The sequence below is a fragment of the Leeuwenhoekiella polynyae genome (assembly GCF_004104075.1).
Taxonomy (GTDB): Bacteria; Bacteroidota; Bacteroidia; order Flavobacteriales; family Flavobacteriaceae; genus Leeuwenhoekiella; species Leeuwenhoekiella polynyae.
This window is the reverse complement of sequence record NZ_QOVK01000024.1, coordinates 1-54,730: the sequence shown is the minus strand read 5'-3', so window position 1 is coordinate 54,730 and position 54,730 is coordinate 1. Positions and strand designations below refer to the sequence as shown.

Genomic DNA, 54,730 nt, shown 5'->3' with positions numbered 1-54,730 from the left:
TCGTTTTCCTTTGTCGCGGGTAATTACAATAGGATATTATGCGCTGATTAAAGAAGAGGACTATGACCTTAAAGCCGGGGCAACAGCAGCTGAAGTAGCCTGGTTTAAAGTTTCAAAGGTAAAGGACTTGATCTATGATCACGCCCAGATCTTAGAAATTGGTCTTAAACGCTTACGCAGAAGAATCAAGCAGGAACCCATAGGGTTTAACCTGCTTCCGCAAAAATTCACGCTGTTACAACTGATGCATCTCTATGAAGAAATCCTTGGGAAAGAAATGGATAAACCCAACTTTAGACGCAAGATCTTAAAGATGAATCTATTGACCCCGCTGAACGAAAAAGAAAAAGATGTTTCGCACAGAGCCGCTAAACTCTATCAGTTCAACCCGGAAACCTATCAGCAACTCCTGGAAAAAGGATTTAATTTTGAGTTTTAAGATTCAAAACTTAATACATAAAAAGCCCTTACAGAACATTTTGTAAGGGCTTTTTTATATGTGAGAATTACTCGATACTTGAGATTTAAATACTCCGAGACGTGTCTCATTATAAATATGTATTGTTCAATTTAATGCTACGCGGGCTTGTTCTGAAGTAGTTTATTTATTTCCAGCCACCACCCAGGCTTCGGTACAATTCTATATTTGCAATGAGAATCTGTTTTTTAGTATTGATTTCATTGAGTTCGCTTTCTAAAGCATCACTCTGCGCAGTAATAACTTCAAGATAATTTGCAAACCCCCCTCTAAAAAGTAGCGCTGCATCTTTCAATCCTTTTTGAGTTACTTCAATACGCTCCTGAGCGATCTTATATTCTTCCTTCAATTTATTAATTCGGGTTAAGGAGTTAGATACATCTTCAACCGCGCCAATCAAATTATCTTTAAACTCTAATTGTGCAATTTCACGTTCGGTTAAAGCTACCCGATAATTGGTTTTCAGCTTTCTATTATTAAAAATAGGCTGAAAAATAGAACCGTTAAGCAATGCAAAAGCCGAGCTCACGGGATCCAGAAAATTGCTCAGGTCCATTGAATTCAAACCGAGTCCGGCACCAATAGAGAGCGAAGGATATTTTAATGCTTCAGCAACACCGGTTCTGGCATTTTTTGAGATGAGTTCATATTCTGCCATTGCAACATCAGGTCTGTTTTTTATAAGCTCTAACGGAATACCCGTTTTGTATCTTTTCTGAAATTCAATTTCATCAAAATCAACATTTAACGCAATAGGTCTGGGCGATCTCCCCAATAAGCGATTGAGTTTATTTTCTTGTACGGTGTATTGACGCTCAAGTTGTGGAATCAAAGACTTTGCCTTTAGTTGTTGCGATTTAGTCTGTTGAAGTGCCAAAGAGGTCGTCTCACCGGCGTCATACTGTAGCTTTACGATATTGAAGGTACTATCATTCAACGCATAGTTTTTCTGTGCAACTTCAACTTGAGACTTCAACATCACCAGATTATAATATGTTGAAGCAACTTCTGCAATAAGCTCAGTTTGTATCAGTTTTTTAAATTCCTGACTTTTCATAAAGTCTGCTCGGGCAGCTTCTTTTTGCCATCTCAGTTTTCCCCAAATATCTACTTCCCAATTCGCCTGAAGTGCAGAAGTATATTCTAGTCGTTCTGTATACAAGCTCGTTGGCACATTCTCGCCGTGGTTTCTTCTCGCCCGGTTAGAACCATAATTATTAAAGTTTTCAGAATAATATTCTCTTCCAAAACCTGCCGGAGTTGCATTTACAGAAGGTAGAAAGTTAGCTTTAGATTGCGCTAAATATTCTAAACCTATATCCATATTACGCATTGCTTTCTGTAAATCTATATTGTTTACTAAAGCAGTATCTATAAGCGCTACAAGCGTGCTGTCTTCTATAAAATCACTCCACGGAATACTAGACATCAACAAACTGTCTCTAATTACTGAAGCTTCAGCGAGAGAATCATTTAAAATAGAATCTTTTACATAAAACGCTTCAGAAACCTCTTCAAAATGAGGGCGCTCATATTTTTCACCCACTTTACAGCTTGCTAAAACCAGTATGCTTATTAGGAAGAAAGCAGCTTTATTCATCAGGTTTCTAATATTCGGTTTTCTCTTTTTTGTATATATAGTGCTATTCGTTTTCATAGTAGGTAGGTTAGTTTTCTTCTTCAATTTCTTTATCGCCAAATCGCTCTAGATTGTATTTATCGTGAAGCATCTGAAAGATATAAGCCATCACCGGGATCACAAAGATCCCCAATACAATACCACCTATCATTCCGCCGGCGGTACCTATACTCACAGAATGATTACCTTGTGCAGACGATCCTTCAGCAAACATTAGCGGGACAAGTCCCACGGTAAATGCCAGAGAGGTCATGATTATAGGTCTTATACGCAATTCACTTGCCTTAAGCACTGCATCAAAAGCAGATAAGCCAGAACGTCTTTTCTGCGCCACAAACTCTACAATCAGAATTGCATTTTTTGCGAGCAAACCAATCAACATAATGATACCTATCTGCACATAAATGTTGTTATCTAAGCCGGCTAAATTAATCGCAGCAAATACACCAAATATTCCTACAGGCAGCGAAAGCATTACCGCAAGCGGAAGTAAGAAACTTTCATATTGAGAAGCCAGGATGAAATAAACCAACAGAATGATGATGATAAAAACAATCACGGTATCTCCACCAGAATTCTTCTCCTCAAGACTCATACTCGTCCACTCATAACTCAATGTTGCCGGAAGTTTCTCGCTGGTGAGTTCTTCAATCTTCTTCATAACATCACCGGTACTATACCCTTTTGCAGGAGTTACATTAATCTTAGCAGCGTTATACAAGTTGTATCTATTAACAACCTCCGGTCCATAAGCTTGTTCTAATTTTACAAGCGTATTTACAGGTACCATCTCGCCTCTGTCATTTTTCACAAAAATGCTATTAAAAGATTCCGGAGATTCTCTAAACTGAATATCAGATTGCATATATACACCATACTGTCTGCTAAATCTATTAAAATCTCCTGGTTGTACCCGGCCAAAATATGATTGAACCGTAAACATCATATCTTTTACACTAACACCTAAAGCCTTTGCTTTTTCGTAGTCAATATCTAAACGATACTGTGGGAAATTAGGGTTAAAAGCAGTAAACGCATTACCCACTTCTTTCTCATTACTCAAGGTATTGATAAACTCATTTACAATCTGACCAAATTCTCCCAAATCCCCATCAGAGCGATCTTGAAGCATAAATTGAACCCCGTCAAAATTACCAAAACCTTGTATCGTAGGTCGTGGGTACATATTAAAATCGGTCTCATCTATCTGATTCAGTTTTGACAGAAGGTTATCTATCACTTCTGAAATTTCTGTGATCTCACCGCGCTCTGCAGCGGGCTTCAATTGAACATAACCTAATCCGGAAGACGGACTGTTAGCGTTATCAACTACGTTAAAACCAGACACGGTATTAACTCCTTTTACAGCCTCATCCAGTTGTAAAATGGAATCTGCTTTACGCAATGCCGCATTGGTACGGTGTAATGAAGAACCTTCTGGCATTTTCATAGAGAAAATCAAAAAGTTATCATCTTCTGTAGGAATAAATGCACTAGGAGTAATCTTAGAAAGAAAAACCGTTGCAGCAATTATCGCAGCAAGTGCACCTACACCCACCCATTTATGGATCAAAAACCAACGTACAATTTTTAGGTATTTTCCGGTGAATTTGTCAAAACCAGAATCAAATTTACGCAGTCCTTTACGACGCATTACTTTAGCCTTACGAATCTGTCTTATTTCAGAAACGGTCTTTGCCATTCCGCGTTTTTTCTTATCGCGCTTTTTCTTTCCGAAGAAAATCTTAGTTAAAACCGGAGTAAGGGTTAATGCGTTTATTGCTGAAATTAAAACCGCAAAAATAATAGTATAAGCAAACTCTTGGTAGAATACCCCTACAGGTCCGCTTAAGAATGCCACCGGAAGGAACACTGCAGCGATCACAACTGTGATCGAAATAATTGCACCCGTAATTTCATCCATTGCTGCAGAAACTGCTCGCTTTGCTGAAAGGCCGTGATGGGTCATTTTCTCATGTATGGCTTCCATTACCACAATGGCGTCATCTACCACAATACCTATAGCCAGTACCAGTGATAGCATACTCAAGACGTTCATCGAGGCACCAATAATATTGAGGAAAAAGAAGGTACCCAATAAGGAAACCGGAATCGAAATCGCAGTAATAATCGTTGCTCTAAAATCCTGAAGAAAGATAAAAACCACGATAAAAACCAGAATAAAAGCCTCTACTAAAGTGTGCATTACCTGACTCATAGACTCATCAATCTGGTCACGTACACTGTAAGTGATTTCATAATCTATCCCTTCGGGAAATAATTTTTTCTGTTCTTCTAGTATTTCGCGAATGCGCTCATCAATGGTTTTTGCGTTGGCCCCATTCATTTGCACAATATCTATAGTAACCGAAGCTTTACCGTCAAGTCGGTTTTCACTGGTATAGTTAGAAGCCCCAAATTCTACCCGGGCAATATCTTTTAAATGCAGTTGGGCACCATCTTCATTGGTTTTAATAACCAGATTCTCATATTCTTCAATCTCATTAAATCGCCCGTCGTATTTCATCACGATCTCAAAAAGCTCGTCTGAGTTTTCACCAAATTTACCCGGTGCAGCTTCAAAGTTTTGATCTTTTATCTGATTGAAAACTTCACGCGGAGTAAGATTGTACGAAGCCATTTTTTGTGGATTCAACCAGATACGCATCGCATAATCCCGCTGACGTAGAATTGAAGCTTCGGCTAAACCTTCAACCCGTTTTAATTCCCGACGTATGTTGATACGTGTATAGGCATTTAAGAAGGTCTCATCGTAGGTAGAATCTTTACTGAAGATATTGATCGTCATGATACTACCTTTCATCCGTTTGGTCACCGAAATACCAGCCTCAGTAACTTCCGGAGGTATTTTTTCAGTAATTACAGAAATTCTATTTTGAATATCTACCGCGGCCTGATCAGGATCGGTACCCGGCTTAAAGTAGATCGTAACACGCCCTCTACCAGAATTAGTAGCGGTAGAGTTTGCGTAGGTCATATTTTCGGTACCATTAAGCGCTTCTTCGATGGGAAGCAAAACCGATTTTGCAACGGTTTCTGCGTTACCACCGGGATAATAAACAGCTACACTCACACTGGGAGGCGCAATCTCGGGGAAACGTTCTACGGGTAACGAAGTGATACTTGCAGCCCCAGCAAGCACTAAAACTATTGTGATAACCAGCGTAAAGACCGGCTTTTTTATGATTTTTTTGAACATAGGTTAGTTGTTTCGGTATTGATTAAATACGAAATAGTCTATTTGAAAAATGTTAGGTGTAATTTACAGACTGCTGGTTAACTGACCGCGTTGTATGGGTTTAACCTTGATTCCGCTAGCCAGTTTATCGATCCCGGAAAGCACAATACGATCGTCTGGAGATAAACTTTTTGCATCTACAATGTAGTTGTCTCCTGAGCGTCCTTTAGTTATAATTTCGCGACGTTGTGCCAGATTGTTTTCATCTAAAATAAATACGAACTTCTTATCCTGAATAAACGTAGTTGCACTTTGGGGAACCAGAATCGCATTAGGATAAATCTCTTCCATCAAGATTTTACCGGTATTACCAGAACGTAATAACGTATCAGGATTGTTGAATTTTGCACGAAGCATAATAGAACCTGTAGTACGGTCTATCTGACCAGAATTAGCATCTATCTGACCGCTGTTCTCGTAAATAGAACCATCAGCTAAAACTAATTTTACCTCGTCGTTAACCCGATTTGATAAAGTGTCGTTTTTTGCACGTTCAAAGTATAAATAGTCCGACTCACTCATAGAAAAGTAAACATAAATATCATTTACGTTAGACAGGTTAGTAAGCGGTTCAGAATCTGTTTGCTTCACAACGTTTCCTATAGACTTGGGAATACGCCCCATAAAGCCATTTACAGGAGCTTTAATGGTTGTAAAGTCGAGATTGATACGCATGTTTGCAGCTTGTGCCTGCGCTTGCTGTAATGAAGATAAGGCAACCTGATAATCTGCTTTTACAGATTTCATGCGCACTTCAGAGATCACTTCATTATCAATAAGTGGTTGTAAACGCTCTACATCACTTTGAGCCTTTTCTAATTTTGCTTTTTCAAGATTTACATTAGCTACCGCATTTTTATAATCTTCCATATACGGTTGACTATTCACTTTAAATAAAGGTTGTCCTTTTTTTACAAACTCACCTTCATCAACATATATTTCTTCTAGAATACCATCAACCTGTGGGCGAATCTCAACAGATTCAACGCCTTCAATAGAGCCTACATATTCAAAATTCTTAGCAGCACTGGTTTCTTTTAAAGAAACAACGGGTAGAGGTAATCCTTCATCTTTAACTTCTTCTTCTCTACAAGAGGTTAAAATTACAAGGCCGAATAGCAAAGCAAAAAAACTGAAGCTACGCGGAGTGGTATACATATTTTTCATTTCATTTTTTATTTAGGTTTCCATTTATACTTAACCAATAACTAAACCTAAATAAGGAAGGTTTCTTGTGATGCTTGCGTTACAGGGGTTTAGCGTTTTCATCGAAAAATAAGTTTGTACAATGCCACAAAAAAAGTGTAGAATTTCTCCACAGTTTTGTGGAGAAATTCTGCGAAAAATGAAGTGTTTTAAAAACGATAAAGCATCTAGAAAACGTTGTCGTTGTTGAGTTTAGCCTCTTTTTTACAATGATTTTAAAGTGTATATGAATTAAAAAAACCGCCTGAGTGCGGTTTTTTTAATTCTGAAAGCAAAGAGATTTTTTAATGAGTTACCTGTGAAAATACAAATAGCATTTCGGTTGCGATTTGAAGACTGCGTTCTTTATATTTTTCACCTTGTAATGGGCTATGGTCAAAAGCTTTTGGATCTTCAAAAGTTATAGGAATACGTTTTGTTGCCCCGGTAACAAACGGGCAAGCCTCATTAGCCGAATCACAGGTTAATACCGCTGCAAAATCTGATGATGGATTAAAAGCATCATCTATTCTTTTTGAAAACCCGATAATAGGAGGTTCATTTTCACCATACTTTATACTATGTACCGGATTCTCACCTGTAGAAAGAAGGTTGACCTGAAAACCAGCTTCTTTAAGTGTCTGTGCAATCACTGGGAATAGGGCAGTGGCTTCAGTTCCCCCAGAGTAGCACGTCACGTCTTTAATAGCTAAAAAACGAGCAATAGTTTGCGCCCAGACTTGAGAGAGGTGACTGCGTCTCGAGTTGTGCGTGCAAATAAAGTTGATGCGAATTTCGTCCTGAGCATTTACTTTAGTTTGAATAAAATCTACTAAAGGTTGCAGAACTGCCTTGCGGTCATCAGAAACGCTCTGAATATCTAGTTGATTAATGGTTGCTGTAAGCTGTTTAAAAACTTGGGTTGTAGTGCTCATTTTTTATAGTTGAAGATTAACAACAGCCCCCACCGGGAGTGCAAGTAGTAGTAGTTAGGTCAGCCATTTTTACTTTAGGCTTTTCAGCAGGAACACCGCATTGATCTTTTGCTAAACAATCGGTTTGTTTGTTTACCAGTAAGAAGTTAGAACCGTCAAAATCAAGCGTGAATGTCTCGATGCTGCGACCTTGATATTCTACTTCAACCGTTAGCTCTTCATCAATATTTAATTTGTCTTCAGAAAGTTTAATGATTTGGATCAGTTTCTCAGGATGCAATCTGTGATCGTAATCATCAGCATTCCATAATTGAAAGTTTACCACTTCTTCTTTCCGAATAACACCCCCACAATCTATAAAGTGTTTGGATACTTTACCCACTTCAGTAACGTGAAAATGACCCGGTACGCGTTCGCCATCAGGTAATTGAAAGGAAATTGTTTTTAAATTATTGAGGTGATTTTTTACTTCTGCAAGTTTCATAGTCACGAGGTTTTATTGTTATATTACGATTAATCACTGCAAATTTTTTAGCAGCACTCTTGATTTTTAGTTAAGTCTTGATCGAGAAATTCATGTATCACTGCTTTCATAGTGATCCATTTGTCATCATCAATACAATAGCAAACACGGGTACCTTCTATAGTTCCTTTTATAAGACCAACTTGTTTCAATTCTTTCAAATGCTGAGAAATGGTGGGTTGAGCGAGACCTATCTCATCCACAAGATCCCCACAAACACACGACTTGATCTTATACAAATGCTCTAGAATGGCAACCCGTGCAGGATGACCCAAAACTTTAGCAAACGTCGCTATTGTGTTTTGTTGAGCGGTAAATATTTCTGACTTGGTTAATCCCATTAGTATTTGTTTATTGCAATATTACGATTAATAGATATTTAATCCAGTCTGATTTGAAGAAATTTAAGTTCTATGGTCTAATCTTCTGAGTATAGCCTTTATTCAAATCCTATTTCGAAACAAAACAAATGCAGATTGTTGTATTCTATTGCTATCAGAATTAAAAAAGATAGAAAATCTTCTTTCATTTTACAGATCAGTGCATTGATAAAATACAAGGAAATGAGAATAAGAGTTTGATTAGAAAATTTCATCCTTATTCAATTTATATAAGCCAGCTCATTTGATCAAAGTTGAGCGAAGCTTATATGCGGCAGCTGCATGTGAAGTCAGAGAAAGAATAACAATCTGTTTTGACTATTCAAACCAATATTGTAAAAAAGGGTCGTTTTGATTTTTTGACAGGAATATCCACGAAAATAACGATAGTAATATAATTTTAGAATAATTTTGAGTATAAGGTAGTTATAAATTAATTTAGACATGTATCACTTCTATGATATAAGGCTCGAATTCAGGGTTTAATAAAGAAGATTATTATGAACACACTTACAGAATATGAAACCTATATCATCAGTGCTCTTGCTCAAGGTGCTAACATTCAAGAGGTAAAAAAAGTTTTACGACACTTCGGCCAAAAGCCTGATTCCGTAAGCAGTATTGAAAAAAAGCTTAAGGAACTCAAGAAAAAATTTGAGTGCAAAACTACCTTTCAGCTTGTATATGAATTGGGAAGATATGTAGTTGAAATTGATGTTGAGGAGATCCTTAAGTAACTAAACTTCTTGAATTTCGTGTATCCAAGCCAAATCAGGTTTACCCTACGATGAGAATTATGTGTTCTAGCCAAAGTATAGGCTTAAAAATACTAAATGAAATAGTTTGTGTCTGTGACTACAGATTCTAGTAAAGGATAGATAGGTCTACTAATTTAAAGCAGATGCAGCGTTATATTTTATCTCAGTGGATTGTTAGGCACTGGTTTTTATTCATTGACTATTCCTTTTATTTGTTCTTCCAAGTGTGCAATTCCCTCAAACTTTTTAAAGTTTAAATCCTTTCCAATTAATTTTAATTCAGATGTTAATTCTAAAATTAAGTCTACAATGATATGCATGGAGAACTAATAAGACTCTGTTCTGTGGAATACCGTACCATCAAATTTGAGACCTATCCCTTTAGAACCTGGACTGCTGTTCTAGTACAAATTCAGTTACGTCTTTTTTAGTACTGTATTCCTCCATCACTTCTGGTAGTCTACGAGCAGTAAAAAGCCTAGTACTACCACACTCCAACCACACTTTACCACATTTTCAGTGGGTGAATATGGTATAAAAGTAGTTTCACCTCAGTATAGCCCAGAAGTATATTTGAATGAGACTACCTTAAAGCAGGTAGTTGGAATGGATGACTAACCTGCTATCTGATCTGTATGGCTTTTTTTAAAATGCGGCAATGTGCTGTTTAGAATAAATTGATATATAGATTGAATCAAAAAATGCCAGGAAGTCAACCGAATCCTAAAACATTTTGGATATTTACAAATAGTAAAAACTAAAGATTTGGAAGACTACATAATTGGAATCGGGAAGCGCATTCGAGAAATCAGAAAAGATAAAGGATTTACCATTAGTACGGTTGCAACCCAAGCAGATGTAAGTAACGGACTCATTTCGCGTATAGAAAACGGAAGGACAATACCATCGTTGCCGGTATTGTTAAATATCATCAATGCTTTAGAGATCGAAGTGGCTGCTTTTTTTAATAGTCTTCCGCAAAGCGGAAAAACTTCATTTATTGTTTCTCGCAAAGCAGAACATTCCATACTAGAAAAAGAAGATGATGCTAAAGGTTTTCAGTATAAATCTATTTTTGGCAAATCTCTTGCTTCAATAGCTTTTGAAGCGGTTTTACTTGAAATTCAACCCGGCTCTGAACGCAGTAAAGTAGAAACCGATGCGTATGAATTTAAGTATATGCTCTCTGGAAGTTGTGTTTACAACATTGGTGATGAGGAAGTGACTTTGCACGAAGGGGACTCCATATTTTTCGACGGGAGAATTCCACATGTACCTATCAACCGCCGTGAGGTCCCTACTGCTATGCTTGTTCTTTATTTTTATTTAAAAGATATTGAAAGCTAAGCGTGCTTTCAACATTTTAAAAGCAGATTAGTTCAATAATATGCCTTCAAGCTCAGTTATTACCTTAAGAATGTAATCTGGCTTTGCAGCTTCTAATTGTTCTTTAGTTTGTGCTCCGCTTAAAACACCTATGGTTAAGCCACACTTGGCATTTTTACCTTCTATGATATCTATTTGAGAATCTCCTGCTTTGAGCACCTGAGAAGGATCGGTAATCCCAAACTGCTGCATGGCTTTGTGTATCATATCAGGGGCCGGTCTTCCATTTTCAACAGCATCAGCTGTGATGAGCATATCTATTTCCTCACCTACATGCCACTCTAATTTTGCCAGTAATTTTGTTGCCGTTTTAGAATCATAACCGGTATTGAGAACCACTTTAATAGTATCCTCTTTTAGTCTCTTAAAGAAAGCGAGCATGCCTTCAAAGGTGCCAATTGATTGGGTGTCATAAGCGACTTCTAATTCGGGTTTGAAGGCTGCAAAAGCAGTTGCTGCTTCTTCTTGTACAGCAGTAGAATGGGTGCAGTTTTGTAAAACATCGGTAATCGCCTGATGCTTTTCTTTCCCGGCACCAAACTCTAAAACAGCATCAAGGCTTACCTGATAACCTAAGTCGTTAATGACTTTCTGTACGGTTTTGTACACAATATTATTTTCATTTACGGTGGTGCCCGCCATATCAAAAACGACCAATTTTATAGTATTCATACGGTATTAATTAAGTATTGTATTAAGGTGTTCTTTTGAGAATCCTGCGCTTCCGGTCATTCCTTTTCCTCCAATTCCGGTGGCGATGTGAATGCGCTCTCCTAAGGTTTTTAAAAAAATATCTTGTGTCTTACATTGCGAGTAAATCCCATACCAGCGATCCTGAATATCATAAGTAGGCAGGTCAATGATTTTTTGGGCTTCAGCGATCATAAAATTGTCTATATCCATATTCAGGCCATACCCTAAATCTTCCATACGATCAGCATCAGCATATTCATGGGAATCCCCTAAAATAACAGAACCATCTGCAGCTTGTTTAAACAGAATATGCACGCCCCATTTTTTCTCTAAACTAGCTGCATCTTCTTTATCTTTTATTTCTTTAAATGAGGGACATTCATAAAAGGCTTCGTAACGACGGATAGACAAGCCGGTTAAAATAGAACCGGGAAGTTTATAATTTTGCTGAGGTTTAGTTTGTAGCATTTGCAATTTAGAGAGCTGCAAGTCACTAGCTGCAAAAAGCTGTGGGTAAAGTGTTTTAAAATCACTTCCGTTACAAATTAATGCGTGAGCAGCTTTAAAAGTATTTCCAGTAGCAGTGGTGATCGCAACTTCGTCAGTGCTTTGATCAATGTGTATGGCTTTCGTATTTGTAAATAAATCCAGTTTTTTTTGAGTCACCAGAAATTGCTGTAAGCGGTGAATCATCGTGCGCGGCTCTACCGTAACTTCATCAGGAAAAAACAAGCCTGCTTTGACATAATCTGCTCGTAAACCGGGATACTTTTTTAAACATTCTGCTTTGGTGAGTAGCTTAGAAGTATAGTTATTCGTTTTATTGATCACCGCCAGTTCTTCAATAAGTTGCAATTCTTCGGTATTAGAAGCTAGATATACAGATCCATTTTGACGAATCGTAATATCAAAAAGCTCCTGAATTTCCTTATAGATACGCAGACTTTCCCGACCATAATTTTGCCATTTAGTATTCATACCCGAAGGTACGACCTGACCAAAATTACGTGTAGTTGCGCCTTGTGGCATTGCGCTTTGTTCAAGAATTGCTACGCGTAAACCTCTGTTTAATGCGTGATAAGCGTGAAAGGTACCCAGAACACCTCCGCCTACGATAAGTAGATCGTATTTAGTTTTCATAAGTTAGAACGTTGAGATTGGCGTTGCGGTGTTTGTTTTTTAAATAGAAATAAGAAACGATGACGCTACATGTTCCCAGTGCGGAAAGGAGATAGGCGCCGTTGATAAAAAATTGTAACCAGGATATTTCATCCATCCCGAAGTTTTTATAAAGCAAAACGCCCATACTTCCCATATATCCGAAAGCATCTGCGAGATAAATTAAAAAACCGGCATTGCCTTTGATGCGGAATGCAGCGATAAATCGGTCAAAAAACAACGCGTTAAACGGGACATAGCAGATGTACAAACCAAAACCGGAGATCACCATCCAGTAAAACGGATCGAGTATTTCAGACTGTAATAAAAATGTTGCGATACCTACCGAAAACGTACCGATTAGTAATATACCGTGATAGGTGAGCAAGGCTTTGAGGTTATCTTTTATCGCATAGACAGAGGCCAGAATAATCAAAACGAGAAGCGCTACAGCCAGTTCAGAGGTACTGTATACCGCAATATCCCCGGCATAACCCAGACTATCCCAGAGCTCCCGGGCGTAATTATCCCTGAGGTCTCTAAAAGCAGTCAAACTAACGTAGAATAGGATCAGAATAAAAAGAGGCAATGCAAATTGCTTGAGCACTTCTTTACGTGCTGTTTTATCCATAGGGACGCGGGCAACGCGTAAGGACTCGTCTTCAGGTGTAGGAGGGGAGATCGTTTCTAAAAGCCTGGCAAAAAACACTAAAGGGATGAGAAATAAAGCTCCGGTTACTGCAGGCATCCAAAACTGGGAAACTTCCCAGGATACCATAACATATAAACCAATAGATTTTACCACTCCGCTTGAAACAATAAAACTGGTGCATAAAATGACTCCTAGTATTTCGGTGAATTTTCGCCCTTCCAAGTAGGAAAACACAATGCCCCAGATCATTCCCAAAGGCAGACCATTGAGAAACATGAATAAAATATTATAGGGCTGCGGAACAAAACCAAAAAGGAGGAGCGCAATTTCAGAAATACCGATGAGAGCTAACAAATAGGTGAGGCGTTGCTTTGACTTTAATTCAGAAATTACTTTGATCCCAATAAATTTGGAGAGCATATAACCCAAAACCTGAGCGATAATGAGCAGGATTTTATAATCGATTCCCAGAACACTTAGATGTTCAAAAGTTGCAACTGCAAAAGGTTTTCTAAATGCATACATACAGAAATACGCACCAAATGCAGCCAGAGAAGCACGACTAATAAATGCAAGATCTTGTTTTTTGATGGGCATAGTAGGTTTTAATAATCCGGTCAAAAGTTTAAGAATAACCCCGACCGGAGTTTAAAATATAAACAAACAAGCGGTAACAAATTTATTATAAAGTTTACTTATATTAAAACAAAAAGCTTTAATGTTTTATTTTATTTCTTATTTGTAAACTAATTTAAATTTTGCTTGATGTGTTTTACAACTTCGGTAGTATAGATCTGTTCTTCGTTTTGAATAGCTCCTTTTTGATCAGCACCGGCTCCGAGAATTATGAGCCAGGTCTGATCTGCACCTTTGATATCGCTTCCGTGACTTTTCCAGGTTTCTAGAGGTTCCGTTCCACGCCCGTGATCTGTAGTGATGATCAGGGTAGTTTGATCTTTATAGAATGCATCGGTCTGAACATATTCCCAAACCTCTTTCAGCATTGCATCTGTCGTGTGTGCCGAATTCAAATAGGCATCATATTCACCATCGTGTGCAAAATCGTCTGTTTCGCCGTAGGCTATATAAACCAGACTTGGATGATTTTTTTGCATATACTCCAAGGCATAATTGTGAGTAAACGCATCCAGGCGTACACTTCCCCACGGACTCGGTATCTCTTTTTGTAATTTATTAAGGAAGATTTCCCGGTCTGATAAAGGCGTATCTTTAGCCGGATCGAAAGCTGCATTTACAGGAATACTACTGCGTTTATCATTAATAATATATGGAAAAACGTCCCAACTGGTAAAGGCAGCAACCTTGCCTTTGTATTTTGAAGTATTATTTAATTCTTCCAGGATGGTTACATTAGGGTTATAGATCTTATCATTACTCCTGATGTTTTTATCATCTGCTTTACCCGTAAGGATCTCGTTATATCCGGGATAAGAAAACCACATCGTGTTGGTCAGGTTAACCTTGCTTCCAGCTTCTCTATTTCCGTGAATTTCCCCGTGATGGACTACCTTATTCCAAATAAAAGGTAACAAGGCTTCTCGGCGTTCAGCTTTAGTTTCCCGCCAGAATTTGGACTTTAAAGCTGTGGTATCATGAACATATTCAGGGTTGCTAATGAGTTTAGGATCGGCACCGGTAAACAGTTCTTGCCAGCGAAAGCCGTCTAATGTGATCAAAATGACTTTTTGATCTTCTTTGTTTTGAGCTTGTATTTTAAAAACACTCAAGCCAGCCAGAAGGAGCAGTACTATTACTTTTCTACTATGCATATCGAAATCTTTATTTAGTTTTAAAAGTCAGGGTTTCAGACCACTCGCTCCATCCCAGATATTGATCCCGATACCGAACCCGCCAGTAGTAGGTGGTTGCGGGTTGTAAGCGGGATAACTCTTCATCTGTAAGGTCATCACCCTTTTGTCTGTTTTCTTTGTAATACCAATTTTCATGTTGTTTCCAACTGTCTTTAACCAATTTTTCAAAATCGGGTGTTGTAGACACTTGCCAGTGCGAAGCGGTATGTTTACTCGAAACTCTTCCTCCGCTAAAGGCAGACGCTTTTAGCGTGATAGCAGTGATGTCTACATTTTCTTTTTTAGGTGAAATCCCAACAGGTGCATCGGGCTTTTGATTCAGTTTATAAACGGTGATACTATCAGTTACCGCATTGTTTTTTGGATGTTGAACATTACCGCGGCTGATGCGTTTGAGACTGATCTTAGGATCTGCAGGATTGGGATCTACATTTACCATCACAAAACCATATTCATCTTGGGTAACGGTAAATTCATCATAATCGCGACCTTCAAATTCTCCCCAGTTGTCAATAGAACCTCCTGCCGAAGCAACATTTACCCACAAGTGATTGTGGTCGCGTGATTGTCCGCGGGAATATCCGTGTGTATGACCAAAAAAATGAACGCTGGGTTTACCGGTTTTATCTGAAAAAGCTTCAAGCATCTTAACCACTTTTCCGGTGGTTTCCTCTTCCCCCGGAATCCATAATTCTGACTTATACGGATGATGGAGCTGAGCAAAAACAAAATCAATGTCTTCTTCAGTTTCGGTGTCTTTCAATACCCGTTCAAGCCATTCATATTGTTGTCGCATATCGCGATATCCTTCATTAGAATCTAATCCAATAATACGAACGTTACCATAATCTTTGTACCACCAGTGCTCCGCATAAGCAGGGTCTCCGTTTTCGGGCAGGCTGAAGTATTTGAAGAAAAATTGAGAGTTTTGTTCGTGATTTCCGGGGACGGGATATACAGGAACTTGTGAGAAAAGTTTTGCTGAAGGTTTGAAGAAATCGGTTTGCCATTGCTCATAATTACTTCCTTGAGCCACAAGATCTCCGGGAATCATTACCAAAGCTAAATTGTCTGGAACTTTTCCGTCAAATTGCTGCTCCAGATAGTTGAGAATACCTTCATTGACGACTTCACTGAATTTATCTGGCTGACTGCGGTCTATTTGCATATCGCTCATAGCTATCAGGTTAAAAGAGGCTGCTTCTCCAGAAAATGGAGGGGTTTTAAACTGAAGAATGTCAGATCGAAGTTTTCCGGTTTTAACTCGGTAAAAATAGGTGGTGAAGCGCTCTAAACCGGTAAGCTGAACTTCATGTAAGCGCGATTCTCCAAAATTCACTTTACAGGAGGTACCTGTAATTTTGTTCCCCAATTTTGCTGTCAAGCCCCATTCTACAGTGCTTTCTCCCTCAAACTCGGTTTCCCATTTTATACGTATTGATGTGGGCTCTGCATCTTGTAAATAAGGGTGTACCAGAAAGCTATTTTGTTGGGCCTGCGTATGGATGCAAAAACTGATAATAAACAAGCTAAGAACTATGATGTGTTTCATTGTTTTTATGGTTTTGAGATTTTTTGTAGTGCGTTTTCTAAAATAGCCAGAGCTTCTGCAAGCTGCGTGGTTTTTATGGTGAGTGCCGGGCAGAGTTGTAAAACATTGCCTTTAGAGACTTTAAAACTCAGTCCGTTTTTGAGACATTCATACATAATCGCTTCTGCTTCAGCGGTAGCTTTTTCTTTAGTTATGCGATCTTTTACGAGTTCTATACCCCAGAGTAAACCAAGACCTCTAATATCGCCAATGATGTTGTATTTATGCAGGAAATCATTCAGGGTAGCCTGCATCATACCTTCTAAGTAAACGACGTGCTCCAGCAGATGTTCTTCTTCAATAATTTGCAATGTTGTTAGCGCTGCAGCTGCACCCACAGGACTTTTTTCAAAGGTATAATGCCCCAGTGAAATGTGGTTAAACCGGTCGTATTCCTTTTTAGTAACGATCGCTGCCTGAGGAATAATACCACCTCCAAGTCCTTTACCTAAACAAAGAATGTCTGGTATAATGTCAAAATGTTCGTAAGCAAATAGTTTTCCGGTTCGGCCTAATGCGATTGGGATCTCATCAAGAATCAGCAGAACCCCGTATTGATCACAAAGTGCTCGGGCTGCTTTCCAGAATTTTTTAGACGGAATTTGAGCATCAGTATTGCGCACGGTTTCTGCTAAAAAGGCTCCAATCTGATTGTCTTTTGCCAAAATGTACTCCAGATATTCGATTGCTTTATCTTCGTTATTCTCATAAATGCCACGATAGGTAATGGGAGGGGGAATACGTTCTACACCGGGCATCAAAGGTCCCATGTGTTCTCTAAAAACCGATTCACCGCTAACACTCACCACATCGAGCGATGCGCCGTGAAACGAATCCCAGAAGGACACTACTTTATACTTGCCGGTTACTGCGCGAGACAGTTTAAGCGCGATCCCAATTGCAGAACTTCCGTTAGGCGTCATCAGTATTTTATCTAAACCGGGAGTAAGGCTTGTTAGTTTTTCGGCAAAATGAATAGCCGTTTCGTTGGTGTATCTTCGGGTAGAAAAGGTAAGTTGGTCTAACTGATTTTTGAGTGCTTCAATGAGTTTAGGATGTGAAAAACCCAGTTGGTGTACATTATTTCCGTGAAAATCAAAATAGTTTTTACCTGAAGTGTTGGTGATAAACGGACCCTGAGCATCGGCCAGTACGTCCATACAAGGGGTAGATAGTGCCTGGTGTAAAAAGTACTGCGCGTCTTTTTCTAAAAGTTTTTTTGTCGTAGCACCAACTTCTTCTGCTAACCATTTTTTTCGACCTTCAGACCGGTTGATATCTCCTTCAACAAGGAGTTCATTTGTAGAAAGTTTATGCTCCATAGTGCACGTCTAGTTCAGATTCAATTTACCTGCCGGAATAATTTGTTTGCCAATACCCGGTCCTTTGTATTGCGCATCCAGATAGTAACCCCCGCCACCGTTAAAATATTCAATTTTAATAGGATGTGCACCTGTTTTTAGATTTATAGTGCCGCTGCGCTCCTGTACGCCATGATCCCCATCATTGTCAACTACTAGTTTTTCATCAATATAAAGTTTGCTGCCATCATCACTGTTGGTATAAAAAGTATAGCTGCCGCTTGTATCTATTTTTAATACAGAATTGAAAACTATAGCGGTACTTGCTGCGGAGTCCAGACTGTCAAGGATGCCGCTTTCAAACTCCATACTATTTCCGGTTTGTGATGCTTTGAGGTTTCTAAAGTCCGGTAAGGAAGTCAGATTTTCTAAGGGATAAATACGGAATAAAACACCGGGTTTCTTTTGGGTGGAAATCAATCGATAACTACCTGCGGAAATTGTGCTAGAAGCTTTCCCTGCTTTAGTAACTATGGCACGTACCAGTGTGGTACGGTCTACTGTAAACGGAGCGGTATATTCTAATCCATTTTTTTCAGAAGGATCAGAACCATCCAGGGTATAATAAATACTTCCTGTTGTGTTGAGGTTTTTTAGTTTAACTTCAATATTAGACGTTGTGAATAATCCACCGGAAGGAGCATACGGTCCATTTTTAGGAAGTAAAACAGGAGCGAGGAGTTGCTTCTGTTTTTTATAGCGCAATACCGGTTTTTCATATCCTACAAAAGCACTTTTAACAGGTCTCCCTATCCATGCTTGTGGAGTTTCTAAACCGGCGACAAAGGCAACAGTGGCTGCATTATCGTACTGATATACGGTTTCTTCAATCGTATATCCGTTTTTTACTCCGGCTCCATATAGTATGAATGGAATGTTGACTTCATTCAGGGATTCACCACCGTGTCCTTTGCCTAAGCCACCGTGGTCAGCTGATATGATGAATACCGTTTGATCAAAAATTCCAGCTTCTTTCGTGGATGCTATAATAGATCCTATTAAATGGTCTGCTTTTTCAACGGCTTGGTAATAGGATTCAGTCCCGTGTCCTTCGCTATGCCCTGCATGGTCAACGTGATCCAGATGAATAAAGGTAAAGTTGGGTTTATGATCTTTGATGTAAGTAATCGCATCCTGTGTGGTGCCATCTTCGTGGCCTCCGTTGATATCAAAAGCAACATCTTCAGGATTATACAATCTGCCAAAACCATCCCAATCGTAAATAGTACCTACGTGAGCTTCTGGTTTTTGATCATGAAATAAAGTGAAAATAGAAGGGAATCTACTGTCGTGCGCTGAAACTACAGCCGGCAAGGTGTGGTTGTTAGCTTCCCACCCGTTAGAAGTGATGCCATGTTGCTCAGTATCTGCACCCATAATCATACTGGCCCAGTTAGAACTAGAACTTGAAGGAAGCACTGCACGTGCTTCAAAAGTAGATGCTCCGTATTTTACCATACTGTCAATAACCGGGGTCTGAGCGTTGTTAATTCCGTCCGGACTCATTCCATCGACTCCTATAACAATGATATGTTTAATTCCCAGATCTGCTTTTTTGTTGGGAGTACATGAAACCAAAAATACTGTTGCTAACAGCAAACTTAGTTTAAGGCTTTTATAAAAATAATATTGTCTCATAGTACACATAAACAAGTTGAGGTTGCCCAGATTTATGAGCAACCCAACTTGATTTAAGATTTTAATAATTAATAACGGGTTCCGGTTTCCCACCATCCTTTGACGTTGATGTTATCTCCACCCATCGCGCTCACTGCATTCTGATAGTTAGTAGTATTCAGAGTTTGTTCAGATGAAGGGTACAAGAAGCGTACAGGATAGAGTGCTCCGTTAAGCGTATCTGGTCCCGGTTGTAAAGCTGGAAGTCCGGTTCTTCTATAATTCATCCATCCCTGATAATCTACATTCCAAAGAGCGATGGTTTTTTGGGTTAATAAAAGCTCTAAAGATCCGTTATAGGAAACAGCCGGCTGAGCCAGATATGCTGTTATAGTTGTATCGTCAACACCCCAATACGATAAACTTGCCCGTACTCCTGCATTGTAATAAGCTTCAGCATCACCTGAAATGATACCACGCTCTGCAGCTTCGGCAAGAATAAACTGTACCTCAGAATTTTTAATAATATAGGCTTGAGCACCTGTTCTGGAATAATAGAATAGATCTACATCCAGACGGCTGGGACTGTTTGCATCATCAAAAGCTCGTGCGTTATCCTGATTCAATCCAATAGGCATCCCTACCCATTTGCCTTCACTATTACGGTCAAACCAGATATCTAATCTCGGATCGTTAAAGGTGTTGAAGTATTCTAAAGCAGTATCGCATAAACTCTTTTCATCAAAACCGCCTATACGGCCTGTACTTTGTGGCCATGAGTCTGTATTAGACGTTCCGCTGTACGTGAGTGTTGCGTTATCTGCGTTAGAATTGATGTAGTTTCCTGCGCTTGTAATAGCTTGCATTTCCTGAGAGACATCGCGTTGTTTGGAGATGCGTAAGAGATAGCGCAATCTTAGAGCATTCGCTAATTTTCTCCATCGAGCCGGATCCCCATCATAAATAACATCTCCTGTTGTACCACTAATACTTTGATTTGCAGCCAAAGCAGCATCAGCATCTGCTAAATCCTGAAGAACCCCATTATAAATCATTTCCTGAGAATCATAAACTGGCGTAAAAATACCCTCTGTATCTCCCGCTAGAGCTTCAGAATACGGAACGTTTCCATACAGATCGGTAAGATTTGCAAAGCAAAGTGCGCGTAAGGTAAGTGCCATCCCTTCATAGGTGCTATTCTGGGTTTCTTCGTTTCGTGATATCTGAAGAATATCATCTATTTCCGGAAGAATTCCGTAGAAAAAGTTCCACATTCCCTGATCACTCCAATCAAATTGTGCAAAACCCGGAAAATTATTTTTAGCCATCAATTGCGTGATGGAGTTTCCATCGCTATACCCTTCCTCGGTGAGTGTTCGGGTAATTTCTGAAGTTACTGTAGCGGTAAGCAGGTTTGCGCTTACCGTTTCAGGAGCATTAGGATTGGAGTTGATTTCTTCAAAATTATCGGTACAGCCTGTAACTAAGAGACAGGCCAGTACAAGAATCTGAACTATATTACTTGTTTTCATCGTGTGTTTTCTTAAAATTCTAGATTAACGTTTAGACCAAAACTACGGGTGCTGGGCAGCGCCATATCTTCTACACCAGGAACAATAGAGCCTCCGGAAAATGAAATAGATTCTGGATCTACGTGGTCGTTTTCAGTCCATAGCGCCAGATTTCTTCCTACTAGTGAGATGGTAGCTGAAGAGAAGGGAACCGTGTCGAACCATTTTTTAGGTAGATTATACCCCAGTTTAACTTCGCGTAATTTTACGTAAGTAGCGTCAAACATGGAACTCTCTTCATTACTTCTGTTGTATACGTGCGAGTAGTAATTAGAAGCTGAAACATTCTGAGTATTTTGGGTATAGGACCCATCAGCATTTGCAATGACACCTGCTGCAACAATACCCGTTTCGCGACCGGGAACAGTAAAATCTAACATACCGGTTGTACCACCAATGGCAACGGTTCGGGAATGAAACTCACCACCTTGTCTCCAATCAAACAAAAAGCTGAAGTTGAAGTTTTTATATTGAAAGCTGTTTTGAAAACCAACCATAAAATCCGGACTGTAATTACCCAGTTTTCTCAATTCGTTGTCAACGATAGGTAGTCCAGAATCAGGGTTTATAATCCACTGCCCGTTATACTCGCTGTCAGGATCGTTTACTTTCTGAAAGCCGGTTCCATACAGATCTCCAATGCGCTCCCCAATAGCAGCACCCACGGTGAGGTAATTGTTTTTAATTGTATAAAAATCTAAGCCTTCTGTAAGGTCTACAACCTTCCCGCGGTTCATCGTAAAATTAACGGAAGAATTCCAGCGGAAATCATCTGTGCGTAGAGGAGTGGCATTCAAAGTGATTTCAAGCCCTCGGTTTTGTACCTCACCAGCATTAATTACACGAGAACTGAATCCTGAGGTATTAGAAACCGGGAGTGATATGATCTGATTTTTGGTAGTAGATTGATATACCGCAATATCAAGTCCCAGACGATTACCGAAGAAGCGAACATCTGCACCTAATTCTATCGAGTTGGTTTTTTCAGGTTTCAAATCAGAATTTTTCAATTCTGATGGAGAATACACTCTTGAGAATCCATTAAAGGTATCTCCAAAACCATAAGTTGCTGCCAGATTGTAGGGGTTGGTATCATTACCTACCACAGCATACCCTGCTCTTAGTTTAGCAAAACTGATGGCTTCCGGCATTTCAAACATATCAGAAAGAATAGCACTAATACCTGCCGAAGGATAGAAGTAGCTGTTGTTATCTTCCGGAAGCGTTGAGGACCAGTCATTACGAGCGGTTAAGTCTAAAAATAAATAATTCTTGTAAGCGATATTACCAAAGGCGTACGCACTATTAACTCTGAACTCACTGTCATAATCGCTCGTTGTAAGCGGTTCTGCAGCATTACCAAAATTATAGATGGCAGGAATTGAAAGCGAGTTTGCACTCATACGCTGATAGCGATTTTTAGCCACCCTGTGATTGGCACCCACTGAAACTCCTAAATCAAAATATTCAGTAAGCGTTTTAGTATAAGACAATAAGAAGTCGGTGTTCTGCTCCTGAGCATAGGTGTAATCTTCCCGATATTGCCCTTTAGGAAAGCGCTGTGTAGAGTAAGCTCTTTTACGCATATCGAGCTCATTAGAATAATCTAAACCTGTACGGAACATCAAGTCTAACCCATCTGCTAGTTGAAGATCTGCACGCATATTGGTAATGACACGATCTCGGTTAAAGGAGTTTGTATTTTCATATACTGTAAAGAACGGGTTGTCATGATAATTGTAGTTGTAGTTAAACTGCTGAGAGTTTTCAAGTCCCGGTTGCCAGTAATCTCTTAGCCCATTCATATCAATATGACGGCCAAACCAAATCCATAAGTACATCACGTTTTCGGTACCGTAAGAGTTATTGGGACGGTTATCTGAGTTAGAATTTATATAATTCATCGAAGCGCTCACCTTTAACCAGTCTGTTAAATTGTAAGCCCCGTTAATCGCATAGGTACGTCTTTTGAAATTAGAGTTGGGGACAATGCTTTCACTGCTTAAATCTGTAAATGATACTCTAAAGTTTCCATCTTTATTGGCTCCCGTTAGAGCAACGTTATTACTCATTGTAAATCCGGTTTCAAAGAAATCTCTAATATTATCAGGATGTGCAATAAATGGGGTAGCGATAATGTCATCAGCAAATGTTCCGTCTGCGTTACGCGGACGAAGATTTACATCACCGGCTCTAAACCCACTAGTGGTAGGGCTGTCGTGTTGTGGTATCAATTGCCCGTTAAGTGCAGGCCCCCAGCTTTCATCAACATGATCATTAATCCCGCCAGTTACAGAACGATTTTGACCTCCATCGTTAAATGCAAACTGACCGTTAGATCCTTGTCCGTATTCATTTTGATATTTTGGTAAGGTTAAGAGGGTTTCAAAAGTAGTATTGTGATTGATAGAAACACCTATACCTTTAGTGCCTTTACCTGATTTGGTTGTGATCAGCACTACACCATTTGCACCTCGAGAACCATACAGAGCAGTTGCATTAGGACCTTTAAGCACGGTCATTTCTGCAACGTCATCAGGGTTGATATCCATTGCTCCGTTACCAAAATCAACCCCCATATTACCATCTCCACCTGCATTGTTGATGTTGTTGTTGATAGGGATTCCGTCAACTACAAAGAGCGGTGAATTTGCATTAGGGCTGGGGTTTAATGAATTTTCACCACGAATGATGATCTGTGAACTAGAACCTACACCACTGTTACCGCCAGTAACCCGTACTCCGGCCATTTTACCCGAAAGTGAGTTGATAACGTTAGTTTCTTTGGCTTCAGCAAGTTCATTACCATCAACTTTTTGTACAGCGTAAGACAGTTTTTTGGTTTCTCTTTTAATTCCAAGAGCGGTTACTACAACTTCATCAAGACCTTGAGCATCTTCTTCAAGAACTATTGTTAGGGTAGTCTTACCGGTAACATTTAACTCCTGCGATTTAAACCCCATAAAAGTTGCCTCAATCACATTCTCGTTTTCAGGAATGTTGATTGTAAAATTTCCATCAAAATCTGTCACTACTCCTATGGTAGTATTTTTTACCACAATACTGGCGCCCGGTAGGGGCATACCGTTAGTGTCTGTTACAGTACCCTGAAGTGTTCTATCTTGAGCAAACAACATAGAGCTTAGGAGGAATAGTGTAAGGTGTATTACATAAATTAGTTTTTTCATTGTTTGGATTAATTATTAATATTAGTAAACAATCAATCACAAATGTGGTTAAAAAGTGACTATATGTAAATTTTAAGGGTTTAAGAAATTCTTAACGGAAGTTGAAGAAAGTGAAGAATTTTACACAGCTATGTTAATTTAAATTAAAGAAAACTACTATAACGATAGTAATAGTAGTGAAAGGTTAAATTAACATTATTGATGAGCAGTTAGATTTTTGTAATGGAAGTCTTTTGTACGTTAACCTATGAGTCTAGCCCAAGGTAAACAGTATAAAATATCTATAAAAAAATAGCACCTGAATGAATACTAATTTTTAAAAACTTGATGGAAATTAATTCGTAAAGGTAGCTGTGGGATATTTCTGTGTAATCACAAGCTTCTTCGACAGGGAGGACTTTTTCTGGACGCATATACTACTTCGAGGCAAGCCTGTCTGTCGACAAAGGCAATCCTGCGAAGCATTAAACTAAACAATACATTCTCTTTATAGAGCTAAAAAGCAATTTCTAAATCTAGAAACTGATAAAAAGTAGAATGATTGGAATTAGAATACAAGATTTTTTAGCTTGCATAGAAAAGTAAGAGAACTATTTTAGAAGAAAAATTGAGGGAAATTAAATTTGATTTGAACTGATTCAAATAGGGTAGAATAAGGTTATTTTAAAGTTTTACCTATGCTGATCAGCATAAAAAAAAAGCAGCTACAAATTAATGTAACTGCCTGATTATTAAGTAGCGAGAGGGGGGCACGATCCCCCGACCTCCGGGTTATGAATCCGACGCTCTAACCAACTGAGCTACCTCGCCATCTTTAGTAATTCTATTGATGTCTTTATAGACTTTGCCAAGGGGTTTCCCTAAGCGGGTGCAAATATAATAACATTTATTAAGTTGGCAAGCATCTTAAATATAAAATAAAAAATTACTGCTAATCTTTTTTACTCTGTAATTAATATTTATATTGGCGACCCAACCGAATAAAGATTCCATGGAAGAAAAAATAAAATTTGAAATCGAGTTTCCTATACAGGCCTCCCCGTCACTTTTGTATCAATATATGTCTTCGCCTTCAGGTATGTCTGAGTGGTTTGCAGATAATGTAAACTCTCGCGGAGAGTATTATACGTTTATTTGGAATGGGAGTGAAGAGAAAGCAAAATTGCTAGGTAAGAAGAGTGATGAGCGTATCAAGTTTAGATGGATGGATGATGTAGAGGACGAAAACCTATATTATTTTGAGCTGCGTATTGTTGTAGATGAGATCACAAAAGATGTTTCTCTTATTGTAACTGATTTTGCTGAAGAAGATGAAGTAGATGAAGGAAAGATGTTTTGGGAGAATCAAATTTCAGAATTAAAACATATCATAGGTTCTAACTAGAAACCTGTAGTTAAATCTTATATTTGTCCCTTTGAAAAAAGGGACTTTTTTTATGATCAATTTTAACGGAACTCTTACCGAAAACCCACAGTTTACTGCCTATAACCGCGGAATGCTTTATGGAGATGCTGTGTTTGAAACCATACGTTATACTAGCGGTAAATTAACTTTTTGGGAAGATCATTATTTCAGACTTATGGCTTCTATGCGAATACTTCGTATGGAAATCCCTATGCACTTCAAGTTAGAAAATCTTGAAGAAGAACTACTTAAAGTAATTGAGGCTGAAGGTTTGAAAACTAAATCAGCAAGCGTTAGACTTACTGTTACGCGTAATGAAGGCGGGAAATATTTACCAGAAGATAATGGCGTAGGCTTTTATGCGTTTGCTAATGAGCTTAAGAATCCTTTTTTTTTACTGAATGAAGAAAGCTACGAAGTAGAACTTTACAAAGATCATTATGTAAATGCAGATTTGATTTCTACTTTAAAGACATCTAATAAGATCATTCATGTGACTGGAAGCATTTATGCTAAAGAGAATGGTTATGCAAATTGCTTACTTCTGAATACTAATAAAGCTGTTGTTGAAGCTTTAAATGGAAACCTGTTTCTGGTAAAAGGTTCTGTGATCAAAACTCCACCTTTAGAAGATGGTTGTTTAAGAGGTATCATGAGAAAGCAACTTATAGAAATGCTTAAAAAGCTTGAGAATTATACTATTGAAGAAACAAGTATTTCTCCATTTGAGTTACAAAAAGCAGATGAGTTATTTGTTACTAATGCTATAATGGGAATTCAACCAATAACTAAATATCGAAAGAAAACCTATGCTAATAAAGTAGCTAAAGAATTATTAGGTAAATTAAATGCACAGGCTAGACTAGCAAAATGATTAAATTAAATTTTAATTATTGCTTGGGTTTTCCGGAGCATTAGACCAGAGCAGGTATTGCCCCCCTAGTTCAATCATTTTTTCTTTCCAAAAGTCAGGAAAGCATTTGTTGATGATATCTTTTTCGTAATTGTTTTCTGTTACGATCCAGGCATTCGCCCCAAGCTCCCCATCTAATTGAGCACTATCCCAACCAGAGTATCCCAGAAAAAATCGAATCTCATCGGGTGAAATTTCATTTGCTGTAATACGCTCTATAACCGTATCAAAATCTCCTCCCCAGTAAATTCCGTTTGAAATTTCAATACTATCAGGTATTAAATCTGGTACTTTATGTAAGAAGTAGAGATTATCCTGTTCTACAGGACCGCCGTTATAAATTTGCATTTCATCACAATCAATCTCAGGAATCAGTTCATTGAGTGTAAATGTAAGTGGTTTATTGAGTATAAAACCTACAGAGCCTTCATCAGAATGATTTGCCAGCAAGACCACAGACCGATTAAAGGAAACATCGCCAATTATAGCTGGCTCAGCTATAAGTAAATTGCCTTTTTGGGGTTTATTTGCTGTCATACACTAGTTTTTGTTCTAAACTACTCTAATTTTTTATAATTAACAAAAAAATAACAAATATAAAAAAAGCCCCCATTTATGGGAGCTTTTTAAGCTTTACAAGCTATAGATGCTTAGTTAACAGCGTCTGATAAATCAGAACCCGCTTTAAACTTCACTACATTTTTAGCAGCGATCTGAATAGTTTTTCCAGTTTGTGGGTTTCTTCCTTCACGAGCTGCACGTTTTGATACAGACCAAGAACCGAAACCTACTAAAGAAACTCGATCTCCACCTTTTAATGATTTTTCGATATTTCCTAAAAATGATTCTAATGCTTTTTTAGCTGCTGCTTTAGTAATACCAGCATCTTCTGCCATTGCATCAATTAAATCTGATTTGTTCATAATTCTAAATTTTAATAAAAATTAAATGTCGGTTAAACTTTTGTTTATTGTTCTAACAAATTTAGACGGATATTTTATTCATGCAAGCAATGGCGCAGGAAATCACGGATTATGTTGATAACTTTAACGTTTTGTTGATAACGGAAGGCGCTTTTAACAAAATATAAGTAATAACAGCGTTTTCCTAGGTTTACAACGTTTTAGCTGAGGTTTGGAAGCTAAATCCATTTAGTAAATCTTTAACCGGCATTTTCTTCTTTCCTGAAAGTTGTACTTCTTCGAGTTTTAACCAATTTGTAGAAGTGGCTACAAACAATTCATCGTTTTTAATCAAAATTTCACCGACGCTTGCGTTACCTAACTCAGTGGATTCTTCATCAGAAGTAATTGAAGCTTTATAAACTTTTAATTGAAGTTCTTTAGTATCTCCATTTGTAAATAAAGTCCACGCAACCGGATACGGACTCAAACCGCGTATGTGGTTGTGAATACTTTCTACAGATTGCGACCAGTCTATGCGTGTGTTGTCTCTGTTGAGCTTGTAAGCGGTATGCAGTTGTTCTTGCTTCGGTTGAATGGTCTTTTCAACAGTATCTTTTTCTATGAGTTTGACGGTGTCTTGTATCAAATCGCTACCAAGATTCATAAGCCGGTCGTGTAAACTTCCTGCATTTTCTTCTGCATAGATTGCTGTCCTTTCCTTAAGAATAATAGCTCCGGTATCAATCTTTTCATCTATAAAAAAAGTGGTTACACCTGTTTCTTTTTCACCTTTAATAATAGCCCAGTTAATAGGAGCAGCACCCCGATAATCGGGGAGTAGAGAAGCGTGTAAATTAAACGTCCCGTATTCTGGCATTTTCCATACTACTTCTGGTAACATCCTAAAAGCGACCACAATTTGCAGGTTAGCATTCAGTGCTTTTAATTCTTCTATGAATTCTGGGTCCTTGAGATTGGTAGGCTGCAATACAGGTAAGTTTGCTTGTGAAGCATATTGTTTAACTGCGCTTTGTTGAATTTTTTGACCTCTTCCGGCAGGTCTGTCTGGAGCGGTAATCACTCCTACAACGGTATATTTATTTTCTACAAGTTTTTGCAATCCGGCAACAGCAAAATCTGGTGTTCCCATAAAAACGATGCGTAAATCTCTCATAAAAGTTTATATAAATTAGAAGGTGTTAGTGTTATTTTTTGGCTTTCTAAAAGGTTTTTTAGTGCCGATAAAAGTTCTTGTTCTTCAACAGAACTTAGTAGTTGGGTTAACGATTTTGACGAATAGGGTTTAGAAGCCAGTAAAGCTAAGATTTTGTTTTGCACGGCCTGACCATCAGGTTTTTTTTTCTTACGAGTTTTAGCTAGGCAAACATCACACATTCCGCATTTGCACTGTTGTTTTTCTTCAAAATAAGCTAATAACTGAATGCTTCTGCAAACCGTATTATTTTCCAGATACCCTAATATACTTTTAACCTGATTTACCTTACGTGTATTCTGTGTGTTAAGAGGTTTTGCAATACGATTGATGGTCAACTCATCTTCACGCTGTACCAGAAAGGTAATCGCAGTATCAAAGTGGGTATGATCGTAAACAGCGACATCATCTTGATGCAACTGCAAAAGTACTTGATGTATTTTAGCGAGCGGAGCTCCAGATTTTTTAGCGATCAGGGTATGATCTATAATAAGTGGCTGGTCATAAATACCTCCGTATGTCCTGAGTATATTTTTTACAATATCATCTATACCCGGATTTTTTATGAGATAGAAGGTTAGATTAACCGGAGTTACGGTTATCTGAAGGGTTGCTTTGCGGTAAAATTCTTGCGAAAGGATTAGAACACTGTTTCGGTCGAGTAGTTGAAGCGTATTGTAGGTAAGAAGTGTATTGAAGTTATAGGTTTTACAAAAAGTCATAAAATCAAACCTGAATGTTTCTTGCTCACCCTCGCCATAAGAGACTTGAAAAAAGCTATTCAGTTTTTTGTATACTTTTTTAACAAAACTCACAGCCGGTAAAACCTTTAAAAACTGATTAGCCAGACGGTCTTTGTCAGATTCGTTGTAGAGGATTATGCTATTTGCACGTTTACTATTTCTCCCGGCTCTTCCTGCTTCCTGAAAATAGCTTTCTAAACTTTCCGGTAATTCTACGTGTACAACCGTCTCCACATCTGCTTTATCGATACCCATACCAAAAGCACTGGTTGCAACCATGACCTGTGTTTTATTAGCAGACCAGTCATTAAACCGTTCTTGACGTTCCCCATTACCTAAACCTCCATGATAATAATGAGCTTTAATGCCATTAGAGTTAAGGTATGCAGCATAGTTTTGAGCTGTTTTTCTGCTGCGAACATAAACTATACCGCTGCCCGTATACTTTTTAAAAAGGTAAATGAGCCGGTAATATTTATCTTCTTCTTTTAAAACAATATACGCCAGATTCTTTCTTTCAAAAGATTGCTGAACAATCTTAGGGTGATCTAAAGCAAGTTGTTCTACAATATCTTCCTGAACTTTTTTTGTAGCTGTAGCTGTCAAAGCCATGCAAGTTATCCCAGGAAAATTTTCTCTAAATTTTGATATGTTGCGATATGCCGGTCTAAAATCGTGTCCCCATTGAGAAATACAATGTGCCTCATCAACTGCAATCAGTGACAAGTTCATTTGTTTTAAACGTGTCAGAACGAGTTCATTCTGCAAGCGCTCTGGCGAGAGGTAAAGCAGTTTATAGTTGCCATAGATGCAATTGTCGAGTAGGCTATCTAATTCATTATATTTTATACCACCGGGGATGTATAATGCTTTTATATTGCGATTTTCTAACTGCATCACTTGATCGCGCATTAAAGAAAGCAATGGCGAGATCACCAGTGTAATTCCTTCTGATATAATTGCGGGAATCTGATAACAAATAGATTTTCCGCCACCAGTGGGTAGCAGTGCAAAGGTGTCTTGTTTATGGTGTACAGCTTCGATGATCTCCAGCTGTTTTGGTCTAAAAGCGTCATAACCCCAGAACTTTTGCAAAGCTTCAAGTGGCGTTATGCTCATCTTTCGAGATTTTTTAGAATAAAAGAAACCCGTTCTGCTACAGAAGTCTTAGGGACTTCAATAGGCGTGTACCCATATGATTCATAGGTTTTAACGAGCTCGTTTTGAATTTGATGTGCTTCTTCAAAACTTTCATAACGCTCCTTGTCTGTGGTATGAATAGCTTTCCAAAGCGGAAGTAAAAAAATATGATCGTATTTATAGGCTTTACAAGCTTTACTGAAACGTTCAGGGTATTGCTGGCCTATGAAATCCATATACGCAGCAACATCAGGAATACCGCGGTCAATAAAAACGTGCGCTGCGTCTAATGCACCGGCATCAAGATATTGCTGTATACGACGCTCCAGAAGCTTATCGCTAAACAACAGCGGTTCTGTAAGAAAAAGCTGCTCAATACCTTCTTGCTGTGCTGCTTTTATCACCTCGCGGGAAACTTCATCCAAACACGGAAACCCTTCAGCTTTAAGCGCATTTAAAAGCGTGGTTTTTCCGGTACTGGGACCTCCGATTAAAACGATACGTTTTGCTGTCAATTGTTGTTTTGTTTCAGGTTAAACCTAATATTTTTATAGGCGCCGCCAAAGGGTTTAATACTTCGAGGTTTGCCATGAGATAGTTTACTAACTAAGCCACAGAATTAATACCGCTCTCAGCGCGTAAAAATACTCAAATAGGAAGCGATTCAAAAATTAGGTTAAGAATGGTATCTTTGCAGCTTAAAATAAGGCTATGAGCACAGATAACAAATCAGAAGAATTTTATAAAAAACTGAAGAAAAGACTGGAGAAGACTACTACTTGGCCTTCAGAATATCTTTATAAATTCATCGTTCCTTCTGAAAAAGAAAAGATTGAAGAGATTGAAACAATTTTTGATGATATGGGCGCGGTGATTTCTACAAAAGAGTCGAGTAAAGGTACTTACACGAGTGTTTCTATAAATGTAAATATGAAAAACCCGGACACTGTTATTGCAAAATATCAAGAAGTTGCTGCTGTAGAAGGTGTAATTTCCTTATAAATTCAACAAAACAGCATTAAAATTCGGTTAATTTGAATTTGTACTGTGAACTTTTGTACAATTTTTAGTACTTTGCTCAAACGTTTCTCAAGAGAAACATACTTCACTTAAATTTTTACAATTGATAGATCAATTAGAATACAATACTGAGCGCGAAAAGCTCATCATACCTGAGTATGGCCGTCATCTTCAAAAAATGGTCAACCAGGCGATAGCAGAAGAAGACGATAAAAAACGAAATATTATCGCACGCAGCATCATCGCTGTTATGGGTAATATTCAGCCTCATTTGCGCGATGTTCCTGATTTTCAACACAAACTTTGGGATCAGCTTTTTATAATGAGCGATTTTAAATTAGATGTGATTTCTCCTTATGAGAAGCCATCTCGTGAGAAATTAGAAGAACATCCTGAGCCTTTAGAATATCCTCAAAATCATCCTAAATACCGTTTTTACGGTAACAATATCAAACGTATGATTGATGTTGCCGTAAAGTGGGAAAAAGGGCAGAAGCGTGAAGCATTAGAGTTTTCTATTGCAAATCATATGAAAAAATGTTTTCTAAACTGGAACAAAGATACCGTAGATGATGAGGTGATTTTTAAGCACCTTTTTGAATTGAGTGACGGTCAGATCAATCTTGCAAAGAAAGATGAAGACTTAAAAGAAGCGCAAAAGCTTATGCGAAACAAGAAGTCTGGTAAATCTAATTATCGTAAAAAACCTAGTCGCGGAAAAAAGCGCTACTAACTTTTTAGCAATACATTTTAATGGGAACATTTCAGATAGAAGGAGGGCATCAGCTTAAAGGATCCATCCAGCCGCAGGGTGCAAAAAATGAAGCGTTACAAATACTTTGTGCTGTTTTACTAACCCCTGAAGAAGTCATTATAAATAACATACCTGATATTGTTGATGTTAATAAACTCATCAATATTTTGAGTAATCTGGGTGTGAAAATTCAAAAACTGGGTAAAGGAAAATACTCTTTTATCAGTGATGCATTACATCTTGAATATCTCGAAAGCGAGCAGTTTAAGAAAGAAGGTGGTGGTCTGCGCGGTTCTATAATGATTGTAGGGCCTCTGTTGGCACGTTTTGGTAAAGGATACATTCCGCGTCCGGGAGGAGATAAAATAGGGAGAAGACGTCTGGATACGCATTTTGAAGGAATGATCAAACTGGGCGCTAAATTCCGTTATAATAAGGAGGAGCGTTTTTATGGGGTGGAAGCTCCAGAAGGTTTAAAAGGAACTTTTATGTTACTTGATGAAGCTTCTGTAACCGGAACTGCAAACATTGTGATGGCTGCAGTAATGGCAAAAGGTGAAACCACTATTTATAATGCAGCTTGTGAACCGTATTTGCAACAGCTTTGTAAGATGCTCAATAAAATGGGCGCTAAAATAAGTGGTATAGGTTCTAATATGCTAAAAATTGAAGGGGTAAAGGAACTTAAAGGTTGTGAGCATACGGTTTTACCAGATATGATTGAAATTGGATCTTGGATAGGCCTGGCGGCAATGACTAAGAGTGAGATTACTATAAAAAATGTAAGCTGGAATGACCTTGGATTAATCCCTGCGACGTTTAGAAAATTAGGTATTACAGTTGAAAAGAAAGGGGATGATATTTTTATCCCTGCGCACAAAGATGGTTATGAGATAGAGACCTTTATAGATGGTTCTTTTATGACAATTAGTGATGCGCCGTGGCCTGGATTTACACCAGATTTGTTGAGTATCATTTTAGTTGTAGCAACTCAGGCAAAGGGGGAAGTTTTAATTCATCAGAAAATGTTTGAGAGTCGTTTATTCTTTGTAGATAAATTGATAGATATGGGAGCGAAAATTATTCTTTGCGATCCACATCGTGCTACGGTTATAGGCCATAATTTTAAATCCACACTAAAAGCAACAACAATGACTTCGCCTGATATCAGAGCGGGAATTTCATTACTTATCGCTGCGTTAAGTGCCAAAGGCACTTCAACGATTCATAATATTGAACAGATAGATCGTGGTTATGAAAATATTGACGAGCGTCTGCGTGCCATAGGAGCTAAAATTATAAGAACGACCTAAGATAGAATCGATTCTTAATAAAACAAAAAACCTCAGAATTTACATTCTGAGGTTTTTTGTTTTGAATATAATAGAAATTACAAAAGTAATTTTGCTACATCTTGCCAGGTATCTGCACGATCAAAACCATCAGTCTTTATATTGTGCGGCGATGTAAATTGAATACCCCTTCCGTCAAAAGCGTCTAAATTATATGAACGATCATCGATTAAAATATCTCCTTTTAAAATGTGCTTGTGTCCACATAGAATTCTATTCTGCCACGGTATAAATGCGAAATGTTTATCTAACCAATCTGCTTTTTCTTCAAGACTTGTTTTAAACTGCATAGCTGCAGAGGCTATATACAATTCATATTTATCGTTAAGTTCGCGCATTACTTCCTGGCTATCTTTCATCACAGCAAGGTCTATAAAAAAACCGCGTTCATTCGCGTGATTTCTCACATAATTCTGATGGTCGGTTGGAACCATTTGCCAAACTTCGGCACCTAAACAATCTTCTTTTTTAAGCTTTGCGTTGTATTTCTTATTGTATAGATCAATGTGAGCCTGATACGTATCTGCAATCACTTCGTCCATATCTACAAATAGGGTCATAGTAGTTTTTATTTTAATAATAGTAGCAGACAATGGTCTGCTAAGTTTTAGAATTTTAATTCAAAATCTAGCTCTTTAAAATTTCAAAAGCCAAGTAAGTCGCCAAAATACGGCATTAGAGTCAAACCTATTTTAAATTCCCCTTAAATTATAAGGGTAGCATTAGCGCAAAGGTTATAATTGACTACTTTTATAAAGAGACCTTATTTTATGTGGAAGTTTTATAGAGATGTCACTTTATTTGCCTTATTGTTTTCAGTGGTAACTATACCCTTTGGAAGTCTTTTGACAGCACCTATTGTTTTTGGGGTATTGGGTACACCTGTAGGTTTACTCGCGTATATTTATTTTCAAAAAGCAGAGTTTTATGGATATTATAATCTGGGGTACACGCGTTATAGACTGGTGACTAAAACCTGGTTAATTAATCTTTGTGCAACTCCGGCTTTATTATTAATAACTTTAATGATTTCAAAACTCCTAACGCTTGGCGCTCTTACAAATTCATAATATCAGCAAATCTTTTGGTGAAAAGGAGGTGCTTAGACAAACAGGTTTTGAACTACAAACGGGAGAGATTTTAGGTGTTTTTGGAAGAAATGGAACAGGTAAAAGTACCTTGCTAAAAATCCTGTTTGGAACCTTAACCGCGCAGAGCGGAACTATAAAAGTCAATGAATCTTTATTTAAAGTCCGTAGCAAATTCTGGCATACAAATAAAATAGTTGCTAGCAGACTGATTGGGTATTTGCCCCAGTTTAGTTTTTTACCACAATCATCAAAAGTGTGGGATATCATTCCCAGATATTTTGAAGGAGATCAACAAGATTTGATTTTCAGAGCTCCGCGAATGACTGAAATAGCCCGTAAAAAAGTGAGCGAATTGTCAATGGGACAACGCCGCTATTTAGAAGTTTTAATTATTGGGAATCTCAACCATCCATTCGTGCTGCTCGATGAACCTTTTTCTATGGTAGAGCCTTTGTTTAAAGAATTGATACATGACTTTCTGATTTCATTAAAAGCTACAAAAGGGATTCTGCTTACCGATCACTATTATGATGATGTCTGGAATCTGGCAGACCGAAGACTCGTTTTAAAAGATGGTAACTTAAAACAAGTTAATAAATTGGAAGAACTTGTTACAACCGGTTATTTACGAAATATATAAAGCTATGAAAGATAACTTTTCAAATCACGCAGCAGATTACGCTAAATTCAGACCTACTTATCCTCAGGAATTATACACGTTTTTATTTGAAATCGTTCAGAATAAATCAAAGGCCTGGGATGTGGCTACTGGTAACGGGCAGGTAGCGGTTGAGCTCTCTAAAGTTTTTACTGAAGTGCTCGCGACAGATCTCAGTGCAAAGCAACTTGCTGAAGCGCCTCAAGTAGAAAACATCACATATCGTGTTCAAACGGCAGAAGAGCCCTTTGATACTCAAGAGCAATTTGATTTGATTACCGTTGCTCAAGCCATTCACTGGTTTGATTTTGATAAATTTTATAATCAGGTAAAAGCACATTTAAAACCTGACGGAGTTTTTGCAGTGATTGGTTATTCGGTTTTAGAAACCTCTGGAAAACTCAATGAAGTCATTCAGCATTTTTATAAAGGGATTACAGCCCCTTATTGGGATCCGGAGCGGAAGTATCTGGATGATCACTATCAAAGCATTCCGTTTCCATTTCAAGAAATTGAAACTCCAAAATTTGCAATGCCTATTTACTGGACAGCCGATGAATTGCTCAATTATTTAAATACTTGGTCAGCAGTGAAGCATTATGAAAAGGCGAATGCTAAGAACCCGTTACATTTAATTCGGGATGATGTATATAAACACTGGGGAGCAAAAGAAAAACGGGAATTTAATTTCCCGTTATTACTGCGTGTTGGTAACGTGTAAATATTAATACTTCTTTTTGCGATTATTTTTCTTTTTCTTCTGTTGACCGGGAGCAAAAGCTTTAGCACTTTTGGCACCGTAAGCCTTTTTAACTTGGCCAGGCGCAGAATTCCTTGAAGACGTATGATAACTACTTGAGCACGAAGCTGTACTGAATAGAAAAGTACCTAAACTTAAAATTAGAATCAATTTTTTCATAACAAGTTTTTTATAAAATTAAAACAGTAAAATCATTGATTGTATGCATTTAAGCTAAGCTTAGTAGTAATTATAAATACTTTAAGATACAGCTGCTTTATAGGTTTTGAGACAGCGTTCCCGTGCTTCCTTGTGGTCTACCATTTTTTCAGGGTAATCAGCAGTATCGTATTCCGGAATAAATTCTTTGATGTATTTTTTGTCTTTATCAAATTTATCAACCTGAGTCATAGGATTAAAAATTCTGAAATAAGGAGCGGCATCTACGCCACTTCCCGCAGCCCATTGCCAATTTCCAACATTACTAGATTGCTCATAATCTAATAGTTTTTCGGCAAAATAGGTTTCTCCCCAGCGCCAGTCAATCAATAAATGTTTGCATAAAAAACTAGCGACTAACATGCGTACACGATTGTGCATATAACCGGTTTTATTGAGTTGTCGCATTCCGGCATCAACTAAAAGAAATCCCGTCTCTCCGTTTTTCCATTTTTCAAATTCTTCTTCGTTGTTGCGCCACTCGATGCGGTCGTATTTAGGTCTAAACGATTTATCAACCGTTTTAGGGTAGTGATAGAGTATTTGCATAAAAAATTCACGCCAAATCAATTCGCTCCAAAAAATGGTATTCTTTTCAGCAATTGCTTTTGTTACCATTTTACGAATACTTACGGTTCCAAAACGTAAATGTGGACCTAGATGGGAAGTGCCATCTTTTGCCGGAAAGTTTCGGGTATCTTCATAATTTTGAATTAGGGTAGGAGTTACATTATAATCGGGAATCTCAACATCCGATTTTATAAAACCCATGTTGCTTAAATCAAGATTAGGCAATCGGCTATTTTCGATTAAATTATCAAGATATTGGCTTGTGTAATGAATTTTAAGGTGTTGATCTTCATCAAATACTTCACGCCATTTATTTTTATAAGGAGTAAAAACAACGTAAGGATCGCCATCATTTTTTACCACCTCACTTTTCTCAAAGATCACCTGATCTTTAAAGGTTTTAAAAGCGATTTCTTTTTCTTCTAAAAAGTTTTTTAGTTCCGCATCGCGCTTCAGTGCATAAGGTTCATAATCGTGGTTAGTATAAACCGTTTGAATGTCATAATCTTTAGTAAGTTGTTTCCAGACATCCTGTGGGTTTCCATAAAATAATGCTAGTGAACTGTCATATTCATCTTGCATTGTTTTACGCATTTTCTGAAGCGAATTATAGATAAAAGTCACCCGTGCATCATCTTTAGGGAGTTTATCTAATATCTCTTTATCAAAAATAAAAATAGGGAGTACAGGATCATCACCCTTTAAGGCTTCAAGAAATCCCACGTTATCGTCAAGTCTTAGGTCTCTTCGAAACCAAAAAACAGAAAGCTTACTCATAATTAAAATTGGTTGGTTAAGTGAATAATTGGATTTAGGAAAACTCGACTAAGACACATTTAAGGTTGACATTCCGCCGTCTACTCCCAGAATTTGCCCTGTCACCCAGCTGCTATCTTCACTCAAGAGGAAGCTTGCAATTTTTGCGATATCATCTGGGGTTCCTACGCGTTTTAGCGGATGGCGTTCATCCATTTTCTCTCGCTTTTTCTCATTGCCTAGAAGTTTCTCAGCTAGTGGCGTATCTGTTAATGATGGAGCGATAACATTTACTCTAAATTTGGGAGCATATTCTGCTGCCAGCGATTTAGCAAAACCTTCAATAGCCCCTTTAGATGCTGCGACACTAGTATGAAAAGGCATACCGACTTTTACAGCAACTGTGCTGAAAAATATTAAACTTGCTTGTTCAGATTTTTTCAGAAGCTCAGTAACCGCTTTTAGTGATTTTATCAACCCGAAGAAATTAAGCTTCATATCCTGTTCAAAACTTTCTTCACTCAACATTTTAAAAGGTTTCAGGTTTATCGAGCCGGGACAGTAAACAAATCCGTCTAAAACTTCAGGCAGGTTCTCAGTGTCTAATATGCTATTTTCAACATCATAATTTATATATGTGGCTTCAATGTTTTCTAAACCTTTCTCGTTACGCGATGCAACATATATATTATAATCCCTGTATATTAATTTTGCCAAAGCATTACCAATACCGTGTGATCCTCCTATAAGTAGTATATTCTTTTTCATAGCTTAATTTAAAATTTCACTTTTTAGAACACCTTCCGTTTCTTGCGTATTGGGATCGTATTTGCCAAATAACTCATTAAGTTTTTGTTCTCTGAATTCAAAAATTTCTTGCAATTTCGGCTTAACTAAAAATGGATGTACCAATTGACCTACAATGCCCATTGGGACTTTATAATCTACAATATCCTCCATTTCAACACCGCCGGGGATTTCTTTTATAAAATGTTTGTGATGCCATAAAGCATAGGGACCAAAACGTTGCTCATCTACAAAGTATTCCATATGTTTTACGTGCGTGATTTCAGTAACCCAACCCATTTTTATGCCTACCACCGGTGATACTTTGTATTGTATAAGTTGTCCCGTAAACATCGGGCGGTCTGCGCCAGACTGTATCTCAAACCCCATATAGTCTGGAGTTATGGTCTGTAAATTTTTAGGGTCTGAAAGAAAATTCCACGCCTCTTCAGTAGTTATGGGTAGCTTTTGCTTGGTATGGATCGTGTAAATTTTCATAGATATAGGTTTAGCCGGTTTAAAGTGAATACCTTGTAAATATAAAGGCTAAAATGTTTAACAAAAAAGCATTTGAGTTAAACAAAAATTAAAATCGTTTTATTTTTTTATATAGATGGAGTAGAAATATTCTTTAAAAAAATGCCGGTATTCAACCCTTATTACCTCTATTTATTAGTAATTTGGTGTCCCTGTTATAACGTTATATATGTTAGCTTAAAGTGCTATCTTTAAAGTTGTAATTGATTAAAAAAGAACACACTACTAATTAAAATTTATTATTAAAATGAAAAAAATACTATTTATTTGCTTTTTAGCTTTGGGAAGTTTGGCTCAGGCTCAGATTCAAACTCCGGCAGCAAGTCCGCACGCGACATTATCACAAACTGTGGGGTTAACAGAAGTTAGTATCGATTATTCAAGACCTAATATGCGTGGGCGTGAGATTTTTGGAGAATTACTTCCATATGGTACAATCTGGAGAACAGGAGCAAATGCTACTACTAAATTCACAATAGATAAGCCTGTTAAGATTTCTGGTAAAGAATTAGATGCAGGTACTTACAGTATTTACAGTGTTCCCGGTGAAGATATGTGGGAAGTAGTTTTTTATACCGATCATTCTAATCCTTTGATTACTGAATTTGATGATAGTAAAGTAGCATTGCGAACCATGGTTGAGCCTATTGATATGCCAATGACTATGGAAACATTTACCGTTGTAATTGATGAGGTTATGGCAGATAGCGCTGTACTTAGTTTTTTATGGGAAAATACAATCGTACCTGTAAAATTTGAGGTTATGACAGATGCTGAAGTGATGAGGAATATAGATACTGCGCTTAGCGGACCAAGCGCCGGAGATTACTATAACGCTGCTGTATATTATTTAAATAGCGGAAAAGACATCAGTAAATCTAAAGAGTGGATGAATAAGGCAATGTCTATGACTGAAACTCCACGTTTCTGGCAATTGCGTCAACAATCTTTAATCTTAGCTAAAGCTGGAGATAAAAAGGCAGCAATTGAGGCAGCTAAAGCTTCTCTTGCAGGTGCCAAAGAAGCTGGTAATGCAGATTATATTAAGATGAATTCAGACTCTTTAAAAGAGTGGGGAGCACTATAATTTCTTAAATAAGCACTTATTTAAAAGCGCCATAATCAATTGATTTATGGCGCTTTTTATTTATCTGATTTTACAATTGTAATTTTAGTTATTCATAAAATAAGCCTATTTCCTCACGTATATCGTCTAGGGTTTTAATGAGTGTTCTGCTAAAATCATACGACATTAACGGACTTTCTTTTTCTCCCTCTCTGAATAGGTTGGCAAAATGTTCTATCTCAAAATAGTAACCTTTTCCTGTATAGGCAAAATCGTGTTCAACTTTTATTCCGTTTAAAATTGCCGTCACTTTATCGGTGTGGTGGAATTTACTGTTAAGGACTAACATTCCGTTTTCACAAATAAGAGTTGCAATTGTAGGAGTATCTTTTAAAATACTTGAGCTTAGAAATGCTTCAGTTCCTGAGTTGTACTCAAAAGTAATTTCTATTTCCTCATCTACTCCGGTTTTTCCTATTTTGGCTTTCGCCGAAATTTTCTCAGGATTCCCTAATAAAGCTAATGCACAGAATACAGGATATATGCCTATATCTAATAACGAGCCACCACCCAGATCTTTATTATATAAGCGACCTTCAGGATTAAAATCTGCATCAAAACAAAAATCAGCAGTTAAGGTTTTTACAGCACCATATTTACCACTTTCTAGCTCTTCCTTTACAAATTTAAAATGTGGCATCATACGCGTCCATAAAGCTTCCATAAGTAAGACATTCTTCTCCTTGGCTACGCTTATCATTTCTTTGACCTGAGCTAAATTCATAGCAAAAGGCTTTTCGCATAAAACGGCTTTTCCGTTAGTTAAGCAAAGTAACGTATCCTGATGATGTCTAACATGTGGTGTTGCAATATAAACAGCATCAACCTGCGGATCTTCAGCTAATTCTTCATAGCTGCTGTAACATTTACTCGCATTATACTTTTTGCCAAATTCATCGGCCTTTTCTTGTGAGCGGGAAGCCACAGCATGTAATTCAGATCCAGTTACTTGTTGAAGATCGGTAGCAAAACTATTAGCAATTTTACCTAAGCCTATAATTCCCCAGCGTATAGTTTTCATCATTAAGAATGTGTTGATTCGGTATTTAAAGTTTGTTTTCCTGCAATTTGAAATAGCAATCCAAAAGAGATCACGAGGGCACAACCCACAACATTAAGCCATAGGTAAGGAAGTCTTATATATTCAAATTTATCTAAGCAGAATAATGCGATTATTATAATTTGAGTGAGAATAGCAGCTATGAAAACAGCTTTAGATTGAATTTTTTTGATAAAGAAAGCTGACATAAAAATACCCAAAATGGTTCCATAGAAAATAGAACCAATGATATTTACCAACTGAATTAAGTTGTCAAAAAGGTTGGCAGTACAGGCAATTAGAATTGCTAAAATTCCCCAACTTAACGTAAACCATTTTGTTGCGTCTACAAAATGAGATTCTTCTTTTTCTTCATCCAGATTACGACGGTAAAAATCGACTGTTGTTGTTGCGGCGAGTGCGTTTAACTCGGATGCTGTAGAAGACATCGCAGCCGAAAGAATCACCGCAAGTAATAAGCCTATCAGACCACGCGGTAAATTGTTCAGTATAAAATGTATAAAAACATAGTCTTTATCATTAGTCTCGACATTTTTGTCTGCCTGTCTGATGATCATACGGGCTTCATTTCTTATTTTATTTTCTTCTTTATTGATTTCGGCTAAAGCTTGGGATGCCTTTACAATAGTACCATTGGGTTGTGTGATCGCTTGATTAGGATCAACAGCTACCTGAAATCCTATTTCTGACTTATCTGAACGTAATTCGTCAAGCTTATTTTGCAAACCGTTATATTCTTTTTCAAACGGAGTGCCCTGAACCGCAGCTGTTGCCGCAGGATTAAAATTTAAAGGAGTAGGGTTGAATTGATAAAAAACAAAAACCATTACCCCAACAAGCAAAATGAAGAATTGCATAGGGACTTTAAGCAAGCCATTAAAAATCATCCCCAGTTGCATTTCGCGTAATGACTTACCACTCAGGTAACGCTGTACCTGACTTTGATCTGTGCCAAAATAAGAAAGCATTAAAAAAGTTCCACCTAAAATTCCACTCCAAAAGGTATAGCGATTATCAAAATCGAAAGAGAAATCAAGCATGTCTAATTTTCCGCCGGCACCTGCAATTTCTAATGCCTTATTAAAATTAATATCTTCGGGTAGGTAGCTGATAATTAGAAAAAAGGCAGCAAACATCCCTAAAAAGATAACTCCCATTTGCTGTTTTTGAGTAACGGTAACCGCTTTGGTACCACCAGAAATGGTATAAATAACCACGAGTAACCCGATGATGATATTCAGAGTATTTAAATCCCAACCTAAAACTGCAGATAAAATAATAGAAGGTGCAAAAATGGTTATCCCGGCAGCCAGACCTCTGGATAATAAAAATAATCCTGAAGCCAGAGAACGCGTGCGTTTATCAAACCTACTTTCTAAGTATTCATAAGCAGTATAAACATTGAGTTTATAATAAATGGGTATAAAAAAGATACAAATGATAATGACAGCAATAGGAAGACCAAAGTAAAACTGAACAAAACCTAACCCATCATTATAGGCCTGTCCCGGTGTAGAAAGAAAAGTGATGGCACTGGCCTGAGTAGCCATGACTGACAGACCTACTGTCCACCATTTTGATTCATTACCACCGCGAATATAATCTTGCACATTAGTACGACCACGTGTTTTATACACACCATATAAAACAATAAAAGCGAGTGTCGCTACCAGTACGATCCAGTCTATTTGTTGCATATTATGCGGTGTAATAATTCATTAATAAAAAAAACAAAATGATATATACCGCATTCATAATCAGTACGAGCGTGTAATATTTAGACCATCCTTCTTTTTTAGGCTGCATCATTGTTTGATTTTTTGGTCATTTTTTCCTACAGAAAGCATATTTGCAAATAAGCGATATGCCCCAGAAACTCCCGCAGGAAGTTCTCTAAAGAAACTCAAACCGGTATAAATATAATGACCTTCACCGTATTTAGCGATTAATAGGCTATTTTCATTAGCCGCTTCATCTTTATCGTGAATAGAAATTACAGGTTTATAGGCGTTGTCGTATTTATCAGGAAAATAGAGGCCACGCTCTTGTACCCAACCTTCAAAATCAGAGTTTGTGATTTTATTGGGATAATTGAGAACTTCAGATTTAGGATCTAAAACGGTTACTTCTGCAAATTCATCAGTAACCCGGTCACTACTTAAGTGAAGCGGATAAGGGCCTAAGTTAGGAAAACTAAAACCTCTAGCAGTATTATACTGTACCACCATTGTACCTCCTTTCTTTACATAGTCTAAAAGAATAGGCTGCTTGTATTTGAGTTGATCAACTACATTATAAGCACGAACGCCCATTACCACAGCATCAAAATTTTCAAGATTTTTTGCTGTAATTTCTTCCGGGCTAACCTCTGCAACTTGATAGCCGATCTGTCTTAAACTCTCAGGAATAACATCTCCCGCACCGGCTATATAACCAATATAATCACCTTTTTTAGCAATATTGAGCCTAACAAGCTTATTGGTAGAAGGCAGTGTAAGCGTTTGCAGTGGAATATGATCGTAATCTATGCGAACCACTTTATCAGTATGCGTTTTTCCGTTTATAATGAATTGTGGTTCTAATTGACCTTCGCTCGCATTTTTAGGGGGAGTAACTGTAAAAGCAATACTTTTTGTTTCGCCTTTTTGAGCAATAGTTATCTTTTGTGGAGCACTAGTTTTCCATCCTTTTGGTACATTTAATGAGACTGTGCCTGAGAGGTTAGCGGTAAATGCTGTAACATCTGTTAAAATGGTTTTAGGTTCCGCATTCGCGAAAATAATAACCGGATCTTTAACACTCACCGAAGCTTCCGGAACAATTTCAAAAGGTTCGTATACTTCGCCTTCTACACGGTCATTGTATTTGTAAACTAAATCTGTTGTAAACGGAATCTGAACAGTACCTACTTTTAGATTGAAAACAGTTTTAAAAACCTTAGGCGTTTCCGGTAAACCTATTAGTTTCTGATCGTTTACCTTGTACATTCCTACAGAACCTTCTTGGGTTAACCAATAAGCTGTAGTAAGATCGGCATCGCCAGTATTCAATTGCACTTGCTCTTTGTAATCTGAGTTGAATGCTAAATCCTGAGAAACGGAAATCTTTTTTCCGGAAGGTACTAATTCAATACTTTCTATTTCTATAGGGAAGTCACTTCGGTTAATAGCTTCAAAAGTAATATTAATTGTTTCGTTAGCGATAGCGGTTTGCTGACCGGTAACAGCTTCTAAATACAGGCCAGAACAGGCTTTGATTATTGATGTAATTTGCTTGGATTTTAAATCACGCCAATGTACATCTTTTAGATTTTTGATGAGCATATATGCTTTTAGTAATTCCGGTAAACTGGCTGATGGATTATTGAAGTCGTAATTTTTTTCAACTTCATAGAGAATTTCACCAATTGCCTTACCGCCTTCAACACGATTCCAGGAGGTATCAATCCCTTCAAATATGTTTCCGCTTTGCGGATAATTTCCTTTTAAAAGTTCGAGATATTCTATTTGATCCCCGCGCGAACCGGTATTACCAAAGCCTTGTGACTTGTGCTGGCTGCGACTTAATGCTGAAATTTCGGTATTGCTCAAACCATAAGAAGGGTAGTAGCTACCCACATCTACAGAAACCAGATTGCTTTTATCTGCTTCATTAAATTTTTCCTGACTGCCGTAAAACCACCAAGAAGTATTAAAGAATAAGCGTTGGGGTTGCCAGGTCTCAGTATATTCTAACTGATTCGGAAAAACAGAAGGGTCATTAACCAGATCAAAAGCTTCTACGCTGAGCATCGCCGAAGTTGTATGATGACCGTGTGTTGAACCCGGAGAACGGTGATCAAATCTATTGATAATCACGTCTGGCTTAAAATTACGAATAGCCCAAACAACATCGCTAAGCACCTGATCTTGCTCCCAGAACTCAAGTGTTTCTTCGGGATTTTTAGAATAGCCAAAATCATTGGCACGTGTAAACCGCTGTTCACCACCATCGATTCTTCGGGCGGCTAATAACTCTTGTGTGCGAATGACTCCAAGTAACTCTCTTATTTCAGACCCTATTAGATTCTGACCTCCATCTCCACGGGTGAGTGCAAGATAACCGGTTCTGGCATGAACGTCATTTGCCAGATAAGAAATCATAGCTGTATTCTCATCATCAGGGTGAGCAGCAAAATAAAGAACCGTACCTAAAAAATTTAGGCCTTTAAGCTGTTCATATATTTCTGAAGAAGATGGCTTTTTGGGTTTTTGGGCTTGTAACTGTAAGGTAACACAGCAAAAAAGAGCGATAAAAAAGCGCATATTGTAAAAGAATTATTGTGGTTAGGGAATACTCAAAGATAGCTCAAACACAAGCTAAGTATGAGCTTTTTTAGTTTCATTAGCAAAATACGAAACATAAATTTTACCCGTAAAGATTATTTTGTTTTGGCAATAAATACATCAAAAATCACGCCGTAGCAGCCAGTTCTAAAAGGGAATATAATTTTTGAGTTGGTAAGCCCATAACGGTATTATATGATCCTTCTAATTTAAGTAATGCAACGTGGCCAATCCATTCTTGAATACCGTATGCCCCTGCTTTGTCAAAGGGTTTATAGGTGTTGATGTAATGCTGAATTTCAGCTTTTGCAAATACTCTGAAATGTACTGTTGCTTTATCGTGGGTAACCCATTGTTTCTCTGAAGTAGCTACACAAATTGAAGAAATCACCTCATGACTGGTTCCGCTTAATGATTGGAGCATTCTAGTTGCTTCTTCTACATCCATTGGTTTGCCTAAAGCTTTCTCATCTTTAAATACAAGCGTGTCTCCTGTAATTAAAATGGTATCAGTTGTGAGTTGGTCGAGAAACGCTGCCGCTTTCTTTTTAGCAATATATTCTGCTATTTCTGAAGGTAGCATTCCGGCAGGGTAGCTTTCATCAATCGGTTTTAAATGGACTTCAAAGTCAACTTCGAGTGCTTTTAATAATTCTTGTCTGCGCGGAGATTGTGAGGCGAGAATGACTTTTTTATTTGTTAGGAGTTTATGGAGCATTCAGTATTGTTTAAAATTTTAAGGTTAGTGTTAAAATGCCTAGAGATAATATGCCCAAAAGCATAATTATTTTTAACACTTTAGAGAGGAATGCATAGTGCGTTTTTTTCTCAGCATATCTAGCTTTTATGCAGAAAAAGACCAATGGAACCACAACGGCTGCAACCAGATAAATAGAAGTCCATACATTGGCTTGCAAGTAGATATAGATATATCCCAAAATAGTAAAAATATAAACCACAGCGATATAGCCTGAAAGTTTAGCGGTACGTTCTAATCCTAAAACAATAGGTAAAGATTGAATTCCATCGGCATAATCGCCATTCGCATCTTCGATATCTTTGATAATTTCTCTAAGGAAATTGAGCATTAAGGCAAAAATCCCGTAATCTCTTAAGATAGACATTGGTGTAATCAAATCTTGTTTAAATTGATTCAGTACCGGAAGCATATCAAAAATAATAACAATAAAAATTGAAGAAGCTACAGCTATGCTAACAACCAGATTTCCGATTAGGATCACTCGCTTTAAAAAATTAGCATACACATATAACAATGCAGAAATTAATACGAAAATGGTTGCAAAGTTAATTAAGTTCATACTATAGCACATCAAAAATCCTAGTCCAACACCGGCGATATTTAAGACCAGATAAATATTAAAAGCAGAACCTTCAGAAAATGGTGATGGGATATAGGTTTTTGTTGATTTATTGATGCGGTCGCTAACCACATCATTAATGTCATTTATGACATACCCGGCTGCTGCAATAAGAATTGTTGCAATAAGCAACAAGGCAAAATTAAAATGAGATAGGGCAGTGGGTAGCTTTAAGGCTTTTAAAAAACCATAATGAATTAAAATCTGAGTGCTTGCAATGAGCAACAGATTTTTATACCGTATAAATTTGAAGAAGGTCAATCGCTATAATTTGAAATGGCCAAATATACTAAAAGCCACGTATTAAGTGGCTTTTAGATTGATTGATGAACTGGTAAGTTTTACGTAATAGTTCTTGAGATTTTAGTATGAGTAAATTTCGGTTCGATGCAATTATTTTTTGTTAACATCACCTCCAGAGTTTTCAATAACGGCTACTTTTTTAGGTTCTCCCCAGTAGTCAATATCCCCAGCACTTGATGCTTTGGTAGCAATTTCTTTAGAAACATAAACTCGTATGCTTCCTGCGCTAGAAGCTTCAGCGTCACAAAATTCTGCTTTAAGATCTTTAGCATTAATGGTTGCAGCAGAACTGGCATCAAAACGTAAAGTCTGGGCTTCTCCTTCTAAATGCAGTGTTGCAGCACTACTCGCATCAGCATTAATTTCTCTAATTTCAACAGGTACTTTTACTGTAGCAGCACTAGAAACGTCAAAACTGATACGGTCTCCAGTTAATGTTTCTGTAGCCGTGATGTTAGAAGCACTACTTGCTTTTACAGATTCTAAAGGCTTTGTGTAGGTTACGTGAATTATACGAGAAGTAGCTTTACCAATGTTTGAATTGTCTGTTGTCTCTATTCTCAATGTGTTTCCTTCATAATGAACATCAAGAAATTCTATTAAATTTTCATCCATTTCTGCTGTTACAGCAGGTGTAGAGCCTTTTTCAAGTATTACATCCCAACCGTTGCTAGTGTGAATTTTAGAAAAATCCTTTGAAAGATTAAGATCTTTAGTGACTACGTTTCCGTTTCCGTTGATCTGCCCCATGTCCAGATTGAAATTACACGACGTCATCATAAGAGCAGTTATGGCTCCAATAAATAATTTGATTAGTGTTGTCATAATTTTTGTTTTTTGATTGATGAATGATTGTTAGTTGATAGAATCTAATTCTTTAACTGGTGTTTCTACATCAACACCGTCTTGCTCAGGTTCTACTTTTGATTGGTATTCATATACGTTATTTGTTACAGTAGAATCTGAAGTGCTTTCTGAATACTCCCATTCATTGCTTTCTTCTACTTCTTCAATAACTTCAATAGGGCAAGTAGTGCAAATTAATTCAGACTCTTGCATCACAGTATAATACCCTATATAATCACGGTTTAGTAAATCAGAGTATCTGTTTCTGTGATATGTAGCGATATTGTTGTCTGTAAGAAGTGTCATCCCTTCTGGTATTGCAAGAATCAATTCGACTTCTTGATCTCTAAACTTGTTTATGTAATCTGTAACAAAGAAGTTGTCTAGCAATAAGGTATTTCCAACAACTTCAAAATTGTAAACAATTTGTTGAGCACGATTTTCTGCTTCGTTAAACGAGCTGCCCTGAGCATTCTTTTTAATGATTAGTTTAGCTTCGGGCGAATCACTTTTTTGTACGCTGAGGTTTACATCACGGTTGTAAATCACTTTATTACCGTTATCGTCTGTGCGTATCTTCCAGCTTTGATTGTGATACTTTTCAGCGCTGTATTTATTTTGCGTTTTCATCTTAACGGTAAGTGTATCTGTAGGTTGTACCGGTAATACTTCAGTAATCAAGGTTTCACCATCAACAGCGGTAGCCATACCCTGGCGTACACCAAGAACAGCAATTGCAATAAGCGATACCAGCCAAAGTCCCAGCAGTGTTAATTTCGCCGTAAGGCTTAATCGCTTTAAGGTATTTACGAGGATACGCAGACCCAGATAAAACAACATGAAGAATGGGATACCTACAGCTAAGAAAGTCAAGAGTGTAATCAGCCAAAGCGGTGCGCCACTGGTATTTGCCATCTCAACATAATCTGCGATGCTTCCGTCAAAAAAGTCTAAAGTTCCTGCAGTAAATAGACCCACAAAGAGCCCGATTAGCGTACAACCACCTATTAAGATAAGTAAGATGCCTATAAATTTTACAAATACTTTTAGGATAAACATGATTATTTTGCCCAGCGTACTGGCAAAAGATCCGGCTCCTTCGCGAGCTTTGTTACCATACTTAACATAGTCAACATTTTTAACGGAGTCTGCTACCGTGTCAAAGCCTTCTTTGACCTTACGCTGAATATTGTCTATGTTGACGGGCTTTCCCCGCATTTCCAGTTTTTCTGATGTGGTACGCGCTTCTGGAACAAAAATCCAAAAAGCGGCGTAGATTAAAATAAACCCTCCCCAAGAGAAAATGGTAAGCAGAATAAGTGCGATACGCAACCAAACTGCGTCTATATGTAAATAATGGCCCATACCAGAACAAACACCTCCTATATAAGAATGCTCTGTATCTCTGTAAAGTTTCTTAGTAGAAGCGTCTGTGTACTTATTTTCTTTTGCAGGTTCATCTTCAAAGATTTCTTCATCAAGGCGGTAATCTTCAGGTTGCCCCATAATGTTGATTACTTCTTCAACTTCTGTCATACCTATTACTTGACGCTCATTCTTTACGCGTTCAGAAAATAATTCTGCTATGCGAGCTTCTATATCCTGTATAATTTCTTCACGGCCTTGAGCGTCTGTAAACGAGCGCTTAATCGCGTCAAGATAGCGCTGCAACTTGGCATAAGCATTTTCATCTATATGAAAAAATAGGCCGGCTAGATTAATATTAACTGTCTTATTCATTGTTTTTTGCTTTTTGATTGGTTACCAGTGAGACGGCTTTTTGAAGGTCATCCCAGGTTGATGATAGTTCATTTAAGAAGAGCTTGCCGGTATCTGTGAGCCCATAATATTTACGAGGCGGCCCACTGGTTGATTCTTCCCAGCGATAATTGAGTAAACCGGCATTTTTAAGTCTGGTAAGAAGGGGATAAATAGTACCTTCAACTACCAGCAACTTAGCGTCTTTAAGCGTCTCTAGTATTTCTGCAACATAAGCATCTTCATCTTTAAGAATAGAAAGGATGCAATATTCCAAAACACCTTTACGCATCTGCGCCTTTGTGTTTTCAATCTTCATAGATCATAAGTGTTAAGCGATTAATAACTGTTCGTTTTTTGATCCCGCTCAGCGGAAATTTTGTTGAGGATCTTCCTCTTGAGTTTCATTTCAGAATTTATTTATACTGAAATAGGTTTGCTTAAACCTCAGTTGATGAGTCTGAAGCTGTTTCTTTATCAGAAACTTTAAGCGTCTTTAAAAAGTTTATACACAATGGATATTTGTAAGTTTCTCCGTTACTTGCACTTACTGCTGCTGATATCACCGAAAACAAGGTGATAATAAACAGCGCGAGTAAAAGAATACCGAATACAAATGCTGTGATGATGAGTCCACTGGCTTGTCCCGGAAAAACGAGGTGTTCAAAAGTTTCTTCACTTATATATCCCGTTTCGCCTGAAGCAATTAAACCTTGCCATACTAAAAACGGAATAGCAATAAGTATAAGTGCGATTGCATAAATAAACATGCTCATTTGAAAATTAAGGGCGCGTCTCCCGTGATTATCTACAAATAAAGAATCACGTTTTAGTGCTAACCAAATAAGTAGAGGAGCGATAAAATTTCCTAACGGAAATATGAATTGCGTGAATACAGATAAGTGTATAAATGCTGCTATGTTTTTCTGATTGGTTTTAATGCTAGTTTCCATTGCTTATTATTTTCTTATGCAAATATATATATAAAAGCAGGTATTTTGTATTGCATAGTACTTATTTTTAACTAAATATTAACAAAAAAGAAATTTACGCAAATCAGATTAGAAGTCTATTTTTGAAGCATAAACACATAAATTATGGCAGTTACTCCCGGTAAATTCAATAAGTTTATAATGTTCAAATTACCATCAGCCTGGTTGTGTGGTGTGCGTGTACGATCAATTTCTAATACGAGCTGTACTACAACCGTTACTCACAAATGGATTAATCAAAATCCGTTTAACTCAGTGTTTTGGGCCGTGCAAGGTATGGCTGCAGAATTGAGTACCGGTACTATGGTTATCGCTCAAATTAAGAATAGCGGTAAGAAAATTTCAATGCTCGTTGCTAATAATAAGGCCTCATTTACTAAAAAAGCCACTGGGAAAATTACATTTATATGTGATGATGGGCATAAAATAGATGAAGCTATAGCTAAAACCGTTGAGACTGGAGAAGGTCAAACGTTCTGGATGAAAAGTGTGGGTAAGAATAAAGATGGAGTAGTGGTGAGCACTTTTGATTTTGAATGGACGGTGAAAGTTAAAAGCTAAATACTTTCTTCTTTTTTAATTGTTGAATCTCAACAAGTGATTTTGTTATAATGTGGTAATTCTTATTTAATATGTAACGTTTGCTTCGCGATCACTACTTATTAGTAGTATCAATCAAATCAAAAACGAACTATAAATGACAGCACACGAAATAGATTATCAGATCTTCGGAGAAGAAATGCAATATGTAGAGATCGAACTGGATCCTCAGGAAGGCGTGATTGCAGAAGCCGGAACTTTTATGATGATGGAAGACGGAATTAGAATGGAAACCATTTTTGGAGATGGTTCTAAGAATGATTCGAGTTTACTCAATAAAGTTTTTGGTGCGGGAAAGCGATTGCTTACTGGTGAAAGCATGTTTATGACTGTTTTCTATAATGACATTGTAGGCAAGAAGAAAGTAAGTTTTGCTTCTCCATACCCTGGAAAAATCATTCCTATTGACCTTACCAAAAATGGCGGACGATTTATTTGTCAAAAAGATGCATTCTTATGTGCAGCAAAGGGCGTGTCAATCGGTATAGAGTTTTCAAAAAAATTAGGTCGCGGTCTTTTTGGAGGAGAAGGTTTTATTATGCAAAAATTAGAAGGCGATGGGATGGCATTTGTGCACGCCGGTGGAACAACTTTTAAAAAAGAATTACACCCCGGAGAAAAATTGAAAGTAGATACCGGATGTATTATAGGTTTTGATCATACAGTGAATTATGATATAGAGTTTGTCGGAGGTATTAAAAACACAATTTTTGGAGGTGAAGGTGTTTTCTTTGCAACGCTTTCTGGTCCGGGTACAGTTTATATTCAGTCATTGCCATTTAGTCGTCTGTCAAAAAGGGTTTTAGCATCTGCTCCTCAAATGGGAGGGAAAGATAAAGGTGAGGGTAGTATTTTAGGTGGTCTGGGAGATCTGTTAGACGGTGATAATAGATTTTAATCCTATAAATTAGCTAGGATTAGTTTGTTTTAACAGTATTTTTAGATTTAAAAACTTATTTTTAAGAAGAAATTTTAACGAAGCTGCTTATTGAATTGAAGATTACCTAACAAAAACATCTAATCTAAAAACAATCAAATATGGCACGAGCAATGTTTGAGTACACTAAGACTATTTTGAAAAAAGTAAGTTTTGATAGTGTACTTTTTTGCAAAGAACTCCAAAAAGCTGCAAAACGATTACTTCCTTATGAATTGGAAGAACTAAGAGTCTGGATTCAGGAATTAACCAAAACAAATCCAGAATTAAATCAATGTATGATTTATCTCAAAGCATAATTTATAATATTAAAAAGGCTTCTCAAACGAGAAGCCTTTTTAATATTCTGTAGTTTTTAACTCACCTGCTTTTTTGAGGGAGCGGACTTATAATTTCTACATTCTGAAATGTAATTGCTCCTTTTATAACGCCTGCAATGGTAGAGCGTAACGCTTCAATAATTTGCATTTTTAATTCACTTTTATGATAAAGAAGACTTACTTCGCGTGCTGGAGCTGGTTCTTTAAAGTGATGTAAATATTTCTTTTCAGAATCTTTAATATCTAGTGTGTGTAAATAAGGTAGCAATGTCATACCTAATCCTTCATTAGCTAAACGAACTAAGGTTTCAAAACTTCCGCTTTCTAGGGAGAATGTTTCATCTTCATAGTTTCGATTAGTTTTACATAGATTAACAACTCCATCTCTAAAACAGTGTCCATCTTCTAGCAATAACATATCGTTTAAGTCAAGATCAGAAACAGTTATTTTTTGAACAGTGTGTAAAGCATGATTTTCTGGTATATAGGCTACAAATGGCTCATAGTATAAAGGACGCTCTTTAATATTTTCTAATTGTAGGGGAGTTGCAGCAATTGCAGCATCTAGATGACCTTCATTAAGTCGTTCTATTATTGTTTCAGTTGGTAACTCTTCAATCTTTAATTTAACCTTAGGGTACTTATTGATAAAATTACGCAGAAACATAGGTAGAAGGGTAGGCATAACTGTAGGTATTACCCCGAGTTTAAATTCTCCGCCAATAAATCCTTTTTGTTGATCTACAATATCTGCAATGCGATTGGCTTCATTTACAATATTACGCGCTTGTGTCACAATTTTGCTACCTATATCTGTTAGCTCAATAGGTTTCTTGCTTCGGTCAAAAATTAGAATGTCTAGTTCGTCTTCTAGTTTTTGAATTTGCATACTCAATGTAGGTTGAGTCACAAATGTTTTTTCTGCAGCTTTAGTGAAATTTTGATTTTCTGCGACAGCAAGAACATATTTTAATTGAGTAATCGTCATAGGTATGATTTAAGCTTCAAAAATATAACGACCGATTGATTTTTCTTATAAAAAAAGTATTAAATATTGGGTTTGTTCTATTGTAGGTTTAATTAGTCTAAAATCTAATTATAAGAGATACAGGCTCTCCTTTCTGCTCAAACTTGCAATCTTCCCATTGCGGTGGCCCCATTGCCATAATGTTATTTGATGAACCATAAGACTCCTTTGGCATTCCATTGGTTTCAAAATCCATTTTACCATTTCCGTTTTTATCGTGGTAACATAGAATCGCATAAGTTCCTGGTGTTACATTCTCAAATTCGACAGAAGTTTTTCCATCTCTTATTTTACTATTCAAGATCTTTAATGGTATACCCATAAAGTTGTCTTTATTATATAGTGCATAACCTACAGTGCCATCATCGCTACTTACATTATCAATTTTCACTTCAATAGAAGAAGTTTCTTGTGAGTAGCTTAATAAGCTGATAAAAGACATAAGTAAAAAGAGTGTAGTTCTCATAATCTTAGTTTTAGAATTAATACTGATGCTAAAGTAGTTCAACGTGTATGTATATATGATAGGAATAAAGCTCAGTTGTAGATTTATTAGGATGAATTGTCTTTCTTAATTGTATATGATGTTTTACTGGATTGAAAATATTTATAAATATCAATCTTGAAAGACTTTTTCTTCTTACCAAGCTCTTAAGCCTGCCGCTTAATCCCTAACCTGTTTGTTTCTTACGCTGATTTTCTGCTTTTGTGCTTTTTAGTTTTATGCCTTTCATCGAGTAAAAGGTAGGTGAGTCCTTGATTTTGGTGTTTTGTAAATAGAGTCAGTCTTTTCAAAACGGCAGATCTGGATACGTTTTAAGTATAAATTATAAAAAGTTGAAGTTGTAAGTAATTGGTTTTAAGGTTGGAGTAAATTATTTTAAAATAAGTTTATAAAAAGGCTTGCGGGTACAGATATTGGTTCTATATTTGCGCCTCCAAAATCGGGTATAAAAAACGGTTTTACGTTCTTTGGTAAGCAGATAAAATAAAGTTTAAAAAAAGCTTGTATATAAAGGGAAAAGGGTAGTATCTTTGCCCTCCGGTTTT

General features: G+C 37.4%; 51 protein-coding genes and 1 tRNA gene. 15 read left to right on the top strand and 37 right to left on the bottom strand.

Going from position 1 to position 54,730, the window contains the following annotated elements; translation table 11 throughout:
* On the top strand, positions 1-439 hold a 439-nt coding region (locus DSM02_RS17955), incomplete at its 5' end, for an NUDIX hydrolase (RefSeq protein ID WP_449405357.1).
* Positions 440-605: 166 nt separating this feature from the next.
* Here the strand turns inward: DSM02_RS17955 and DSM02_RS17950 are convergent.
* From DSM02_RS17950 to DSM02_RS17925, 6 genes are all read right to left on the bottom strand, one after another.
* Positions 606-2,135: a TolC family protein gene (locus tag DSM02_RS17950; RefSeq protein WP_128766873.1), complete on the bottom strand. Its 1,530-nt coding sequence runs from the start codon at positions 2,133-2,135 to the stop codon at positions 606-608.
* Positions 2,136-2,145: 10 nt separating this feature from the next.
* Positions 2,146-5,337, bottom strand: a complete 3,192-nt coding sequence (locus DSM02_RS17945) for an efflux RND transporter permease subunit (protein WP_128766872.1) — start codon at positions 5,335-5,337, stop codon at positions 2,146-2,148.
* 63 nt (positions 5,338-5,400) lie between these two features.
* Entirely contained in the window at positions 5,401-6,543 is a 1,143-nt protein-coding gene (locus DSM02_RS17940) for an efflux RND transporter periplasmic adaptor subunit (RefSeq protein ID WP_240674096.1), read from the bottom strand.
* Between the two features lie 323 nt (positions 6,544-6,866).
* On the bottom strand, positions 6,867-7,496 hold the full coding sequence (locus tag DSM02_RS17935; protein WP_128766871.1) for a low molecular weight phosphatase family protein: 630 nt from the start codon (positions 7,494-7,496) through the stop codon (positions 6,867-6,869).
* A 16-nt stretch (positions 7,497-7,512) separates the two neighbouring features.
* Positions 7,513-7,980, bottom strand: coding sequence for a DUF6428 family protein (locus tag DSM02_RS17930; RefSeq protein WP_128766870.1), 468 nt, complete (start codon positions 7,978-7,980; stop codon positions 7,513-7,515).
* Positions 7,981-8,027: 47 nt separating this feature from the next.
* On the bottom strand, positions 8,028-8,360 hold the full coding sequence (locus DSM02_RS17925; RefSeq protein ID WP_128766869.1) for an ArsR/SmtB family transcription factor: 333 nt from the start codon (positions 8,358-8,360) through the stop codon (positions 8,028-8,030).
* A gap of 539 nt (positions 8,361-8,899) precedes the next feature.
* Between DSM02_RS17925 and DSM02_RS17920 the strand changes: the two genes are divergently transcribed.
* On the top strand, positions 8,900-9,136 hold the full coding sequence (locus DSM02_RS17920; RefSeq protein ID WP_128766868.1) for a hypothetical protein: 237 nt from the start codon (positions 8,900-8,902) through the stop codon (positions 9,134-9,136).
* A gap of 786 nt (positions 9,137-9,922) precedes the next feature.
* On the top strand, positions 9,923-10,504 hold the full coding sequence (locus DSM02_RS17910) for a helix-turn-helix domain-containing protein (protein WP_128766867.1): 582 nt from the start codon (positions 9,923-9,925) through the stop codon (positions 10,502-10,504).
* A gap of 27 nt (positions 10,505-10,531) precedes the next feature.
* Here DSM02_RS17910 and DSM02_RS17905 read toward each other — a convergent pair whose 3' ends face one another.
* The 10 genes from DSM02_RS17905 to DSM02_RS17860 form a co-directional block, all read right to left on the bottom strand.
* Positions 10,532-11,215, bottom strand: a complete 684-nt coding sequence (locus tag DSM02_RS17905) for a phosphonatase-like hydrolase (protein ID WP_128766866.1) — start codon at positions 11,213-11,215, stop codon at positions 10,532-10,534.
* Between the two features lie 6 nt (positions 11,216-11,221).
* A complete protein-coding gene (locus tag DSM02_RS17900) occupies positions 11,222-12,376 on the bottom strand; it encodes a TIGR03364 family FAD-dependent oxidoreductase (protein WP_128766865.1) in 1,155 nt (384 codons plus the stop codon).
* Positions 12,366-13,643: a DUF5690 family protein gene (locus tag DSM02_RS17895; protein WP_205875170.1), complete on the bottom strand. Its 1,278-nt coding sequence runs from the start codon at positions 13,641-13,643 to the stop codon at positions 12,366-12,368. Before DSM02_RS17895 ends, DSM02_RS17900 begins: the two co-directional genes overlap by 11 nt.
* Positions 13,644-13,792: 149 nt before the next feature.
* Positions 13,793-14,836, bottom strand: a complete 1,044-nt coding sequence (locus DSM02_RS17890) for an alkaline phosphatase family protein (RefSeq protein WP_128766864.1) — start codon at positions 14,834-14,836, stop codon at positions 13,793-13,795.
* A 10-nt stretch (positions 14,837-14,846) separates the two neighbouring features.
* Positions 14,847-16,430 (bottom strand): fibronectin type III domain-containing protein, encoded by a 1,584-nt coding sequence (locus DSM02_RS17885; protein ID WP_128766863.1) that lies wholly within the window; start codon positions 16,428-16,430, stop codon positions 14,847-14,849.
* Between the two features lie 5 nt (positions 16,431-16,435).
* Positions 16,436-17,791, bottom strand: a complete 1,356-nt coding sequence (gene pbfA, locus DSM02_RS17880; protein WP_128766862.1) for a (R)-1-hydroxy-2-aminoethylphosphonate ammonia-lyase — start codon at positions 17,789-17,791, stop codon at positions 16,436-16,438.
* A 9-nt stretch (positions 17,792-17,800) separates the two neighbouring features.
* Positions 17,801-19,468: an alkaline phosphatase family protein gene (locus DSM02_RS17875; RefSeq protein ID WP_128766861.1), complete on the bottom strand. Its 1,668-nt coding sequence runs from the start codon at positions 19,466-19,468 to the stop codon at positions 17,801-17,803.
* Positions 19,469-19,536: 68 nt separating this feature from the next.
* Complete coding sequence (locus DSM02_RS17870; RefSeq protein WP_128766860.1) at positions 19,537-20,979, bottom strand: SusD/RagB family nutrient-binding outer membrane lipoprotein; 1,443 nt, start codon at positions 20,977-20,979, stop codon at positions 19,537-19,539.
* An 11-nt stretch (positions 20,980-20,990) separates the two neighbouring features.
* Complete coding sequence (locus tag DSM02_RS17865; RefSeq protein WP_128766859.1) at positions 20,991-24,206, bottom strand: SusC/RagA family TonB-linked outer membrane protein; 3,216 nt, start codon at positions 24,204-24,206, stop codon at positions 20,991-20,993.
* A gap of 736 nt (positions 24,207-24,942) precedes the next feature.
* Positions 24,943-25,016: transfer RNA gene (locus DSM02_RS17860), tRNA-Met, on the bottom strand.
* Positions 25,017-25,197: 181 nt separating this feature from the next.
* Between DSM02_RS17860 and DSM02_RS17855 the strand changes: the two genes are divergently transcribed.
* Positions 25,198-25,590, top strand: coding sequence for an START-like domain-containing protein (locus DSM02_RS17855; protein ID WP_128762920.1), 393 nt, complete (start codon positions 25,198-25,200; stop codon positions 25,588-25,590).
* A 52-nt stretch (positions 25,591-25,642) separates the two neighbouring features.
* Positions 25,643-26,485 (top strand): aminotransferase class IV, encoded by an 843-nt coding sequence (locus DSM02_RS17850; protein WP_128766858.1) that lies wholly within the window; start codon positions 25,643-25,645, stop codon positions 26,483-26,485.
* Positions 26,486-26,497: 12 nt separating this feature from the next.
* On the opposite strand, the gene DSM02_RS17845 is transcribed toward DSM02_RS17850, so the two are convergent.
* The 5 genes from DSM02_RS17845 to DSM02_RS17825 form a co-directional block, all read right to left on the bottom strand.
* Positions 26,498-27,061, bottom strand: coding sequence for a YqgE/AlgH family protein (locus DSM02_RS17845; protein ID WP_128766857.1), 564 nt, complete (start codon positions 27,059-27,061; stop codon positions 26,498-26,500).
* Between the two features lie 113 nt (positions 27,062-27,174).
* Complete coding sequence (locus DSM02_RS17840) at positions 27,175-27,447, bottom strand: HU family DNA-binding protein (RefSeq protein WP_009779660.1); 273 nt, start codon at positions 27,445-27,447, stop codon at positions 27,175-27,177.
* A gap of 190 nt (positions 27,448-27,637) precedes the next feature.
* Positions 27,638-28,603, bottom strand: a complete 966-nt coding sequence (gene fmt / locus DSM02_RS17835) for a methionyl-tRNA formyltransferase (RefSeq protein ID WP_128766856.1) — start codon at positions 28,601-28,603, stop codon at positions 27,638-27,640.
* Positions 28,600-30,504 carry a RecQ family ATP-dependent DNA helicase gene (locus tag DSM02_RS17830; protein ID WP_128766855.1) on the bottom strand — a complete coding sequence of 635 codons (1,905 nt, stop codon included), beginning with the start codon at positions 30,502-30,504 and terminating at the stop codon, positions 28,600-28,602. Before DSM02_RS17830 ends, fmt begins: the two co-directional genes overlap by 4 nt.
* The gene (locus tag DSM02_RS17825; protein ID WP_128766854.1) at positions 30,501-31,040 is read right to left on the bottom strand and encodes an AAA family ATPase; all 540 of its coding nucleotides are present in this window, start codon (positions 31,038-31,040) and stop codon (positions 30,501-30,503) included. The genes DSM02_RS17830 and DSM02_RS17825 overlap by 4 nt, the downstream gene beginning before the upstream one ends.
* A 196-nt stretch (positions 31,041-31,236) precedes the next feature.
* On the opposite strand from DSM02_RS17825, the gene DSM02_RS17820 reads away from it, so the two are divergent.
* From DSM02_RS17820 to murA, 3 genes are all read left to right on the top strand, one after another.
* Positions 31,237-31,527 carry a DUF493 family protein gene (locus DSM02_RS17820; RefSeq protein ID WP_128766853.1) on the top strand — a complete coding sequence of 97 codons (291 nt, stop codon included), beginning with the start codon at positions 31,237-31,239 and terminating at the stop codon, positions 31,525-31,527.
* Positions 31,528-31,648: 121 nt separating this feature from the next.
* Positions 31,649-32,278, top strand: a complete 630-nt coding sequence (locus tag DSM02_RS17815; RefSeq protein ID WP_128762913.1) for a DUF4290 domain-containing protein — start codon at positions 31,649-31,651, stop codon at positions 32,276-32,278.
* 20 nt (positions 32,279-32,298) lie between these two features.
* Positions 32,299-33,612, top strand: coding sequence for a UDP-N-acetylglucosamine 1-carboxyvinyltransferase (gene murA, locus DSM02_RS17810; protein WP_128766852.1), 1,314 nt, complete (start codon positions 32,299-32,301; stop codon positions 33,610-33,612).
* 77 nt (positions 33,613-33,689) lie between these two features.
* On the opposite strand, the gene DSM02_RS17805 is transcribed toward murA, so the two are convergent.
* Positions 33,690-34,211: a 5' nucleotidase, NT5C type gene (locus DSM02_RS17805; RefSeq protein ID WP_128766851.1), complete on the bottom strand. Its 522-nt coding sequence runs from the start codon at positions 34,209-34,211 to the stop codon at positions 33,690-33,692.
* A 210-nt stretch (positions 34,212-34,421) separates the two neighbouring features.
* Here DSM02_RS17805 and DSM02_RS17800 point away from each other — a divergent pair, with 210 nt between their 5' ends.
* Genes DSM02_RS17800 through DSM02_RS17790 form a run of 3 tightly spaced genes read left to right on the top strand, consistent with a single transcriptional unit; the run spans position 34,422 to position 36,121 of the window.
* Positions 34,422-34,721, top strand: coding sequence for a hypothetical protein (locus DSM02_RS17800; RefSeq protein ID WP_128766850.1), 300 nt, complete (start codon positions 34,422-34,424; stop codon positions 34,719-34,721).
* Positions 34,699-35,382: an ATP-binding cassette domain-containing protein gene (locus DSM02_RS17795; RefSeq protein ID WP_128766849.1), complete on the top strand. Its 684-nt coding sequence runs from the start codon at positions 34,699-34,701 to the stop codon at positions 35,380-35,382. Before DSM02_RS17800 ends, DSM02_RS17795 begins: the two co-directional genes overlap by 23 nt.
* Before the next feature lie 4 nt (positions 35,383-35,386).
* A complete protein-coding gene (locus tag DSM02_RS17790) occupies positions 35,387-36,121 on the top strand; it encodes a class I SAM-dependent methyltransferase (RefSeq protein WP_128766848.1) in 735 nt (244 codons plus the stop codon).
* 3 nt (positions 36,122-36,124) lie between these two features.
* Here the strand turns inward: DSM02_RS17790 and DSM02_RS17785 are convergent, their stop codons facing one another.
* The 4 genes from DSM02_RS17785 to DSM02_RS17770 all read right to left on the bottom strand — a co-directional run bounded on the left by DSM02_RS17785 (position 36,125) and on the right by DSM02_RS17770 (position 38,968).
* A complete protein-coding gene (locus DSM02_RS17785) occupies positions 36,125-36,319 on the bottom strand; it encodes a quinol oxidase subunit 4 (protein WP_128766847.1) in 195 nt (64 codons plus the stop codon).
* Positions 36,320-36,400: 81 nt separating this feature from the next.
* Positions 36,401-37,705 carry a cryptochrome/photolyase family protein gene (locus tag DSM02_RS17780; protein ID WP_128766846.1) on the bottom strand — a complete coding sequence of 435 codons (1,305 nt, stop codon included), beginning with the start codon at positions 37,703-37,705 and terminating at the stop codon, positions 36,401-36,403.
* Between the two features lie 48 nt (positions 37,706-37,753).
* Positions 37,754-38,452 (bottom strand): SDR family NAD(P)-dependent oxidoreductase, encoded by a 699-nt coding sequence (locus DSM02_RS17775; protein ID WP_128766845.1) that lies wholly within the window; start codon positions 38,450-38,452, stop codon positions 37,754-37,756.
* Positions 38,453-38,455: 3 nt separating this feature from the next.
* Entirely contained in the window at positions 38,456-38,968 is a 513-nt protein-coding gene (locus DSM02_RS17770) for an SRPBCC family protein (RefSeq protein ID WP_128766844.1), read from the bottom strand.
* A gap of 286 nt (positions 38,969-39,254) precedes the next feature.
* Between DSM02_RS17770 and DSM02_RS17765 the strand changes: the two genes are divergently transcribed.
* Positions 39,255-40,094 (top strand): DUF2911 domain-containing protein, encoded by an 840-nt coding sequence (locus DSM02_RS17765; RefSeq protein WP_128766843.1) that lies wholly within the window; start codon positions 39,255-39,257, stop codon positions 40,092-40,094.
* 88 nt (positions 40,095-40,182) lie between these two features.
* Here DSM02_RS17765 and DSM02_RS17760 read toward each other — a convergent pair whose 3' ends face one another.
* From DSM02_RS17760 to DSM02_RS17720, 9 genes are all read right to left on the bottom strand, one after another.
* Complete coding sequence (locus tag DSM02_RS17760) at positions 40,183-41,157, bottom strand: Gfo/Idh/MocA family protein (RefSeq protein WP_317128259.1); 975 nt, start codon at positions 41,155-41,157, stop codon at positions 40,183-40,185.
* Positions 41,157-42,890: a sodium:solute symporter gene (locus tag DSM02_RS17755; protein WP_128766842.1), complete on the bottom strand. Its 1,734-nt coding sequence runs from the start codon at positions 42,888-42,890 to the stop codon at positions 41,157-41,159. Before DSM02_RS17755 ends, DSM02_RS17760 begins: the two co-directional genes overlap by 1 nt.
* A gap of 108 nt (positions 42,891-42,998) precedes the next feature.
* The gene (locus DSM02_RS17750) at positions 42,999-45,497 is read right to left on the bottom strand and encodes a PIG-L family deacetylase (RefSeq protein WP_128766841.1); all 2,499 of its coding nucleotides are present in this window, start codon (positions 45,495-45,497) and stop codon (positions 42,999-43,001) included.
* A 148-nt stretch (positions 45,498-45,645) separates the two neighbouring features.
* A complete protein-coding gene (locus tag DSM02_RS17745) occupies positions 45,646-46,236 on the bottom strand; it encodes a Maf family nucleotide pyrophosphatase (RefSeq protein WP_128766840.1) in 591 nt (196 codons plus the stop codon).
* A 10-nt stretch (positions 46,237-46,246) separates the two neighbouring features.
* Entirely contained in the window at positions 46,247-47,158 is a 912-nt protein-coding gene (locus DSM02_RS17740) for a geranylgeranylglycerol-phosphate geranylgeranyltransferase (protein ID WP_128766839.1), read from the bottom strand.
* A 132-nt stretch (positions 47,159-47,290) separates the two neighbouring features.
* Complete coding sequence (locus DSM02_RS17735; RefSeq protein ID WP_128766838.1) at positions 47,291-48,025, bottom strand: head GIN domain-containing protein; 735 nt, start codon at positions 48,023-48,025, stop codon at positions 47,291-47,293.
* Positions 48,026-48,055: 30 nt separating this feature from the next.
* Positions 48,056-49,786, bottom strand: coding sequence for a PspC domain-containing protein (locus tag DSM02_RS17730; protein WP_128766837.1), 1,731 nt, complete (start codon positions 49,784-49,786; stop codon positions 48,056-48,058).
* Positions 49,779-50,123, bottom strand: coding sequence for a PadR family transcriptional regulator (locus tag DSM02_RS17725; RefSeq protein WP_073099873.1), 345 nt, complete (start codon positions 50,121-50,123; stop codon positions 49,779-49,781). Before DSM02_RS17725 ends, DSM02_RS17730 begins: the two co-directional genes overlap by 8 nt.
* A 121-nt stretch (positions 50,124-50,244) precedes the next feature.
* Positions 50,245-50,757: a DUF4870 domain-containing protein gene (locus tag DSM02_RS17720; protein WP_128766836.1), complete on the bottom strand. Its 513-nt coding sequence runs from the start codon at positions 50,755-50,757 to the stop codon at positions 50,245-50,247.
* A 144-nt stretch (positions 50,758-50,901) separates the two neighbouring features.
* Between DSM02_RS17720 and DSM02_RS17715 the strand changes: the two genes are divergently transcribed.
* From DSM02_RS17715 to DSM02_RS17705, 3 genes are all read left to right on the top strand, one after another.
* On the top strand, positions 50,902-51,357 hold the full coding sequence (locus tag DSM02_RS17715) for a DUF4442 domain-containing protein (RefSeq protein ID WP_128766835.1): 456 nt from the start codon (positions 50,902-50,904) through the stop codon (positions 51,355-51,357).
* Between the two features lie 136 nt (positions 51,358-51,493).
* Complete coding sequence (locus tag DSM02_RS17710) at positions 51,494-52,294, top strand: TIGR00266 family protein (protein ID WP_128762894.1); 801 nt, start codon at positions 51,494-51,496, stop codon at positions 52,292-52,294.
* Between the two features lie 140 nt (positions 52,295-52,434).
* Positions 52,435-52,632: a hypothetical protein gene (locus tag DSM02_RS17705; protein WP_128766834.1), complete on the top strand. Its 198-nt coding sequence runs from the start codon at positions 52,435-52,437 to the stop codon at positions 52,630-52,632.
* Positions 52,633-52,693: 61 nt separating this feature from the next.
* Here DSM02_RS17705 and DSM02_RS17700 read toward each other — a convergent pair whose 3' ends face one another.
* A complete protein-coding gene (locus DSM02_RS17700) occupies positions 52,694-53,641 on the bottom strand; it encodes a LysR family transcriptional regulator (RefSeq protein ID WP_128766833.1) in 948 nt (315 codons plus the stop codon).
* Positions 53,642-53,738: 97 nt separating this feature from the next.
* Positions 53,739-54,146 (bottom strand): DUF2141 domain-containing protein, encoded by a 408-nt coding sequence (locus DSM02_RS17695; protein WP_128766832.1) that lies wholly within the window; start codon positions 54,144-54,146, stop codon positions 53,739-53,741.
* Positions 54,147-54,730: the final 584 nt, after the last annotated feature.

Bases quoted from the DNA above. Each gene is read 5' to 3' on its own strand.
- DSM02_RS17950 (WP_128766873.1), bottom strand. From the start codon at position 2,135: ATGAAAACGAATAGCACTATATATACAAAAAAGAGAAAACCGAATATT.
- DSM02_RS17945 (WP_128766872.1), bottom strand. From the start codon at position 5,337: ATGTTCAAAAAAATCATAAAAAAGCCGGTCTTTACGCTGGTTATCACA.
- DSM02_RS17940 (WP_240674096.1), bottom strand. From the start codon at position 6,543: ATGAAAAATATGTATACCACTCCGCGTAGCTTCAGTTTTTTTGCTTTG.
- DSM02_RS17935 (WP_128766871.1), bottom strand. From the start codon at position 7,496: ATGAGCACTACAACCCAAGTTTTTAAACAGCTTACAGCAACCATTAAT.
- DSM02_RS17930 (WP_128766870.1), bottom strand. From the start codon at position 7,980: ATGAAACTTGCAGAAGTAAAAAATCACCTCAATAATTTAAAAACAATT.
- DSM02_RS17925 (WP_128766869.1), bottom strand. From the start codon at position 8,360: ATGGGATTAACCAAGTCAGAAATATTTACCGCTCAACAAAACACAATA.
- DSM02_RS17920 (WP_128766868.1), top strand. From the start codon at position 8,900: ATGAACACACTTACAGAATATGAAACCTATATCATCAGTGCTCTTGCT.
- DSM02_RS17905 (WP_128766866.1), bottom strand. From the start codon at position 11,215: ATGAATACTATAAAATTGGTCGTTTTTGATATGGCGGGCACCACCGTA.
- DSM02_RS17900 (WP_128766865.1), bottom strand. From the start codon at position 12,376: ATGAAAACTAAATACGATCTACTTATCGTAGGCGGAGGTGTTCTGGGT.
- DSM02_RS17895 (WP_205875170.1), bottom strand. From the start codon at position 13,643: ATGCCCATCAAAAAACAAGATCTTGCATTTATTAGTCGTGCTTCTCTG.
- DSM02_RS17890 (WP_128766864.1), bottom strand. From the start codon at position 14,836: ATGCATAGTAGAAAAGTAATAGTACTGCTCCTTCTGGCTGGCTTGAGT.
- DSM02_RS17885 (WP_128766863.1), bottom strand. From the start codon at position 16,430: ATGAAACACATCATAGTTCTTAGCTTGTTTATTATCAGTTTTTGCATC.
- pbfA (WP_128766862.1), bottom strand. From the start codon at position 17,791: ATGGAGCATAAACTTTCTACAAATGAACTCCTTGTTGAAGGAGATATC.
- DSM02_RS17875 (WP_128766861.1), bottom strand. From the start codon at position 19,468: ATGAGACAATATTATTTTTATAAAAGCCTTAAACTAAGTTTGCTGTTA.
- DSM02_RS17870 (WP_128766860.1), bottom strand. From the start codon at position 20,979: ATGAAAACAAGTAATATAGTTCAGATTCTTGTACTGGCCTGTCTCTTA.
- DSM02_RS17865 (WP_128766859.1), bottom strand. From the start codon at position 24,206: ATGAAAAAACTAATTTATGTAATACACCTTACACTATTCCTCCTAAGC.
- DSM02_RS17855 (WP_128762920.1), top strand. From the start codon at position 25,198: ATGGAAGAAAAAATAAAATTTGAAATCGAGTTTCCTATACAGGCCTCC.
- DSM02_RS17850 (WP_128766858.1), top strand. From the start codon at position 25,643: ATGATCAATTTTAACGGAACTCTTACCGAAAACCCACAGTTTACTGCC.
- DSM02_RS17845 (WP_128766857.1), bottom strand. From the start codon at position 27,061: ATGACAGCAAATAAACCCCAAAAAGGCAATTTACTTATAGCTGAGCCA.
- DSM02_RS17840 (WP_009779660.1), bottom strand. From the start codon at position 27,447: ATGAACAAATCAGATTTAATTGATGCAATGGCAGAAGATGCTGGTATT.
- fmt (WP_128766856.1), bottom strand. From the start codon at position 28,603: ATGAGAGATTTACGCATCGTTTTTATGGGAACACCAGATTTTGCTGTT.
- DSM02_RS17830 (WP_128766855.1), bottom strand. From the start codon at position 30,504: ATGAGCATAACGCCACTTGAAGCTTTGCAAAAGTTCTGGGGTTATGAC.
- DSM02_RS17820 (WP_128766853.1), top strand. From the start codon at position 31,237: ATGAGCACAGATAACAAATCAGAAGAATTTTATAAAAAACTGAAGAAA.
- murA (WP_128766852.1), top strand. From the start codon at position 32,299: ATGGGAACATTTCAGATAGAAGGAGGGCATCAGCTTAAAGGATCCATC.
- DSM02_RS17805 (WP_128766851.1), bottom strand. From the start codon at position 34,211: ATGACCCTATTTGTAGATATGGACGAAGTGATTGCAGATACGTATCAG.
- DSM02_RS17800 (WP_128766850.1), top strand. From the start codon at position 34,422: ATGTGGAAGTTTTATAGAGATGTCACTTTATTTGCCTTATTGTTTTCA.
- DSM02_RS17790 (WP_128766848.1), top strand. From the start codon at position 35,387: ATGAAAGATAACTTTTCAAATCACGCAGCAGATTACGCTAAATTCAGA.
- DSM02_RS17785 (WP_128766847.1), bottom strand. From the start codon at position 36,319: ATGAAAAAATTGATTCTAATTTTAAGTTTAGGTACTTTTCTATTCAGT.
- DSM02_RS17780 (WP_128766846.1), bottom strand. From the start codon at position 37,705: ATGAGTAAGCTTTCTGTTTTTTGGTTTCGAAGAGACCTAAGACTTGAC.
- DSM02_RS17775 (WP_128766845.1), bottom strand. From the start codon at position 38,452: ATGAAAAAGAATATACTACTTATAGGAGGATCACACGGTATTGGTAAT.
- DSM02_RS17770 (WP_128766844.1), bottom strand. From the start codon at position 38,968: ATGAAAATTTACACGATCCATACCAAGCAAAAGCTACCCATAACTACT.
- DSM02_RS17765 (WP_128766843.1), top strand. From the start codon at position 39,255: ATGAAAAAAATACTATTTATTTGCTTTTTAGCTTTGGGAAGTTTGGCT.
- DSM02_RS17760 (WP_317128259.1), bottom strand. From the start codon at position 41,157: ATGATGAAAACTATACGCTGGGGAATTATAGGCTTAGGTAAAATTGCT.
- DSM02_RS17755 (WP_128766842.1), bottom strand. From the start codon at position 42,890: ATGCAACAAATAGACTGGATCGTACTGGTAGCGACACTCGCTTTTATT.
- DSM02_RS17750 (WP_128766841.1), bottom strand. From the start codon at position 45,497: ATGCGCTTTTTTATCGCTCTTTTTTGCTGTGTTACCTTACAGTTACAA.
- DSM02_RS17745 (WP_128766840.1), bottom strand. From the start codon at position 46,236: ATGCTCCATAAACTCCTAACAAATAAAAAAGTCATTCTCGCCTCACAA.
- DSM02_RS17735 (WP_128766838.1), bottom strand. From the start codon at position 48,025: ATGACAACACTAATCAAATTATTTATTGGAGCCATAACTGCTCTTATG.
- DSM02_RS17730 (WP_128766837.1), bottom strand. From the start codon at position 49,786: ATGAATAAGACAGTTAATATTAATCTAGCCGGCCTATTTTTTCATATA.
- DSM02_RS17725 (WP_073099873.1), bottom strand. From the start codon at position 50,123: ATGAAGATTGAAAACACAAAGGCGCAGATGCGTAAAGGTGTTTTGGAA.
- DSM02_RS17720 (WP_128766836.1), bottom strand. From the start codon at position 50,757: ATGGAAACTAGCATTAAAACCAATCAGAAAAACATAGCAGCATTTATA.
- DSM02_RS17715 (WP_128766835.1), top strand. From the start codon at position 50,902: ATGGCAGTTACTCCCGGTAAATTCAATAAGTTTATAATGTTCAAATTA.
- DSM02_RS17710 (WP_128762894.1), top strand. From the start codon at position 51,494: ATGACAGCACACGAAATAGATTATCAGATCTTCGGAGAAGAAATGCAA.
- DSM02_RS17705 (WP_128766834.1), top strand. From the start codon at position 52,435: ATGGCACGAGCAATGTTTGAGTACACTAAGACTATTTTGAAAAAAGTA.
- DSM02_RS17700 (WP_128766833.1), bottom strand. From the start codon at position 53,641: ATGACGATTACTCAATTAAAATATGTTCTTGCTGTCGCAGAAAATCAA.
- DSM02_RS17695 (WP_128766832.1), bottom strand. From the start codon at position 54,146: ATGAGAACTACACTCTTTTTACTTATGTCTTTTATCAGCTTATTAAGC.